This window comes from Amycolatopsis sp. DSM 110486 (assembly GCF_019468465.1).
Lineage (GTDB): Bacteria > Actinomycetota > Actinomycetes > Mycobacteriales > Pseudonocardiaceae > Amycolatopsis.
The window spans coordinates 2,531,737-2,586,862 of sequence record NZ_CP080519.1; the positions used below are offsets into that span (position 1 = coordinate 2,531,737).

The following is a 55,126-nucleotide window of genomic DNA, read 5'->3' on the forward strand; positions in this document are numbered from 1 at the left end:
CGATTTACCCGTTCCGCAACGGGTTTGCCGCGTACGTGTGGGTCAGCACTCCGACCGGCGAAAGGAAGCGCAAGTACGCGTATGGCCCGACGCGTGAACTGGTCCACGAAAAGTGGCTCAAGCTTCACCGGGCGGCCAAGAACGGCCCTGTGGCGACATCCGTGCCGCGCTTGCGCGAGTACCTGAACTACTGGCTGACGGAGGTGATCAAGCCGAACCGCGCGCCCTTGACGTATGTCAACTACGAGCTGTTCACCCGGCTCTACATCAACCCGGCATTGGGCGACCAGCGGCTGGACAAGCTAGGTGTGCGCGATGTTCAGAAGTGGATCAACGCCATTCCGGGAATCTGTCAGTGCTGCGCGCAGGGCAAGGACGCGCGGCGAGACGAGAAACGTCGCCGGTGCTGTGCGTTGAGCTCCCGCCTGTGCTGCAAGGACGCGCCGTCGTCCCGGACCGTCTCCGACATCCGCGCATGCCTGCGCGCGGCGCTGAACCACGCGATACGCGAGGAGTTGATCGGCCGGAACGTCGCTGAGCTGGTGACGCTCCCGACCGTCCGCAAGCGCAAACGAACGGCTTGGACGAGCGAGGAGGCCCGGAAGTTTCTCGAGTCGGCCCGGGACGCCCGGGACGCGATGTACGCGGGGTACGTGCTCGCCGTCGTTCTGGGCCTGCGCAAGGGTGAGATCCTGGGGCTCACGTGGGACGCGCTCGACTTCGACAACGGCGAGCTGGCCGTCAGTCACCAGCTCCAACGGGCCAGCGGCGAGCTGCTACACCGGGAGACGAAGACGGCCGCCTCGGACGACACCATGCCGCTACCGTCCATCGTCGTCGCCGCCCTGGAGAAGCGTCGGCGGGATCAGATCGCCGACCGGAAGGAGGCTGAGCTGGCCTGGCACTCGAACGACCTGGTCTTCACCACCAAGTACGGGCTGCCGATCGACCCTCGGAACTTCAACCGGTCCTGGGACAACCGGGTCACGCGCTCCGGGGTCCGGAAGATCACCGTTCACGACGGCCGGCGGTCCTGCGGCACCCTGCTGGTCGACCTGGAGGTGCACCCCCGGGTGATCATGCGCATCCTGCGGCACGCTCAGTTCTCGATGACGATGGAGATCTACTCGCAGGCGTCGTCGAAGAAGACCCGGGAGGCGCTCAAGCGTCTTGGCGAAAGTCTCGACGAATAGCGCCACTGCTGTACTTTGCTGCTATCAGGGCAACAAAAGAGGCCGTCCACTCCAAAGTGGACGGCCTCTGACCTGCGGTGGAGCTGAGGGGAATCGAACCCCTGACCTTCTCGATGCGAACGAGACGCGCTACCAACTGCGCTACAGCCCCCAAGGAGCATGAGCCCCTTGTTCAGTGCTTGTAGAGCGTATCAGCTGCCCCAAGAGCACCGAACTTCGGGGGTCACTCCCCGACCGCCCTGCGGTACGGGCTGGTCCCCGGCTCGTCGAGCTCCTCGAAGGCCGGGTCTTCGTCGTCCAGGTCGACCACGACAGCCTGGCGGCGGATGCGTGACATGGGCGACGGCTTGCGTTCCACGATGTCGCGGGGCGTCGGGGAGACGACCTCCAAGTCGTCGTCCTCCTCGGCGACCGGAGGCGCGACGGAGGCCGAAGCGGCAGGACGTTCAGTGCGGCGCGGCGCCGGAAGGGGCTCCCGCGCTTCTCGAGAGTCCCGGCCATCCCGCGCATCCCGGCCCTCCCGCGCATACCGCGCCATCCGCCGCTGCCGGATGTCGTCTTCGATGCGGACCTGGCGGCGCAGGTAGGCGAGGTACCCGACCAGGATCACGTCGACCACGGCGTTGCCCCACCACACCACGGACATCGCGAAGCCCGCGAAGGCGGCCGACGCGACGGCGAGGATAAGCAGGATCACCACGATCCGCTGGCGGAACGCGTACTTCGCCCGCGCGGCGATCTCCGCCGCTTCCGGGTCGAAGCCGCCGCGGCCGGGGCGGTAGCCGGGGCGCGAGCGGGCGGGCTCGTCGCGCACGTCGACGGCCGGCTGCGGCAGCGGCTCGGGTTCCGGTTCTTCCTCTTCGAGGTCGGAGTCGAGCTCCGCCTCGAGTTCGGCGAGGTCGTCCTCCACCGAAGGTTTCGCACTTTCGGACACGGCGAACTCCTCCTGTCCTTCATTGCGAGCTCCCCCGCTGCGCACGACACGCGCTGCGAGCGCGGACGACGGCGTCCGTGCCACCTGCTGGCGCTTGCGAGCCACCATGGGCACGAGAACGACGAGCCATGCCGCGGCGAGCGCCACGATGATCAGCGAGCTGGGCATCCCCCGTCACCTCCCCCGATCCTCTGCTGTAGTCACGCTAGCCACAACAGTCACACACGGGACGCAGACTCGCCGGGCTCGATCACGAAATTGCCTCACCGGATTAGGTGAATCTCACAGTATGTGGTAACGCGTGATCGGAACCGGACCCGTAGTCACCATCAGAGCAGGTCGGCGCGTCCCAGAGCCACGAGCCGGGAGACGAGGCCGTCGCCGATCTCCTCTTTCGTCACGGCGAAGCAGAGGTGGTCGCGCCAGGCGCCGGCGACGTCGAGGTAGCGCTCGAAGAGGCCCTCCTGCCGGTAGCCGGCCTTGGTGAGGACGCGGATGCTCGCGTTGTTCTCCGGCCGCACGGTCGCCTCGAGCCGGTGCAGGCCGGACGCTTCGAAGGCGTGATCCGTCACGAGGGCGACAGCCGCTGTCGCGACCCCGCCGCGCACGATGTCCGACGACACCCAGTACCCGATCCAGGCCGATCGCAGCGAGGCGCGGATGACGTTACCCACCGTGATCTGGCCCGCGAACTTTCCGTCGACCGTGATCGTGAACGGCAGGCACTGCCCGCGCCGCGCGAGACCCCTCAGGGCCGCCCACTGCGAGGGCCACGACCAGAACGCGTTGCGGTCGGGCCACGGCCCGATCCCCGTCGGCTCCCACTGCTCGAGGTGGTCGCGGTCGCGCAGGCGGATGCGGCTCCACTCGCCGGCGTCGCGCAGCCGCACGGGCCGCACGCTGACGACCCCGGCCGCCACGCGCAGTCCGCCGAGCTTCGCGGGCCAGCCCGGGTGGCGGCTTTCGACCGGGTACGAGTACGAGCCCACTACGCCCGCTGCGCGAGGAACGTGACCTTCACCTGTTCGCCCGCCGCGACCTCGGTGAGGTCCTCGTCCACCGTGATCAGGCAGTTCGCCTCCGCCAGCGACGCCAGCAGGTGCGCGCCCGACGTGCCGAGCGGCTGCACGAGGTACTCGCCGTTGGCTTCGTCGCGCAGCAGCTGGCCACGTAGGTAGCCGCGGCGGCCCTTCGTCGACGTGATCGGCGACAGCAGCCGTGCGCCGACGATCCGCCGGTGCGGGTTGCGCGTGCCGCGCGCGGCGCGGATCAGCGGCCTGACCAGGACCTCGAACACCACCAGGGCGCTCATCGGGTTGCCGGGGATGAGGAACGTCGGCACGGAGTCCGGGCCGAGGCGTCCGAAGCCCTGCACCGAGCCCGGGTGCATCCCCACTCGTGTCATGTCGATGTGGCCGAGGTCGGACAACGCGGCGTGCACCTCGTCGCCGGAAGCGCCGCCGGCGCCGCCCGCGACCACCACGATCTCCGACATCAGCAGCCGGCCCTCGACGATCTCGCGCAGCCGCTTCGGGTCGCTCGGCACGATGCCGACGCGGCTCACCTCGGCGCCGGCGTCGCGCGCGGCCGCGGCCAGCGCGTAGGAGTTGACGTCGTAGACCTGGCCGGTCGAGGGCGTGCGGTCGACGTCCACGAGCTCGTCGCCCACGGACACGATCGACACGCGCGGCCGCGGGTAGACCAGCACCTTCGCGCGCCCGACGGCGGCCAGCAGGCCCACCTGCGCGGACCCGATGGTGTCGCCCTTGCGCACGGCGACGTCGCCGATCTGCACGTCTTCGCCCGCGCGGCGCACGTACGCGGCGGAAGGCACCGACTTGTGCACGGTGAGCTTGGCCTGGTGCCCGTCGGTGTACGCGGTGGGCACGACGGCGTCGGCGAGCGTCGGCAACGGTGCGCCGGTGTCCACGCGCACCGCCTGCCCCGGCTGCAGCCGCCGCGGCTGGCGGGACCCGGCCTGGATCTCGCCGACCACCGGCAGCTGCACCGGCTCCTCGCCGGCGGCGCGGACGTCGACGCTGCGCACCGCGTAACCGTCCACGGCGGCCTGGTCGAAGCCGGGCAGGGCGTGCTCGGCGACCACCTCCTCCGCGCACAGCAGGCCCTGCGCCTCGGAGATCGCCACGCGGACCGGCCGCGGCCGGACGGCGGCGTCCAGCGTCAGCGCGATCTGCGCATCGACAGAGCGCAGCTCCGCCTCCGCGGGTTCCGGGGCCTCTTCGGCCGGGGCAGCGTCGAGGGAGTCCGTCATGGGCGTTCGGTCCCGATCCGTTCGGTCAGCCACGTCCGTAACGATGGCCCGTATTCGGGCGTTTCAAGCGCGAAATCGACGGCGGCGCGCAGGAAACCACCCGGATTCCCCAGGTCGTGTCGTCCGCCGCGGTGCACGACCACGTGAACGGGGTGGCCTTCCTTGATCAGCAGCGCCACGGCGTCGGTCAGCTGGAGCTCGCCGCCGGAGCCCGGCTCGATCCGGCGCAGCGCGTCGAAGATCGCCCGGTCGAGCAGGTAACGCCCGGCCGCCGCGTAGGTCGACGGCGCGTCTTCCGGCCGCGGCTTCTCGACCATGCCGTGAACCTGCTTCACGTCCGGGTCACCGGTGTCGGAGACGTCGAACACGCCGTAGGGCGAGATCTGCTCCTTGGGGATGTCGAACGCGCAGAGCACGCTGCCGCCGTACTGCGCGCGCACGGCCGACATGCGGTCGAGGACACCGGTGGGCAGCACGAGGTCGTCGGGCAGCAGCACGGCGACGGCCTCGTCCTCGTCGGTCAGGTTCGGCTCGGCCTGCGCGACGGCGTGGCCCAGCCCCAGGGCCTGCTCCTGGATGGCGACCTCGACGTCGAGCAGCTCCGTGCCGCGGCGCACCTTCTCGAGCAGCTCGGTCTTGCCCTTGGCCTCGAGCGTCTTCTCCAGCTCGGGCTGCGCCTCGAAGTACTTGACCACGGCGTCCTTGCCGGGCGAGGTCACGATCACCAGGCGTTTCGCCCCCGCGGCCGCGGCTTCGCTCGCGACGAGCTCGATCCCCGGTGTGTCGACCACGGGCAGCAGCTCTTTCGGCACCGCCTTCGTGGCCGGCAGGAACCGGGTCCCGAGTCCGGCCGCAGGCACGATGGCTGTTCTGAACGTCTGGGAGGTTGAGGCGCCCGTCATGGGCGCAAAGCCTAACGTGGTCGCATGCTGGCACCGGGCAATGAGCACCTGAGCAAGGCGGAGTGGCGTGCGCGAGTTCTTCAGGCGCGCGCCTCAGTGAGCCCTTCGGAGCACGCGGCGGAGGCCGAGGCGCTGGCTTCCGCAGCCGCTTCGGTGGCGGCGGGGACCGTGTGCGCGTACGTGCCGTTCGACACCGAGCCGGGGTCCGTTTCGCTGCTCAACGCCCTGGTCAAGGCGGGTTCACGCGTATTGCTGCCGGTGATCCCGGACGTCGTCGGACCGCTGGATTGGGCCGTCTACACGGACGAGTCGACGCTCGTGCCCGGCCGGCTGCGCGGCATTCTCGAGCCCTCGGGGCCGAGGTTGGGGGTCGACGCCGTGTCGGAGGCCGATGTGGTGCTCGTGCCCGCGCTCGCCGTGGACCGCCGCGGGGTGCGGCTCGGACGTGGCGCTGGTCACTATGACCGGTCGCTCACTTCGGGCGACGCGGACCGGTTCGCCGTGGTCCGGGCCGAGGAGCTGGTGGATTCGCTCCCAGGTGAGGCCCACGATGTCCCGATGACCGGGGCACTGACCCCCGCCGGCCTGGTTCGGTTGCCCGCTCCCACAGTGATGTGAGCCAGGGGGAATTGCGCACGGGGAATGCCGTCCAGCACAATTGGGTTGGCACTCTTGTCTCACGAGTGCCAGTTGCATGAAGGAGCTCCAGTGCCCACGTACCAGTACGCCTGCAAGGAATGCGACCACCGCTTCGAGGCGGTGCAGTCCTTTTCCGACGCCAGCCTGACCGTCTGCCCCCAGTGCTCCGGTCCGTTGCGCAAGGTCTTCAGCTCGGTCGGCGTGGTCTTCAAGGGCAGCGGGTTCTACCGCACCGACTCGCGCGACGCGTCGAAGTCCTCGACCACGGCCGCCACCCCGGCGAAGTCCGAGACCAAGACGGAGACCAAGAGCGAGTCGAAGACTGACTCTTCATCGTCCTCCTCGACCACGACGAAAACGGCTTCGACCTCCTCCTGACCCCGGAGTTATCCACAAGGGGGTAGTTGTCCACAGGTCGCGGAAGTTCCTCTTTCCGCTGGTCACCACCGTCCCTAACGTCGGTTTCGTGCAGCACCGCGCCGCACGGGAACCGACGAGGGGACGACCGTGGACACCTTGCTCAACCGCCTGACCGATCTGCACTTGCTGCGCGGCAGGCGTGCCCGGCTGCTTCGCCGGTTCCTGGCCGCGGCCTTGCTGCTGGTCGGCTTGCTCGTCCTTCTGCACCCAGCCTCCGCCCGTGGTGCACCTTCCACCGCCACCGTCGTGCCCGCGCGGGATCTGCCCGCGGGCTCAGTGCTGCGCGCCACCGACCTCCGGCTGGCCGACCTTCCCGACGACGTCCGGCCGGCCGGCGCGCTCGGTGACGTCAGTGCGGCTGTGGGCAGGCTGCTGTCCGGCGCCGCCCGTGCGGGTGAGCCGCTCACGGACGTCCGCCTGCTGGGAACGACTCTCCCCGCCAAGGGGGAATCCGGCACGGTCACGGTCGCCGTCCGGCTCGCCGACGCGGGCGTGGCGGAGCTGCTGCGGCCGGGTCAGCACGTGGACGTCGTGGCGGCTCCCGATGCCACGCACACCGCCGCTGAGCTGGTGAAGGACGCCACGGTGGTCACCGTGCACCGTCCCGAAGGCGGGGGCCAGGGGGTGATCGCACCCGACAAAGGCCCGTTGGTGCTCCTCGCGCTCCCTGTGAACGTTGCCACCGAGGTCGCTGCGACGTCGCTGGAACGACCGGTTACGGTTACTCTCCGCTAACCCGTCCCTGTTCCGATGGGCGACGGCACCCCCAACTGAACCTCTCGAGGAGTGGCACATGCTGAAGGGCTTCAAAGACTTCCTGATGCGCGGAAACGTCGTGGACCTCGCGGTCGCGGTCGTGATCGGCGCCGCGTTCACCGCGATCGTCACCGCGTTCACCACGGGTCTGATCAAGCCACTGATCAACGCGATCGGGGGCAGCGACGCCGCTCAGGGCCTCGGCTTCTACATCTTCGAGTCGAACAAGGGCACGTTCCTGGACTTCGGCTCGGTGATCAACGCGGCGATCAACTTCGTGATCGTCGCCGCGATCGTGTACTTCCTGTTCGTGCTGCCCGTGAAGCACCTTCAGGAGCGTCGCAAGCGCGGTCAGGAGCCGGGTCCGTCGGAGCCCACCGACGTCGAACTGCTCAAGGAGATCCGTGACCTGCTGCGTGAGCAGGCCACCAAGTCGGACGTCTGAGGGTCAGCGGTCGTGGTGCGGCGGCCGGTTCTCCAGGTACCAGGAGTCCGGGGTGTCCCCGCTCAGGCCTCGCTCGTCCGAGGTGGTCTCGGGCAGCACGTCACCGAAGATCTCATCGACTCGGCGGCGCTCGGCCGCGGTGTCGGGGGGGCGGGGTTCTTCACGTGGCATGACCCCATCGTCCCACCCGCTGTTTGACAACTGCAGAGAGACGCGAATCGCCTGGCCCTCGGGGTGACGGGCCAGGCGCGGCGGCCGATGCGAGAGGGGTTCAGACCTCGTCGAGGCCGGAGAGCTCGTCGATCACGTGCGGCACGAGCGACGACAGGGTCGCCATGCCGTCGCGCACCGCAGCGCGCGAGCCGGCGAGGTTGACCACCAGCGTGCTGCCCGAGACACCCGCGAGGCCCCGGGAGATGCCGGCGTCGACCGCGCCCGCGGCGAGGCCTGATGCGCGCAGCGCCTCCCCGATGCCCGGGATCGGCCGGTCGAGCACGCCGGCCGTGGCGTCGGGCGTGCGGTCGCGCGGCGACACGCCGGTGCCGCCGACGGTGATCACGAGGTCGGCACCGCCGATCACGGCGGTGTTGAGCGCGTTGCGGATGCCGGCGGTCTCGGCCTCGACCACCACGACGCCGTCGACGATGAAGCCGGCCTCTTCGAGCAGCTCGGTGACGAGCGGTCCGGTGTTGTCCTCGTGCTCCCCGTGGGCGACCCGGTCGTCCACGATCACCACGAGGGCCCGGCCCAGCCGCTGTGCGCTCCGTTCCATGCCGACACCGTATCCGGTGAGGGCACCCGCCCGCCGCCGTGGGCGGGTGATTCCTGACGATTCGGTGACGTGGTCCGGCAGGAACGGGCGTGGTCCGGTCCGCGCGCCCTAGCCTCGGCGGGGTGCGAGTACTGATCACCGGTGGAGCCGGGTTCATCGGGTCCCACGTCGCGGACCGATTGGCCGACGCGGGCGACGAGGTCGTGGTGCTGGACACCCTCCTGCCCACCGCGCACGGCACGGCCACGCCGCCGGAGTACACGGGCCGCCACCTGTTCGTGCGCGGCGACGTCACGGACCCCGACGAGGTCGCCGAGCTGCTTGTCGGCGTCGACGCGGTGTGCCACCAGGCGGCCGTCGTCGGGCACGGCGTGGATCCGTCGGACGCGCCGTCGTACGCGCTGAACAACGACTACGGCACGGCGGTGCTGCTCGCCGGGATGCACGCGGCCGGCGTCCGCAAGCTCGTGCTGGCCTCGTCGATGGTGGTCTACGGCGAGGGCCGCTACTCGTGCCCGCGCCACGGGATCGTGCCGCCTTCGCCACGGCGGAAGTCCGATGTGGACGCCGGACGGTTCGAGCCCACGTGCGGCGACTGTGGCGTGGAGCTGCACTGGCAACTTGTGCCCGAAGGTGCACCACTTCTGCCCAGGAGTACTTACGCCGCAACGAAACTGGCGCAGGAGCACCTCGCCGGCGCGTGGGCGCGGCAGACAGGCGGCACGGTGTGGGCGTTGCGCTACCACAACGTATACGGCCCGCGGATGCCGCAGAACACGCCGTACGCTGGGGTGGCGTCGCTGTTCCGTTCGTCGCTCGAGCGCGGTGAGGCGCCGACCGTGCTGGAGGACGGGCGGCAGCAACGGGATTTCGTCCACGTCCACGACGTCGCCCGCATCAACGCCTTGGCGTTGCACGCTGAAGGGCCGAGCGGAGACATCACGCCGCTCAACGTCTGCTCGGGTGATCCGCACACCGTCGGCGACCTCGCGCGGGAACTTGCGCGTGCGTACGGCGGGCCAGAGCCGCGGATCGTCGGCGGTGCGCGGCCCGCGGACGTCCGGCACGTGGTCGCCGATCCCGCTCTGGCCAGGAAATTGCTGGGGTTCACGGCGGAAACGACGTTCGAGGACGGCATCACCTCGTTCGCCACGGCGGAGTTGCGCGCGCCCGTCGGCGCTTGAGACCCGCTTGAGACGAAGGTCACTTCCCGGAATTATTTCCGGGCGCAGTGATCTTGGTCGTGTGCATGCGGTCCATCGAGGTGGGGAACATCGAGATCCATGCGCTGGCCGACGGCCGGATCCGGCTGCCGGCGCCGTTCTTCCCGGGACTCGACGCGGGGAGACATCCCGGCGCGTTCGCGGAAGACGGCACCGTCCACGTGCCCACGGGCGCGTTCCTCGTGCGCGGCAACGGCCGGACGATCCTCGTCGACGCGGGGCTCGGCCCGCGTGAGATCGAGTTCCCGGAGGGCCTGCGGCCCGACGACGGCGACATGGGCGCGGGCGGCGGCCTGCCCATCGCGCTCGCCGAGGCCGGGTGCTCGCCAGCCGACATCGACACGGTTCTGTTGACGCACTTGCATTCCGACCACGTCGGTTGGCTGGCTCCGCAGGGGAAGCCGTACTTCCCGAACGCCACGGTGCTCTACGGCGCGCAGGACTGGGCCGCGCTCGTCGAGCCGGTCGGGCGCCACGACTGGACGCGGATCGGCCTGGAAACCGTGCGCAGCCACGGACATCTGCGTGCCTTGAACGGGGACGCGGAGATCGCGCCGGGCGTCACCGCGCGGCACGCGCCCGGGCACACTCCGGGTCACTACGTCGTGGACATCACCGCGGACGACCGTCGCGTGGTGCTGCTCGGCGATGTGCTTCACACGCCGGCGCAGCTGGTCGACTCGAACATCCGGTTCATCAGCGACAGCGATCCGTCGCTCGCGCTGCTCACGCGCCAGCAGTGGCTGCGCCAGGTCGCGGGCACCGACACGATCGTCGCGCCCGCGCACTTCCCGGGGATGCAGTTCTTCCGCGTGACCGCGGACCGGGTGGCGGAGCCGGTGGAGGCGGTCACCGTCGGCTGACCGCGTCCGTCCACTGTGGTCGGTCGTGCGATGGATCGGTCAGACGGACGCGGCAACCTTGGCCAGCGGCAGCCGGACCTCGAACCGGCAGCCGGGGCCGTGGTTGTGCACGCCGATGTGACCGCTGTGGGCTTCCACGAGTCCCTTGGCGATCGCCAGGCCGAGGCCACCACCGGAGGTCGTGCCGCTGCGGTCGGGGGTGCGGGCCTGGGTGCCGCGGAAGGCGACGTCGAAGACGCGGCCGATCTCGTCGTCCGGGATGCCGCCGCAGGAGTCGTCGACGGCGAGGATGGCCTGGTCGCCGTCGATGTCGAGCTGCACGGCGACCGTGCCGTCCGGCGGAGTGTGGCGAATGGCGTTGGAGACGAGGTTGCGCACGATCCGCGCGAGCTCCGGGTCGCTGCCGGACACGACCGGCCAGGCCTCGGCGTTCTCCAGCACACGCACGCGTTTGCGCTCGGCCACGGGTGACTGTGCGGCGACCGCGTCGCTCACGACGTCGCGCAGCGGCACGGCGGACATGGTGAGTTCCAGCGCGCCCGCGGTGATGCGGGAGAGCTCGAACAGGTCGCCCACCATGCCCGAAAGCCGGGTGGTCTCGCCGCTGATGCGCTGCGCGTAGTCGGCGACCTCGTGACGTTCGGAGACCACGCCGTCGGCCAGCGCTTCGGCCATGGCCTGGATGCCGGCGAGCGGGCTGCGCAGGTCGTGGCTGATCCAGGCGACGAGCTCGCGCCGGGACGCTTCGGCGGCGCGTTCGCGTTCACGCGCCTCGCGCTCCCACACGCTGCGGCGCGCGATCACGCGGCCGAGCACGATCGCGGCGGGCACCGTGACGAGGGCGACGAGCAGGCAGACGAGCAGCTCCGTCATCAGGGCCTCGGTGAACATGAAGCCGCTGATGCCGATGACGCCGACGAGCAGGGCGATCACGGGGATGAGTACCAGCACCGTCATCGTGGTGGCCAGCGAGCGGTTGCGCAGCTTGTAGAGCACCAGCCCACCCACCGCGGCCACCGGAAGCGCGAACAGGAGCGCGAACGGCAGGATGTGCAGGACGTGGGTGAGCATGTCCAGGGCGGATTCACCGGTGTTGATCATGACTGCTCCCGGTCGTAGCGGTAGCCGACGCCCCAGACGGTGGCGACCCGTGTCGGCTTGGCCGGGTCGCGTTCGATCTTTTCGCGCAGCCGTCGCACGTGGACGGTCACCGTGGACTGGTCGCCGAAGTCCCAGCCCCACACCTTCTCGAGCAGGTCGGCGCGGGAGAAGGCCACGCCGGGGTGGCCGAGGAAGAACGCGAGCAGGTCGAACTCGCGCGTGGTCAGCGGCAGCTCGGCACCGCCGAGGGTGGCCTGGCGGGCGGTCATCTGCAGGCGCAGGTCGCCGTCGACGAGCTCAGGCGCGGGAGGCGCGGCGCGCGGCATGCGGGCGCGGCGCAGCACCGAGGCCACGCGCAGCGCCAGCTCCTTGGGGCTGAAGGGTTTGGTGACGTAGTCGTCGGCGCCCAGCTGGAGGCCCGCGATGCGGTTCTCCTCCTCGCCGAGGGCGGTGAGCATCACGATGGGCACGTGGCTCACCTGGCGCAGGCGGCGGCAGACCTCGAGACCGTTGATGCCCGGCATCATCACGTCGAGCACCACGAGGTCGGGGTCGCGTTCGGCGAACAGCGCGAGGCCCGCGGCGCCGTCACCCGCGACGTCGACCGTGAAGCCCGCGACCTCAAGGTAGCGACGGACGACGTCGCGCACCGTCTCGTCGTCGTCGACCACGAGCACGCGCCCGGCCTGGTCCTCCATGCCTCACCTCACCAGCTCGTCAGAAGAAGATGGTTGACCGCCAAGGCGGTCAACGCCTGCCCGGCCAGCCACCAGCGGCGGCCGGGTGCGGGCAGCAAGGCCGTCATCGGCAGCAGCCACGCGCCGAACGGTAGCCAGATGCGTTCCACCTCCGCCTTCGACAGGCCGGACACGTCGGCGAACACGATCGTGACCACGGCGGCGATGCCGAGCAGCAGCACCGGGTCGCGCAGCAGGCCGCGGCGCGACTCGGGCAGGAACGCCCCGGTGACCCCGCGGCGAGCGGCGGCCACCACCGCCGGGCCGGCAGCGACGGCGACGGCGGCCAGGTCGGCCCACACCCAGTACGAGTATGGCCGAAGGGTGGCGATGCCCTGGTAGTAGCGCTCGACGACGAGGTGGTAGCCGTCGAGCCACCAGAAGCCGGCCAGCGCGAAGGCGGCCACCACGGCCAGGGCGCCGACCACCGCGAGAGCGGCGGCGCGCCACTGGCGGCCGAGCACGGTGACCGCGAGCGCGACGAGGCCGAGCAGCACGAGGCCATAGGAGAGGAAGGCGCCGTAGCCGAGGAGCACGCCCGAAGCCAGCGCGGTGGGCACGGCGTAGCGGCGACCGTGGGTGAAGCCGACGGCGGCCAGTGCGAGCAGGGCGATGCCTGTGGCCGTGACGCCGGCGAAGAGGCCGTCAGCGGAGACGCCCAGCCACACCGCGCCCGGCGAGAGCACGGCGAAGGGCAGCACGGCGCGGGCGGCGCTCTGGCGGCCGAGGAGGGCGACGGTGGCCGGCACGGCGACGGCGACGAGCGCGGCGACCAGGACCACGGCGGTGGAGGCCCAGGCGCCGCCGCGCAGGCCCAGGTGGTCGAGCCAGACGAACACCAGCGTCGCGCCCGGCGGATGGCCGGAGACGTGCGTGGTCCACGAGTCCGGCTGGAAGTCGAGGATGCGGGAGCTGAACTCGCGCAGGAACCGCGGGATGTCCGTGATGCCCGGCACCTCGTGGAGGTACTCCTGCGGGGTGGTCAGGCGGCCGGTGAAGCCGCGCGACCAGCCGTCGATCATGGCGAGGGAGAAGATCCAGGCGAGTGACGTCGCGTACCCGGCGGCGAGGGTCCGTCGCCAGGACAGCCGGGCCGCGACCGCGGGACCCCACAGGACCACGGCGGCCGCGACCAGCACGGCGAACACCGAGCCCGGGCCCACGTGGGGCAGCCAGTGGGCGAAGATCGGCGCGGTGGGCGCGTAGATGACCACACCGGAGTTCGGACGGTTGTAATAGACACCGACGGCGGCCGCGGCGGCGACCAGCGCGAGGGCGCCGCCGACCGCGATCACGTCGCCGCGCGCGCCGGCGCGGCTGGGCTCGGGTGGTGGCGCGGGCGGCTCGGCGAGCCGGGCAGCCGAAGTCGACTCGCTCATCGACCGCACGATAACCCCGGCCGAGGTCTCTCACGGGACTGGAAGAGGCAGCCGTGAGAACTCGGTAAGAACTGGGTACGCGTCATGATTCGGTAAGCACCGCAAGGGTTCTCGACCGTCCACTACGGACCTAGCGTACGCCGGGTGAGCGATCTTCAGGTAGACGTCGTGCTCCCGTGCCTCGACGAGGCGGGCGCGCTGCCCGGTGTGCTGGCCGCGCTGCCGGCGGGATTCCGCGCGATCGTGGTGGACAACGGCTCGTCGGACGGCTCGCCCGACGTGGCGGCCGCGCTCGGCGCGAAGGTGGTGGACGAGCCTCGGCGCGGGTACGGCGCGGCCGTGCACACGGGGCTCGAGGTCGCGACGGCGGACATCGTGTGCTTCGCCGACGCCGACGGTTCCCTCGACCTCGGCGACCTGCCGCGCCTGGTGGCCGCGGTGGAAGGCGGCGCCGACCTCGCGGTGGGACGCCGGGTGCCGACACACGCGGGCGTATGGCCGTGGCACGCGCGGGCGGGCAATGCCGTGCTTTCGCTGTTGCTGCGCAGCCGGGGGCTGCCCGTGCGCGACATCGCGCCGCTGCGGGCCGCACGTCGGGACGCGTTGCTGGCGCTGGGCGTCACCGATCGCGCCTTCGGTTATCCGCTGGAGCTGCTGATCCGTGCGCAACGCGCGGGCTGGCGGGTGCGGGAGTTCGACGTGACCTACGGGGAGCGTGCGAAGGGCACGAAGTCGAAGGTGTCCGGGTCGGTGCGGGGCACGCTGCGCGCGGTCCGCGACTTCGGGCGGGTGCTGGCCCGATGACCTCCCGGTTCTGCGTGCTCGTGGTCGCGAAGGCGCCCGTGCCCGGCTTCGCGAAGACCCGCCTGTGCCCGCCCGCGACGGCGCGGCAGGCCGCGGAGATCGCCGCGGCGGCGTTGCTCGACACGCTCGATGCCGTGTGCGCGACGCCGGGCGCGCTGCCCGTGGTCGCGATGACCGGTGATCTCGGCTCGGCCGCGCGCGGAAGCGAGATCGGCCGGTCGCTGCGGCGGGCGACGGTGATCGCCCAGCGCGGCTGGGACTTCGGGGCGCGGCTGGCCAACGCGCACGCCGACACGGCGTCGGTGCACGCCGCGCTGCCGGTGCTGCAGATCGGCATGGACACACCGCAGGTGACGCCGGCGCTGCTGGGCGCGTCGATCGAGCCAGTGCTGCACGGCGTGCACGACGCAGTGCTGGGGCCGGCCGAAGACGGCGGATGGTGGGGGCTCGGGCTCAGGGACCCGCACCACGCGCAGGTGCTGGCGGGCGTGCCGATGTCGCAAGAGGACACGGGCGTTCGCACGCTTCGGGCGCTGGCCGCGGTCGGTCTGGCGGCGGGGCCACTGCCGGAACTGTCCGATGTGGACACTATGGGTGACGCCGTGCGCGTGGCCGCGGAGGCGCCATGCGGGCGGTTCGCGGCGGCCGTGCGTGCGGTCGAAGGACGGGAAGTGGCGTGAGAAAACTGAGTACCGGCACGGAGTTCGACCGCGGGCTGCTGGGGCAGCACTGCTGGCTGGAGCTCGCCAACGGCGACCGGGTCGACCTGCCCGTCGACCGCTGGACCGACGGGTGCGACCTGGGCGACACCGTGCTGCTCGGCGCGTGCGACGGCCCGACGCTCGACATCGGCTGCGGCCCGGGCCGGCTCACGGCGGCGTTGGCGAAGCGCGGTGTGGTGGCACTGGGAGTGGACAGCTCGCCCACAGCCGTGCGGCTGACGCAGGAGCGGGGCGCGGTGGCGTTGCGGCGCGACGTCTTCCAGCCGCTGCCCGGCGAAGGACGCTGGCACCACGCGTTGCTGGCTGATGGAAACATCGGCATCGGGGGCGAACCGGTCGTGCTGCTGGACCGGATGCGGGAGCTGATCGCGCCCGACGGGGACGTGCTGGTGGAGCTGGAGCCGCCGGGGCGGGGCGTGCGGCGGGAGGCGGTGCGGCTGCTGCCCGGCTCGTCGGGGCCGTGGTTCGGCTGGGCGTGGGTCGGGGCCGACGCGATCGCGGAAGTCGCCATGCGCGCGGGGTTCCGCGTGGACTGGACCACGAGCCGGGGCCACCGCTGGTTCGCGAGGCTGGAGCGGGCATGACCGACGAGAAGCCCACCGGCCGGGATCTGGCCGACGAAACTCCCGCAGACGAGGCACGAGCCGGGGGCTCCGTGAACACCGAAGCAGAACCCGAGCCGTCACGGGAACACCGGGTCGTCGCGGCGTGGAAGCGCTTCGACGCGCGCGTGTCCGAGGCGCAGGGGCGGTTCGGCGAGCGGGCCGCGCAGGCGCGGGCTGGTGCCGCGCGCGCGAAAGTCCGGGCGGAGCAAGCGAAAGCGCGCGTCGACGAGCGGATCGAGAAACTGCCGATCCCGCGTGAGGAGCAGTTCAAGGGCGGGGCGCACGGCGAGCGCGTGACGGCGCGGATCGGGTCGCTGCTGGGGCTGGCGTTCCTCGTCTGCTTCGTCACGGGCCTGCTCAGCCACCTGATCCAGCACCCGCCGGAGTGGTTCTTCTGGCCCAGCCGTCCGGTGTGGCTGTACCGCCTGACGCAGGGCGCGCACGTGATCTCGGGCATCGCCGCGATCCCGTTGCTGCTCGCGAAGCTGTGGAGCGTCTTCCCGAAGCTGTTCGAGCGGCCGCTGGTGAAGTCGTTGCCGCACGCGCTGGAGCGGGTGTCGATCCTGGTGCTGTCGGGGTCGGCGTTCTTCGAGCTGAGTTCGGGGTTGCTGAACGTCGCACAGAACTACCCGTGGAACTTCTACTTCCCGGAAGTGCACTACGCGGTGGCGTGGGTGGCGATCGGGTCGGTGGTGGTGCACGTGGCGGTGAAGCTGCCGATCGTGCGGCGGGCGCTGACCCGCGAGGCGGTGCCGGCAGAAGAGCCTGAAACGAAGCCTGCAGCTCAGCCCGAAGAGCGGCCGGCGAAGAAGGCCGAGAAGAAGCCGGTCTACGGGTTCACCCGCCGCGGTTTCCTGCGGACCACGTGGATCGCGACGGGCGTGGCGGTGCTGTCCACCGCGGGCGCGACGGTGCCATGGCTGAAGGACGTCTCCGGGCTGTCGTGGAAGACCGACAAGGGCCTGCAGAAGCTGCCGGTGAACCGCACGGCCGTCGCGGCGCGCGTGACGCGGACCGCGGTAGATCCGAGCTGGCGGCTGTCGGTGGTGACGCGGGGCGGGACGAAACAGCTCACGCTGGCCGACCTGCGGGCGCTGCCCCAGGTGAGCGCCGACCTCCCGATCGCGTGCGTCGAGGGCTGGAGCCAGATGGCGAGCTGGCGCGGGATCTCCTTCCCGACGCTGCTGCGCGCGGTCGGGGCCGAGCCGGGCGCGGAGGTGCGCGTGTCGTCGCTCGACAAGACCGGCCTGTACGGCGCCAGCACGCTCCCGGGCGAGCACACGGCCGACGACCTGACCCTGCTGGCGCTGGAGCTCAACGGCGAGGTGCTCGACGTCGACCACGGCTACCCGTGCCGAGTGATCGCGCCGAGCCGTCCGGGCGTGCTCCAGACGAAGTGGGTCGAAAAGCTGGAGGTGCTGTGAAGGTCATCCGGATCTTGCTCGCGCTCGTGGGCCTGGCGGCACTCGGCTTCGGCGCGTCACTGTTCATCGACTACGCCGCGCCCGCGTGGCCGGAGAGCTTCAAAACCGTGCTGTGGATCGGCGGCGGCCCGATCGTGAACGACGCTGTGTTCGCGCCGGTGGCGGGCTTCCTCGGTCTGCTGCTTTCGCGTGTGCTGCCCGCGGCGTGGCGGGCACCGGTTCAGGTGGGGGCGGTGCTGACGGCCGTGCTCGGGTTCATCGCGTTCCCGTTGCTGTGGCGCACTTACGGCGTCATCCCCAAGCCGGGCCTGCACGACGGCAACACGTGGGCGGGGCTGCTGCTGACGCTGGCGGCGGTGTGGGCCGTCGTGATCCTCACCGGGGCGGCCCGCATGGTGCTCGCGCACCGGAAGCCGCGTCACCCCGCGGCGAAGAGCGTTGCCGCGCAATAACCCCGAGAAGACGCCGAAGACCTCTCCGTACCGCCTCCGACTCGGTACGGAGAGGTCTCCGTGCGGGGTGTGAGGTGCCCACAGGTTGCGCGGGCTAAACATTGATTGCCCACGAATTTTCCTTACCGGGCAAAGAGCCTGGTCACAGTGCTGGGAATGACCGAGGAATCTTCCGGACAACGCAACCGCCCGCGCCTGAAGCGCCGCGAGCCGGATGCCGCCATGCCGTCGGCGGTGACCGAACTTGCCGCCCAAAGGCTCTTCGAGCTGTCGAGCGCATTCGCCCGCACCGGGAACCAGCCCGCGGAGTTCCGCCGCGAGCAGCCTTGCTGAGCCCCGGCGACAACCGTCACCCGCCGCGAGGCCACGTGAGTCCGAGCCTGTCGCCGAACACCGCGGCAATGCAGAACGGCCACGCGCGACCGGCATCGAGTGCCCGGTCGCGCGTGGCCTTCAAGGGTCCGGCCCCTGCCCAGGGGGTCGAGCCGTGGTTGGTCTCGGTCGCGCCCGGCGACCGAGCGATCAGTTGGCCGGTACGGGCTGGCCGCCGAGGGTCACCTGCACGGTGCGGCCGCCGGAGAGGGTGAACGTCGCCTTCTCGTCGGGGGCGCGGGTGCGGACGGCCGCGATGAGCGTGTCGGCGCTGTCGATGGTGCGGTCGTCGATCTTCGTGACGATGTCGCCCGACTTGAGGCCGGCCTTCTCGGCGGGGCTGCCCGGCGTGATGTCGCCGAGCTGCGCGCCGCCCTGCGGGGCGTCGGCGACCTTGGCGCCAATGAATGTCTGCGTGGCGTGGCCGGTCTTGATGATGTCGTTGGCCGTGCGGCGCGCCTGGTCGATCGGGATGGCGAAACCGATGCCGACGTTGCCGCCCTGCGCCTGACCGCCCTGGCCACCCTGCCCGCTGTTGGGGCTGTAGATGGCGGAATTGATGCCGATGACCTGGCCGTTCATGTTCGCGAGCGGGCCACCGGAGTTGCCGGGGTTGATCGCGGCGTCGGTCTGGATGGCGTCCATGACCGTGGTCTGGTCGGTCTCGTCGCCGCCGGCCTGCACCGGTCGGTGCAGGGAGCTGACGATGCCGGAGGTGACCGTGCCGCTGAGCTCGAACGGCGAGCCGATGGCGACCACCGGCTGGCCGACGCGCAGGTCGTCGGACCGGCCGAGCTCGACCGGGGTCAGCCCGCTGACGTTGTTGACCTTCACCACGGCGATGTCGGTCGTCGGGTCGCGCCCGACCACGCTCGCGGCGGCCTTCCTGCCGTCCTGGAACACGGCCTGGATCTGGCCGCCGTTGGCGGCGACCTCGACCACGTGGTTGTTGGTGAGGATGTAGCCGTCGGTGCTGAGCACGAACCCGGAGCCCTCACCCGCGGCCGTGCGGCCGGAGACCTGCAGCTCGACGACGCTCGGCGACAGCTTCTGCGCGACGGACTCGATGGAGCCGGCCGGCGCGTTACCCGTCTGCTGCGCGGGCTTCGGCTGGTCGAGCGCGTTGACCGACGGGCCGGACGAGCCGCCCGTGAGGTAGCCGACGGTGCCGCCCGCCACGCCGCCGATGACAAGCGCGATCGCGGCGACGGCCGCAAGCAGCTTGCCCGGGCCGGACTTCTTGGGCGCGGGGGCCGGGGGAACGCTGTAGGTCCCCGGGGCCGCGTACTGCTGCTGCGTCGTGCCACCAGTGGGCGGGTACGGGTTGTTGTAGCCCATCGGACCGGTCTGCGCGCCCTGCGCCGACCACGGGTTCGCCGTGGCGTAGCCGGGGTTCTGCTGCTGCGCCTGCTCGCCGTACGTGGGTTGCTCACCGGACGCGGGCGCGGGTGACGCGCCGGGAGCGGTGGGCTGGCTCCAGGCCGCCTGACCCTCGGTGCCCGGTTGGGCACCCGGGTTCTGGCGACCCGCCGCGGAGTCGTGCGCGTGGGGGTCGTTCTCGGTCATGTCCTCACCTAAGCGGCCGGGCCTGAGAGGTTCCTGAGCCGAACCTGTGTTTCGCAGATGAGTATGCCGCGCCCGATACTCAGCCCGCCGCGCGAAGGCGCTCCGCGATCTGCTCGGGCGTGGCGTCGTTGATCCACACGGCCATGCCGGACTCGGAACCCGCGAGGTACTTGAGCTTGTCCTTGGCCCGCAACACGGAGAACAGCTCGAGGTGCAGCCACGCCAGGTCGCGGTCGCGCCGCACGGGTGCCTGGTGCCACGCGGCGATGTAGGGCAACGGGCGGTCGTACAACGCGTCGCAGCGGCGCAGCACGTCGAGGTACACGCGGGCGAAGTCGTCGCGCTCGGCGTCGGTGAGCGCGGGAATGTCGGGCACCTGGCGGTGCGGCACGACCTGGATGTGCACCGGCCAGCGCGCGGCCGGCGGCACGAACGCCGTCCAGTGCTCGCCTTCCACAAGCACGCGCGCGCCGGACTTCTGCTCGGCCGCCAGCACGTCGCCCATCACCGCGCGCCCGTGTTCTTCGCGGTACGCGCGCGCGACGTCGAGCATCCGCTCGGTTTTGGGCGTGACGAAGGGGTAGCCGTAGATCTGGCCGTGGGGGTGCGAGAGCGTCACGCCGATCTCTTCGCCGCGGTTCTCGAACGGGTAGACCTGCTCGACGCCCGGGGTCTCACCCAGTGCGAGCGTGCGGTCGGCCCACGCGTCCACGACGAGGCGCACGCGTTCGGGGCTCAGCTGGGAGAACGAGCCGCCGTGGTCGCTGGAGAAGCACACGACCTCGCAGCGCGCGCGGCCCGGCGCCGTCGGCACGAGGCCGAGCTCGTCCACAGTGGACGGATCGCCGTGCGCGTTCTGGGAAAAGGACGGGAACCGGTTCTCGAACACGACCACGTCGTAGTCGGGCTCCGGGATCTCCGTGGGACGCCCCGGCGTCGTCGGATCGAGCGGGCACAGGTCGGCCGGCGGCTTGTAGGTGCGCGTCTGCCGGTGCGCGGCCATGGCGACCCACTCACGGGTCAGCGGGTCGAGGCGGATCTCCGACGCCGCGGCCACCGGCGGGAGGTCGCGGGTGTCCTCGGCGGTGCGCTCGTGGTCGCCGTCGTGGTCGAAGTAGATGATCTCCCGGCCGTCCGCCAGGTGTCGCAAGGTGCGTTTCACGCGTCTTCTGCCTCGAGGTTCTCCGCCGTTTCGGCGATCATCAGTTCTCCGACCCGCTCGGTGAGGCTCTCCCTCGCCGAGTCGGGAAGTCCGTCGTCGGTCACCACGACGTGGGCCTCTTCGAGGTCGGCGATCGTGGAGATGCCGACGGTGCCCCACTTCGTGTGGTCGGCGAGCACCACCAGCCGCCGGCCGGCCTCGACGAGCGCGCGGTCGGTCTCGCTCTCGGTGAGGTTCGGGGTGGTGAACCCGGCACCCTCGGCCATGCCGTGCACGCCGAGGAAAACGAGGTCCAGGTGCAGCGAACGCAGGCTGTGCACGGCGACCGGGCCGACGAGCGCGTCGGACGGCGTGCGCACGCCGCCGGTGAGCACCACCGTGCGGTCGGGTTGCGTGGACGCGCGCAGCACGTCGGCGACCTGGATGGAGTTGGTGACGATGGTCAGCCCCGGGATGGGGTCGAGCGCGCGGGCCAGCGTCCACGTGGTGGTGCCGGCGGACAGGCCGATCGCGGTGCCCGGCTTGACCAGGCCGGCGGCGAGCTCGGCGATGGCCTCCTTCTGGGCGCGCTGGCGCACGGACTTCGCCTCGAAGCCGGGCTCGTCCGTGCTCTTGCCGACCACCGAGGTCGCGCCGCCGTAGACCTTCTCGACCAGGCCGCGGCCTGCGAGCACGTCGAGGTCGCGGCGCACCGTCATGTCGGATACGCCGAGCCGCGCAACGAGGTCACTGACGCGGACCGCACCGGTCCGGCGTGCCTCCTCGAGGATCACCGCCTGTCGCTGACGTGCGAGCACCGCCACTCCTCAAGCACGAACCATCAACCACACAAAATCCTACACGATCAAACATGCGGTGTGCGGGACGTGCCACGCGGAGCATCCCCCGGACGGGCAAGGAGTCAGCCTGGAGCGCCCGGCAGCCGGATCGTGAGCAGCGCTCCACCTTCCGGGGCGTGCATGGCGTAGACCGCGCCGCCGTGGCGTTCGGTGGCCTGCTTCACGATCGACAGGCCGAGGCCGGAACCCGGCAGCGTACGGGCTTCAGAGGAGCGGTAGAAGCGGTCGAACACCTTGGGCAGGTCCTCCTCGGCGATGCCTGGGCCGGAGTCGGCGACCTCGACCACGGCCGTTCCGTCACCGAGGGGCCGCAGCGTCACCCGCACGCGCGAACCGGACGGCGAGAACTTGACGGCGTTGTCCAGCAGGTTCAGCACGGCCCGTTCGAGGGAGCTGTTGTCGCCGGTGAGGACCCACGGCTGCAGGTCCACTTCGAACTCGATGTCCCCGGCGCGGCGGCGGGCGCGGTCGAGCGCGCGCTCGACGACCTCGACCAGCTCCACGCGTTCGGTCTGCTCGCGCGGCTCGTCCTGGCGGGCGAGCTCCACGAGGTCGCCGATGAGCTGGGTGAGCTCGTCGAGCTGCCCGCGGATGTCGGCCTCGATGTCGGCGCGGTCCTCCTCCGGCAGCGAGCGGGCGCCCGGCCGGCTGGCCGAGAGCAGCAGCTCCAGGTTGGTACGCAAGGAAGTCAGCGGCGTGCGTAGCTCGTGGCCGGCGTCGGCGACGAGCTGGCGTTGCCGTTCCTGGGAGACGGCGACCGTGCCGAGCATCGTGTTGAAGCTCTGGGTGAGGCGGGCGAGCTCGTCGTCGCCGCTCACGGGAATCGGCCGCAGGTCGCCGGTGGCGGCGACGCGCTCGGCGGCCGACGTCAGCCGGTCGACGGGCCGCAGCCCGGTGCGCGCCACGGCCGTGCCGGCACCGGCGGCGACCACGATCCCGGCGCCGCCGACGAGGAAGAGGACGACCGCCAGCTCGTTGAGCGTGCGTTTCGTCGGCTCCATCGACTGCGCGAGCACCATGGCCTCGCCGTGCCCGGACGGCAGTGCGACCACGCGCGTGTCCGTGGACAGGTCGGTGCGCAGCGACTGCGGCGACTCCCCCGTGGCCACCGCGAGCTCCTGGGGGCCGTACGGCGGCGGCGAGCCGGCCTGCGGGTAGATCAGCTTGTTGCTGTACGCGTTGAGCTGGCCGATCTGCAGGTCGGCGCTCGCCAGGAACGCGCCGGGCACCTGTTCGAGCTGCGTCTGCACCGGCGGCGAGTTCACGGCCGCCTGGGCGCGCGCGAGCAGGTTGTCGTCGAGCTGCTGGTAGAGGTTGCTCGACACGATCATGTACGCGCCCAGCGACACGAGCGCCACGGCGCCGGCCACGCAGGCGGCGGCCAGCAGCGTCACGCGGCCGCGCAGCGAGAAGCGGCGCGTGCCCCAGCGGTCGCCGCGCGGGTCGGTGACGTCGACGGTCGAAACGGCGGTGCCCTTGGGGGCGTCGGTCACGGCGGGGTTTCGCGCAGGACGTAGCCCACTCCCCGCACCGTGTGGATCAGCCTCGGTTCGTTGCCGGCTTCCGTCTTGCGACGCAAATAGCCGACGTAGACCTCCAGCGCGTTGCCCGACGTCGGGAAGTCGTAACCCCATACTTCCTCCAGAATCCTTCCGCGGGTCAGCACGTGCTTGGGGTACGAGAGGAACAACTCGAGCAGCGCGAACTCGGTACGGGTGAGGCTGATCTCGCGGCCGCCGCGGCGGACTTCGCGAGTGCCGGGGTCCAGCGTGAGGTCGGCGAACGACAGCACCTCGCTCGTCTCGCCCTGCTGGGGGTCCGGCACGGCGCGGCGCAGCAGCGCGCGCAGGCGGGCCAGCAGTTCTTCGAGGGCGAACGGTTTGGGCAGGTAGTCGTCGGCGCCGGCGTCGAGGCCGGAGACCCGGTCGGAGACGGTGTCGCGGGCGGTCAGCACGAGAATGGGCAGGTCGTCGCCGGTGCTGCGCAGGCGGCGGGCCACCTCGAGCCCGTCGAGGCGCGGCATCATCACGTCCAGCACCATCGCGTCCGGCCGGTTGGCGATGATCGTCTCCAGGGCCTGCGCACCGTCGCTGGCGAGCTCGACGGTGTACCCGTTGAACTCCAGGGACCGCCTGAGCGACTCACGGACGGCTCGATCGTCGTCCACCACAAGGATGCGCATGACGTCAGTCTTACGCAGAGTGCTGAGACCCGCCTAAGAACACACGCAGAACTCACAAAGAGTCGGTATCACCAGGCCGGGCCACCGGCGCGTTCCAGTGCCGCCACAGAGCCACCAGCCGAATCGTTACCACCACGGCCGCCGCGACGACCGTGACCACACTCGACGGCAGTGGCAGAGCGTGACCGATCGCGACGAGCACCGCCCCTGCGAGCGCGGCGACGGCGTAGATCTCCTTGCGGAGGACCAGCGGGATCTCGCGCAGCAGCAGGTCACGCAGTGCGCCGCCGCCGATGCCGCTGGTCATGCCGATCAGGCACGCGGCGTAGGCGGTGGCGCCGGCGTTGAGCGCGATCGTCGTGCCGGCCGTCGAGAAGACGCCCAGGCCCAGCGCGTCGGCGAGCAGCACCGCGCGCCTCAGCCGCGCGACCTGGGGGTGGAACGCGAACACGACCAGCGCCGTCGCCGCGCAGACGGCGAGGTACGGCCAGTTCCGCAACGTCGTGGGCGGGTGGATGCCGAGCAGGACGTCACGGATGATGCCGCCGCCCAGCGCCGTGGTGAGGCCGACGACGATCACGCCGAACACGTCGAGGCGCGCCCGGACGGCGGCCAGCGCCCCGGACGCCGCGAACGCCACCAGCCCGAGCAGCTCGAGCGCGGTCAGGACCATCCGCTACTGGTCGAGCAGCCCGCCGCGGTAGGCCAGCAGCGCGGCCTGCACGCGGTTGGCGGCACCGATCTTGGAGAGCACCGCGGACACATACCCCTTGACCGTGGCCTCCGACAGGTGCAGCCGCCCGCCGATCTCCGCGTTCGACAGCCCCTGCCCGATCAGCGCGACAACCTCGCGCTCGCGTTCGGACAGCGACGCCAGGAGTTTGCGCGCCGGCTGCGCGGCCCGCTGCTCGTCGCGATGGGACTGGACCATGCGCGCCGCCACGCCCGGGTCCAGCACGGCGCCGCCTTTGGCCAGGTCACGGATGGCGCGCAGGAGAGCCGAGGGGTCGATGTCCTTCAGCAGGAAGCCATTGGCCCCGAGCCGCAGCGCGAGGCTCACGTACTCGTCGATGTCGAACGTCGTCAGCATCGCGACCATCGGCGGGTCCGGCAGCGCGAGGATGGCCCGCAGCGCGCGGATCCCGTCATCGGGTGCCCGCATCTTGATGTCGAGCAACGCCACGTCGGGGTGGTAGCGCCGCGCCACCTCCACCGCGGATCTGCCGTCGCTCGCTTCACCCACGATCTCGATGTCCGCGGCCCCGGACATCATGGCGCGCAGGCCCGAACGAACCAGTTCCTCGTCGTCCGCGAACATGAGCTTGATCAACGAAGCCCTCCGGCAGCCGGTGGTCGAAGCGGTTCCCCGCTTCCCGTTAAGGAAGATTACCTACTGTTGTTCAAGGTTTCGAAACCAGACACGACCAGGTGACGTGACTGGTCCGGCCGGGTCCCTGATCGTGCTGGTCCCCGCCTACCGGGGTCCCCCACACGGGCGACGCCATCGGTCGGGCGCGCAGGTGGTTCCGGACCCGCGGCCACCCGGCGTGCGGGGTGGGCGTCCGGACTCGACAGAAAAGGCAGAAAGAGTGAGTACTCCTCCTGCCACTCCCAACCTATAGCGCACCCCCGGCCTTGCGGCAAGACCCCGGTGGTCCTGCAAAATCGTCGGCTCGGCCGGAATTCGCGGAGCTCTTCGCGCCGGCGACCATCGAAGTACGGGGGAACCAATAGTGAGCGGGACCGAGCTCGTGCTGGATTTCCGGGAGATCGACCGGGACCAGATCGACCTCGTCGGGGGCAAGGGCGCACATCTGGGGGAGCTTTCACGGATCGACGGCGTCCGCGTACCGCCCGGGTACTGCGTGACGACGCATGCTTTCCGCCGGGTGCTGGCGGGAGTGCCGGAGCTCGGAAGCGGTCTGGACCGGCTGGCGCGGCTGGACCCCGACGACCGGGAGACGATCGCCGCCCTGAGCGGCCAGGTGCGCGAGGCCGTTTCCGCGGCCGCCATTCCGGACGACCTCGCGGCGGCACTGCTCGCGCCGCTGAGCCGGCTGGACGAAAGCGCGGCCTACGCCGTGCGTTCCAGCGCGACGGCCGAAGACCTGCCGACGGCCTCGTTCGCGGGCCAGCAGGACACGTACCTGAACGTCGTCGGGCCGGCGGCGATCCTCGAGCACATCCGGCTGTGCTGGGCCTCGCTGTTCACCGACCGGGCCGTGACCTACCGCCTGCGCAACGGTTTCGACCACCGCCGGGTCCACATGGCCGTGGTGGTTCAGCGGATGGTGCTGTCAGAAGCGTCCGGGATCCTGTTCACGGCCGACCCCATCACGTCGAACCGGAAGGTCACGACCGTCGACGCGGGTTTCGGCCTCGGCGAGGCGCTCGTTTCCGGGCTGGTGAACGCCGACAGCTACCGGGTGCGCGAAGGGGAAATCGTCAAGAAGACGGTGTCGGCCAAGCAGCTCGCCATCCACGCGTTGCCCGGCGGCGGCACCCGGAAGGACGCGCTCGCACCGGAAGACCAGGAGCGCCCGGCGCTGACCGACGAGCAGGTGCTGCAGTTGGAGCGGCTGGGCCGCCGCATCGAGGCGCACTTCGGCCGGCCCCAGGACATCGAGTGGTGCCTGGCCGACAGTGAGCTCCAGATCGTGCAGAGCCGGCCGATCACCACACTGTTCCCGATCCCGCCCGCCGCCGACGACGGCAACCACGTCTACCTCTCCGTCGGGCACCAGCAGATGATGACCGACGCGATGCGGCCGCTCGGCCTGTCCGTGTGGCAGCTGACCACACCACGGCCCATGGCGGAGGCGGGCAGCCGGCTGTTCGTCGACGCCACCCCCGGCCTCGCGACGAAGGCCGGACGCGCCGGGTACCTGGAGATGATGGGGGCGTCGGACCCGCTGATGCGCGACGCGCTGCAGACGGTGCTCGACCGGGGTTTCCTGCCGGAGCCGACGGAGGGCGGCGCCGCGCCGCTGCCGTTCGGCGTCGCACCCGAGCCGATCGAGACGGACCCCGCGATCGTCCGCGGGCTGATCGCGGAGAGCACGGCGTCCCTGGCCGCGCTCGAGCGTGAGATCCGGGAGAAACGCGGCGCGGAGTTGTTCGATTTCATCCTCGCGGATCTGCAGGAACTGCGGCGGCTGTTGTTCAATCCGCGCAGCCACCAGGCGATCATGGCCGGAATGGACGCGACGACGTGGCTGAACAAGCAGCTGCGCGAATGGCTGGGCGAGGAGAACGCCGCCGACACGCTTTCGCAGTCCGCGCCGGACAACGTCTCGTCGGAAATGGGCCTCGCCCTGCTGGACGTCGCCGACGTCCTCCGCCCGCACCCGGAAGTGGTGACGTTCCTCCGGACCGTGCGGGACGAAAGCTTCCTGGACGAACTGCCCGCGCTGCCGGGCGGAAGTGAAGCGCGAAAGGCGATCCAGGGCTACTTGGACACGTACGGCATGCGTTGTGTCGGCGAAATCGACATCGCGCGGCCACGATGGAGCGAACGTCCGAGCACGCTGCTGCCCGTGCTGCTCGGCAACGTCGACAACTTCGAGCCCGGCGCGGCGCGACGGCGCTTCGACCAAGGGCTGCGGGAAGCCGCGCAGAAAGAACAGGAACTGCTTTCGCGGTTGCGCGTTCTGCCCGACGGCGCACGGAAAGCCGAAGAGACCAAGGCGATGATCGACCGGCTGCGTACCTTCGTCGGCTACCGCGAGTACCCCAAGTACGGGATGATCAGCCGCTATTTCCAGTACAAGAAGGCACTGCTGGCCGAGGCCGAGCGGCTCGTGGCGGCCGGCGTGCTCGATGCGCCGGAGGACAGCTTTTCGCTGCGATTCCAGGAACTGCACGAGGTCGCCCGCACCGGAGTCGCCGACGCCGACCTCATCCGGCGGCGCAAGGAACAGTTCGCGGCGGACCAGGCGCTCACCCCACAGCGGGTCCTCACCTCCGAGGGCGAGACCGTCTCCGGGAGCTACCGACCTTCGGATGCACCGGCCGGCGCGCTGCCCGGCCTGCCGGTGTCCGCCGGGACCGTCGAGGGCCGCGCCCGCGTCGTCCTGGACCTCTCCGAGGCCGACCTGGACACGGCCGACATCCTCGTGACCGCCTACACCGACCCCAGCTGGTCACCGGTGTTCGTCACCATCGCCGGCCTGATCACGGAGGTGGGTGGCTTGATGACCCACGGCGCGGTGGTCGCCCGCGAATACGGCCTGCCCGCCGTCGTCGGCGTCAACCAGGCCACTCGGCTGATCCGAGACGGGCAGCGGATCCGCGTGAACGGCACCAACGGCTACGTCGAGTTCCTCGACTGACGCCTGGCCGTCGGGGATCACCCGATCCCCGACGGCCCTACGGCTTGATCAGCGGTTCTGCACGGTGTCGCTGAACTGCTGCCGGCAGCTCTGGATCTGGGACTGGTCGGTGCCGGCCTTCTGCACGCAGTCCTGCAGGTCGCCGATCTGGCTGCCGAACGTCGCGAAGATCGAGCCGACCAGGATGGCGAGCAGCAAGCCGATGACCAGGCCGATGCTGCCGGTGACGATGCCGGCGATGGAGGCGCCCTTGTTCGTCGCCTGTCCACGGTTGGCGCGCTTCACGCCGAGGATGCCGAAGACCAGCGCGAGGACGCCGAGGATGATGCCGCCCCACACCGTCCAGCACAGAACGAGGGCGATGATGCCCAGCACGAGGGCCGTAACGCCGAACCCGTTGCGCGGCGCGCCCACGGGCTGCTGCTGCCCGTAACCGGCGCCAACCGGCGGCGCGGCGAACGGGGCGCTCTGGCCGGCCGAGTACTGCTGGTACTGCTCAGGGTTGTCGGGCGTGCTCACGTGCTTCCTTTCAACGATGGGAACCGGAACTTTACGACCCGGCGCACGCCTTATCGGGCGGATGGCCTGATCGTTACCAATCGTGCGTACGTTGTTTGACCTGGCCTCCCGGAACCCGTTGCGGTCTCCCCGGCCGGCCGGCCCCGAGCAGCCACCAGATCCGGTCTCCGGTGTGCCGGTTCCCCGCCGATCGGGTCCCCCACCTGGGCGAGGCCGCCGGTCAGGCAGGTAGGTGCTTGTCAGAGGGTCCGGGACCGGTAAGCTTCTGGCTGGCTACACATGCCCTCGTAGCTCAGGGGATAGAGCACCGCTCTCCTAAAGCGGGTGTCGCAGGTTCGAATCCTGCCGGGGGCACCCTGCTCCATCAACGCGGATCGCCCGTCTACCAGCACAAGCGCTGGTGATGGGCGATCGCACGTTATGCGGCTGTGTGCGGTCAGATGTGCCCAGTCGCCCCGAGGGCGCCCCGAGGCCGAGGACCATCTGCCGCCTTCCCGGTCGGCCTGCTTCAGGGAGCCTGCGCTTCACGGGAATGAAGGGCGCCGTCCGCGCGGGCTTTCTCGGCGATGGCCTGGAGGGCGGAGATGTGCTCGGCGAGGGTGGCGCGGCCGGCGGTGGTGAGGTTGAGCCAGGTGCGCGGCCGCTTGCCGACGTAGCCCTTGCGGACTTCGACGTAGTCGTTCTTGGACAGTGTGGTGACCTGTTTGGACAGTGCGGAGTCGGAGAGCTGCACCGAGTCCCGGACGAATCCGAACTCGGCCCATTCCGCGGCGGCGAGCAGGGAGACGATGGCCAGTCTTGTTGGATCCAGCAGGAGCTGGTCGAAGTCGGCCACCGGTTCAGTCCCTCTCCTGCCGGCGCAGCAGCCACAGCTTGAACCCGGGGTCCACGAACACGATGTAGAGCCCGGTCAGCGCACCGTAGTAGACCTTGCCGTGCGGCGCGTCGAGCGTCCCGGTGACCACGGCGACGGCGATCCCGATGCCGAGGATGGGCGCGATGCGCAGCAGACGCGCGGCGACGGACAAGCTCCGGTCCGACACCAGCACCGGGCGGCCGAGGAAGGCGCTACCCGACCGGGTGGTCAGGCCGAGGGCCAGTACGACGACGAGCCCCAAAATCGCCCAGCCCACCCAGGCTTGCGCCGGCGGGAGCAGGTCGCTGGCCGCACAGCCGAGGAAGACGGCCACGCCGCCGGTGATCGACAGCCACCGGGAGCTCGCGACGGAGGCGATCACCCGCTCGCGGCTCTCGTGGATCGTGCGCAGCGCCGCCACCGCCTCGTCCGGCGTGGGTTCGTTCACCATTGCCGCCCCCTTGTCGGTTCTGTCCACTTCACGGTCCGCCTCCCCTGGGCAAGTACTTTCCCGAAGAGAAAGATAGTCTCTACTTTCCATCCAGGCAAGTAGTTGCCTCAGGGGTGATACGGCAGCGGATCGTCCAGCCCTTCCGGGGACCGCAGAGGTGGTGACGGACCGGCACTTGGGTTCAAAAGCGACTGTCCACTCGAGACTCCGGGACCGGGTATCTAGTAGGCCGGACATGGCAGTGCGGGCCGCCCCTTGAGAGGGACGGCCCGCACCGTTTACCGGGGAGGGGTCAGAACTTGCCGGCGCGAACCTGCGCCAGCGTGACGCGCGAGGACTTGTAGGTGGCGGACAAGTCATTCCACGCGGAGGTGAGCGGGAGGCCCGTGTGGGCGTCGATGGTGAGGACCTCGGCGTCGGTGCCGCCGAAGAGGGCCGGGCCGGCGGTCAGGGTGAGGGTGGGGCGGCCGCCGGTGGTGGAGTTGGCGACGGAGACGGCCGGGATGGTGGAGAGCAGGCGGAGGACGCCCGCGCGGACGTCCGGGTTCTCGGCGCCGCGGAAGAGGGCGTCGGTGGCGTTGGTCCAGAGGTTGTTGTCGATGCGGTTCTGCAGGTCCTGTCCGGTGGGGCGCGGCAGGGGCGTCTTGATGCCCTTCGCCTTGAGGATCGGCTCGTCCTTGGCCATGGCCTTGTCCCACACGCGCTGCGCGTCGGCGGGGCTGAGGCCCAGGCCCCAGGCGTTGGGGACGGCGTTGACCATCCGGGTGCGCGCCTCGGTGAGGTCGCCGGTCGCCGCGAAGCGGGCGGCGGCGACCTTGGCGGCGTCGATGGGCTCGGCGAGGTTATCGTGGTGCGCGATGGCGACGGGGAGCTGCTGCGCCGTTTCCGTGAAGTAGACGTCGCCGCTGTCGGTGTAGAGGTTGTAGGTGACGTAGGGACTTCCGTCGGGCGCGGTCGTGGTCCGGATGACCAGCGACGCGTCGCCCTGCACGGAGGCGCCGCTCGCCTTCACCGACGCGGCCAGGGTCACGAGGCGAGACTCAGGAGCCGACGCGGCGGGAGCCTGGGCCGGGGACTGCGGTGCAGGAGCCGCGACGGACACGACGAGGGCCGCCACCGCGGCCGCGCCGACGGCGCCGAGGCCGATCTTGCCCGGCACGCCCAGGCGGAAACCGCGGGCCCAGGCGAACTTCGCGCGCCGGGCCGGAGCCGCGACCGGTGTGGCCGGGGATTCCGTCATTGCCGCGCCGAGCGTCGCCCGCGCCCGTTCGTACGCCTGCGGGCGCAGCGGCGCGACGTCCTTCAGCCGGCCGACCAGTTCCAACTCGTCCATGATCACAAGCCCTCCTTCACAGTGGTGAGATTCGTCAAGAGCGCGGCCACTTCAGGCGCGTTCCGCAGCGCCTTCCGGGCCTGGTGCAACAGGCGGCGCGCGGTCCCGGCCGGCAGGCCGAGCACCCGCGCCGCGTCGGCGACGGTCAGGTCCTCCCAGGCGACCAGGGTCAGGACCTCGCGTTCCTCCGGTTTGAGCTCCGCCAGGGCCGCCCGCAGCCCCGCCTGCGTGTCGACGCGGGCGTCGACAGCCGACCAGGGGTCCCAGCCGTTCGCGAGATCCCCTGCGTCCGGCACGAGGTCCTCGGCCGGCCGCGACCGCCAGTGCCGGCGCAGGGTGTTGAGCGCGACGCCGTAGAGCCACGGGCGCGCCTCGGGGAACGACCGGTCGTACGTGCTCCGGGACGCGAAGGCCGCCACCCACACTTCGCCGAGCAGGTCCTCCGCCGCGTCACGGCCGACCCGCCGGGCGAGGTACGCGCCGATCGCGCCTTCGTGCCGGGTGATCACCTCCACGAAGGCTTCCCCGTCGCCGTCGAGCGACCTGCCGATCAGTTCCGCGTCCGACGTCATGCCGCTCCTCGTCTTTGCTCTGACCTTCCACCCGGGGATTGCCGGCTCGTCCCCAAAGTGTTCAGAACCTCCTCCCGAGAGCGCCGACGAACGCCGGTGTCGGCGCGCCGAGGCCGGTCACGTCGTCGTAGCCGGGGGTGGCGGTGAGCGCGTCGTCCTCGCCGAAGGTGGTCAGCCGGCCGGGGTCGATGTCGGTGAAGTCCTGCGCGCCGAGCGCGATCGGCGGGTCGGCCGGGTCCACGGGCAGGATGTCGCGCAGCGCGTTGCCACCGGCCAGCCCGTAGAACACGGGATTGGCGAACCCGAGCGGGTGCCCGGCGGCCTGCATCGCGTCGGCCTCGAGGCCCGCGATCAGCGGCGCCGACGCGCTCGTGCCACCACCCTCGGGGAGTTCCTCGTAGCCGGCGTCGGGGTCGGACAGGCCGGTCGCGCCGATGAGCCAGCCGTTGCCGGCGCCGGCCGAGACGTCGGGGATGACGCGGCCCGCCGCGGCGGTGCGGCCGTGCGTGGCGAGGCTGTCAGGCACGATGTGCTTCTGGTAGGCGGGTTCGGGGAACTTCCGGCTGATGCCGCCGCCGGAACCGTCCTGGAACACACCGGGCGGCGGCGCGTCGTAACCCGTTCCGGCCGCGTTGATCGACGTGAGGCGGTCGCCCCACGGGTAGTCGGCGACCACGGAGCCGTCCGCGCCGATGGCGAGGCTCGTCCCGCCGACGGCCGTGCTCCACGGGTCCGACGCCGGGAACAGCGGGTCGTCGTCGACACCCCCACCGCCGCCGTCGCCGCTGGAGAAGTCGAACCCGATGCCCTCCAGCGCGCCCTGCTGCAGGATCGGGTCCCACGGCGCCATCGACGCCGGCGAGAAGCCCAGCTCCGGCAGGCCGAACGAACCGGACGCGACGTCGGCCAGGTGCTCGTCGACGATCCGCGTCACCCCGTCCAGCCAGCTCGGCAGCAGGTCCACGTCGAAGTCGGCGCAGTCGATGCCGAGGTAAACGATGTGCGCGTCGGGCGCCGCGAGGTGCGCCGACTGGACGTCGATCGCCTCCTCCTCCGTCGGCGCGCCGCCCTTCGTCTCGCACGTGCTGTCCGCGTCCGGGCCGATGTTCTCGGTGTACTGCCCCGGCGCGAAGACGGGCTCACCGTGTGCGGCGAAGAAGCGGTTCGAGTCGGCCTCCAGTGTGGGGGTGTGGCCGCTGAGCAGGACGGCAACGGTCGTGCCCTTGCCGGTGTACGGGCTCGAGGTCAGGCCGTACGCGTGGCGCACCTGGTCGGGGGTGTAGCCGCAGAGCTGGGTGGGGGCGGTGGTGTGGCCGAAGGCCGGCGGGATCGGCTGAGTGTGCTGGCCCCAGTACTGGGAGCAGGGGAAGTCCGTGGCTTTTGCGGCGTTTGCTCGGGTTGCGGCCGCGCTCGTGCTTGTGTTGCCCAGGGCCAGCTGGTCGATCCCCGTCACGCTGACGATGTTCCCGGCCACCGCCGCCGGCACCGAAAACCCGCCCACGACACCGGCTTCGCGGATCGTCGTCGAGCCCTTCGGCCCGCTGATGACCGTGTCGAACTCGCTGATCTGCGTGGCGAACGCGGCATCGGCCTGCACGACGGTCGCGCTCACCGCGAGGTAGTGCTGGTTCGTCGCGGTGACCGTCATCCCCTGCGCTCTCACCCACGCGCTGACGGCGGAGACCTGCGCCGTGGTCGGGCCGAACTCGTGGTTGACCTGGGCGGGCGTGAGGAAGTGGCCGTAGCGGGCGTCGGCCGGGTCGGACACCGCCCGCGCGGCATCCGCCAGCCCCGGCCGGTCGGCCAGGTACACGCGCAGCGCCACCTGCCGGCCGGCGTCGAGCGGGTGCGGCGTGCCGCCGATGTCCCCGGGGTTCGGGCTGGGCAACTCGACGCGCCCGGGCGTCCCCGCGGAGGCCGGCAGCGCCGTGGCCGTCATGACGCCCAAGGCGGCCGCCGTGGCGAGCACGGCGCTTCGGCGGAAGAACCTCTTGTGTGTCTTCACATCCGGCTGTTGCCGGGAGGGGTGCGGAAGTGTTCAGGCGGAGACGCGGTGCTGGACGACGACCGGGATGACGCGGGTGGTCGTGCCGCGGTCGAGGAAGCCGGCGGTGTCGGCGGTCAGGGGGCGAAGTCATTCCTCGGCCTCCCGGTTCGGGGCGTTCTCGGAGAGCGCCGTGATCTTGGCACGGTGGCGTCCACATCGGACGATCGGCGTTCGGCCGTACCGGACGAGCGTCCGGCGACGATTGGTCTCTCGGGTGAAGCCCGCGCGCGGATTCGCGTTCGGAGTTCGCGCGCGAGAACTTGACTTGGAGTCAAGTCAGCTTTAGCTTGAAAAGACCGAAACGGCCTTGGAGGAGGAACACATGGCTTCACCGGCGAAGCTCTCCCACGTCGTCCTGTAAAGCAGGCAGGTGCCGAAGATGCGGGACTGGTACGTGAAAACCCTCGACGGCCGGGTGGTGCACGAGACACCCGACATGGTGTTCGTGACCTACGACGACGAGCACCACCGCATCGCGGTCGCGGATCCGACGTCGGCGATGGCCGACGGGGAGGTCGCGGCGCTGCTGGGCGGCCCGCGGAGCGAACTCTCGGCCGAGGAGCTGGCGGCGCTGCCGTTGCACGGGCTGGCGCACGTGGCGTTCACCTACGGCAGCCTGCGTGAGCTGCTCGAGACGTGGGAACGCCTCGACGCCGACGGGGTGCGGCCGCTGCAGGCCGTGAACCACGGGCCGACGACGTCGGTCTACTACGCCGACCCCGACGGCAACCAGATCGAGCTCCAGATCGACAACTTCCCGACCACCGAGGAGGGCACGGCCTTCATGCAGTCCGAAAGCTTCGCGCGCAATCCGTTCGGGGTGGTGTTCGACCCGGCCGCCCTGCTCACCGAGCTGCGCGCCGGGAAGTCCGAGGCCGAGCTGACGGTGCCGACGTGGTGAGTGAGGCGCGGTTCGCGTGCGAGGACGTGGTGCGCGCGTCGTTCCGGCTCATCGACGAGGGCCACGCGAGCGCGTCGGCCGAGTGCTACACCGACGACGCGACGCTGGTCATGGCCAGCACCAAGGAGATTCGCGCGGAGGGTGGGCAGATTCGCGAGGCCATGCGTCGCCGGGAGCAGGAGGACCGGCCGACGCTGCACGTGGTGTCGCCGTCGTGGTTCGACCTCGACGGCGACCGCGCCGAATGCGGCTGCGACCTGCAGGTGTACGCCCTCGGCGACCCAGCCGCGCCGCCGCACCTGCGGACGGTGAGCCGCGTCCACGACGTCCTGACTCGCGAGGCAGGACGCTGGCGCATCGCCGAGCGCCGCATCACCGTGCTGGCCGGGGCCGGCTGATGCGCCTCTACCGGACGACGCAAGGGCTGGCGCGCGGCGAGGGCGACGAGTTGCTGCTGCTCGACGTGCCGCACCACGACGTCGCCGAGCTGCTGGTGGACAACGCGCAGGACGCCGCCGTGCGAGGGCGGTTGCCGCTCGCGGAAGCCACGTTGCTGGCGCCCGTCGCGCAGCCGAAGACGGTGGTGATCGTCGGGGCCAACTACGCCGGGCACATCGCGGAAGCCGGGCTGAAAGTCCCGACCACGCCCGCGTTTTTCCCGATCACGCCGGGGCCGGAGCTGTTCGTCGGGACCGGGAAGCCGATCGTCCTGCCCGCCGAGGCACCGGATCGGGTCGACTACGAAGCCGAGCTGGCCGTCGTCCTCGGGGCACCGGCCGGCGACGTCAAAGTCGAGGACGCCGCGCGCTGCATCGCGGGTTTCACCGTCGCCAACGACGTGTCGGCGCGCGACGTCCAGTTCCGCGGGATGCGCGACGGCGCCGTCGTCGACTTGTCACTTCTCCAGCGCGCCAAGGGGTTTCCGACGTTCAAGCCGCTCGGCCCCGTGCTCGTGACGCCGGACGAGCTCGGCGACGACCTCGCCGTCACCACCCGGGTGAACGGTGTGCTCAGGCAACAAGGGCGCACGAGTGAGATGCTGTTCCCGGTGGCCGAGCTCGTCGCGGCTGTTTCGGCGAAGATCCCGCTGGCGGCGGGAGACGTCATCCTCACCGGAACGCCCGCCGGCGTCGCACTCGCGTCGGGTGATTACCTGCGGGCGGGTGACGTCGTCGAGGTGAGTGTCGAGGGGATCGGCAGCCTGCGCAACGAGGTGAGCACAGGAGGCAGCTGACATGAGTTCCGAGAAGCGCACGGCGTCGCCCCGCGGGCAGCGGCGCGCGGCGCTGATCGAGGTGGCCGCCGACCTGTTCACCCGCAAGCCCTACGACGAGATCTACATCAGCGAGATCGCCGAAGCCGCGGGCGTCGCGCACGGGCTGCTGTTCTACCACTTCAAGGACAAGCGCGGCCTGTACCTCGCGGTGCTGCAGCAGGCGCTCGACGAGCTCATCGAGCTGCACCGCCCGCGCGACGACGAGCACACGCGCGAGCAACGCATGCGCGGCCTGCTGCGCCGCCACATCGAGTACCGGCGCGCGCACGTCCACACCATGCTCGCGTTCATCCGCGCCGGCGGCCAGGACCCGGAGGTGGACGAGCTCTTCGAACGCGCCCGCCGCGCCGGCGCCGAGTTCGTGGTCGACCTGCTGGGCCTCACCACGGAACCGCCGCCGCGCGTGCGCGTCGCGATCCGCGGCATCATGGGCATGCTCGACGAAACCACGCTCGACTGGCTCACCCACGACTGCGACGTCCCCGCGACCGAACTCGAAAACCTCGTGTACGACGCGGTTGTCGCCATCCTCGCCACGGTGTCGTCGGCGTACCCCGAGCTGGGCGAGGCGGTCGCGGAGCTGCACGCGGCGGCGTGAGGCGAGCTCGCGGCGGTAAGTTCTCGATGACCGCACCGGATTCGGGGTTAGGGGAAGCATGAAAGCCATCACCGTCCAGGATCGCGCCGCCGGTGTCGGCGGGATGTCCCTTGTGGACCGGCCCCATCCGCACGCCGCGGAGAACGACGTGGTCGTGCGGGTGCACGCGGCCGGCTTCACGCCTGGTGAGCTCGAGTGGCCCGGCACGTGGACCGACCGGGCCGGGCGGGACCGGACGCCGAGCGTGCCCGGGCATGAGCTGTCCGGGGTGGTGGCCGAGCTCGGGTACGGCACGACCGGGCTCACGGTGGGACAACGCGTGTTCGGGCTCGCGGACTGGACGCGGGACGGGTCGCTCGCCGAGTTCGCGGCCGTGGAGGCCCGCAACCTGGCACCGTTGCCCTCGGACATCGACTACACCGCGGGTGCGGCGTTGCCGATCTCGGGGCTCACGGCGTGGCAGGCGCTGTTCGACCACGGCCGGCTCGAACCCGGGCAGACGGTGCTGGTCCACGGCGCGGCAGGGGGTGTCGGGTCGATCGCGGTGCAGCTCGCACGGGAGGCGGGGGCGACGGTGATCGGGACCGGGCGGGGGCACAACCGTGAGGCGGCCCTGGACCTCGGCGTGCATTCGTTCGTTGACCTGGAGGCCGACCGGCTGGAAGACGTCGGTGAGGTCGACCTGGTGCTGGACGTGTTCGGCGGGGAGATCGGGGACCGTTCGGCGGGGGTCGTCCGCGCCGGTGGGACTTTGGTGACCATCGCGGGGCTGCCGAACGCGTGGCCGCGGGACGGGCGCGCCATCTTCTTCGTGGTCGAAGCCGACCGGGCGCGGCTGGCCGACCTGGCGCAGCGGGTTCGCGACGGGCGGCTGCGGGTCCTGGTCGGGGCCGTCCATCCGCTGGAGGAAGCCGCCGCGGCTTTCGCGCCGGGCCGGCGCAGCCAGGGAAAGACGATCATCCGCACGATCTGAGCCGGCGTGAACGCGCGGGATCAAGCACGTTCACGCGCGTTCACGCCGAACCTGCAATCGTTTACAACGCTAAACAGAAGGACGTCACGCACTCTGAGCCAGCAACGAATGCGTCCCGAACGTCCGTGAGTGGTACGTCAGCGGAGCCGCCGTGGCCGTCGAAGCGGAGACGACCCGTCCGAAAAGGACGATGTGGTCCCCACCCTCGACTTCCTGGCTCACCGCGCATGCCAGCCACCCGGGAACACCCGCCAGCCGAGGCAGTTCGTTGTCGCGCTGCCAGTCGACACCGGCGAACTTCTCCCCCATCTCGAGCTTCTTCGCGAACGACCGTGCCGTCTCGGCCTGCGCCGCGCCGAGTACGTTCACCCCAAAGCGCCGCGACTTCCGGATCAACCCCAGGAGCCGAGACGTTTTGTCCAACGACACCAGCACCATCGGCGGATCCATGGACAGCGACGTGAACGCGCTGACCGTCGTCCCGTGCGGCGAGTCGTCGTGGAACGCGGTCACCACCGAGACCGGCGTGGCGACTCCGGCCATGACGTCGCGAAAGTCGTTCTGCAACTGCGTGAGCATGCTACCTCCTTGTGGCATGGGTAACGTCGGTCGAAAAAATCCACAATGGACTCGGTGATCGCGCACCCGCCTTTGACTACCGACGGATCGATGCCGTAGTTCTCGGCCCAGCGCGTGGCCAGCACCATCACGACCCCATGCCCGCCCGCCGAATGACCGGCGACAACCACCCGCCGCGGATCCGCACCGACGGTAGGGCCGTAGGGAATGTCGAGGAAACACTTCAAGCCGGACACCCGGCGGCGCACCGAGGTCGAGCGGACTGTCCACAAGAGACCATCACTTCGTCAGAAAACGAATTCCCGTTCCCGCGGGTCGAGGCCGCGTGCGTTGGTGCTCTGGGTGAATTCCGCGAAGTCGGACAGGAACCGGCGAAGCAGGGACCGGACCTCTTCGTCCTTCAGGTTTCCCTCGTCGTCGAACTTCATCTTGCCCAGGCTGACCGCCACTTCCGGCCGGCCCATCAGCACCGCGTCGAAAAACAGGAGGGCACCGCGCAACGCCGACTGGCCGCGCAGCGTTCCGCCGGTGCCGATGCTCGCGCCGACCAAGCCGATCGGCTTGAACCGCAGGCAGTTGAACGGCGGCGGGAACGACAGCCAGTCGAGCAGGTTCTTGAACGCGCCCGGCACGCTGTTGCAGTACTCCGGCGTCGCGAGCACGAGGCCGTCCGCCGCACGCACCCTTTCGGCGATGGCCCGCACCACCGCGGGCGGCTGCCCGTCTTCGAGGAGGTCGACGTTGAGGTTCGGCACCTCGCTCCAGTCGTCGAGGAGATCGAGGGTGACGCCGGCGGGCGCCTCGTCAGCAAGAGCCTTGAGCAGGCCGTGGTTGTAGGAGCCGGAACGAAGGCTTCCGCAAATTCCGAGAAGACGAAGATCTTTGGTCATGAGAATCAGCCGCTCTGATCCAGGACCACGGGACCAGAACGAGCTGGCACGGCCGCGATCGCGTTGACTTCGAAATGAAGACCCCTGGGCACGAGACGGGAAACCTCGACTGTGGTCGAAGTAGGCATCGCGGGGAACAGTTCGCGCATCACGGTCGTGACGATCGCGTTGTCCCGTTCGACATCGGTCAGGAACTTGGTGAGGGAAACTACGTGCTCCAGGCCCGCTCCCGCAAGCGCCAGAACCCTTGCGAGGTAGCGGAAAGCCCGGCGCACCTCGGCTTCGACCTCCGGCGAGTCGTCGTCGCCGTCTGGCACACCCGGACACCCGGCGACGAAAACCAGTTCGCTGCCGGGCGAAATCCGGATTGCCGGGGTGAAGGGCAAATCGGGAGTGTGGAAGATTTCGGAAGCGTCGCCATAGGACGTGAACGCAGGAGTTCGAGGATCGTGCACGACGGTGCACCTTTCGTCTTACAAACGTTTGCAGTACTATAAGCAGGCGTTCCGGACCCGTCAAGCAACGGTTGTGCAGCGCTTCACCGGCGCGAATCCGGGCGGGCATCAACCAGACCACCACCTCGGCCATGCCGTCGAAACGACGGCGGCGCAACGCATCCAAGGAGGCACCAGCCCGTGAAGAAGACCTTGCTCAAGGGCGGCTCGGTTCTGACGATGGACCCGGCACTCGGCGATTTCCGCGGCGACGTGCTGATCGGCGACGACAGGATCCTCGACGTCGCGCCGAAGATCGACGAGAGCGAGGTCGACGAGGTCATCGACGCCGCCGACTCGATCGTGCTGCCCGGCCTCATCGACTGCCACAACCACCTGTGGCAAGCCCCCATCCGCGGCCTGGCTTCAAGCTGCTGGGGCCGCGAGTACTTCGGCGTCATCCACCCCCTCGCCGGCCGCTACCGCCCGCAGGACATGCACGACGCGACGTTCGGCGCCGGTTCGGAGCTACTGCTCAACGGTGTGACCACCGTATTCGATTTCTGCCACGCCACCAACTCGCCCGAACACGCCGAGGCGTCACTGGAAGCCTTGGAAAACGTGGGAATCCGCGCGGTCTTCGGCTTCTGCTTCCGCCCGCGGCCCGAAGCGGGCACCAGCTCGTTCGACACCCTCGACGAACGCATCGCCGTGCTGCAACGGCTCGCAACCGCCCGCACCACCACCGACCGCGTGCAGCTCGGCGTCGCGCTGAACAACATCGACCACGTCACGCTCGAAGCCCACGCTCGCGAGGTCAAAGCCGCCCGCGAGATCGGGCTCGTCTCGACGCTGCACTCCAACCTGCAGGGCCAGGTCACCTCGTCGCACGAGCTCGGCCTGCTCGGGCCCGACGTCCTCTGGGTGCACGCCGGCCCGGCGACCGATGCCGAGCTCACGATGCTGCGCGAGAACGGCGGCACGATCGTCAGCACGCCCCAGATCGAGGCCGGGCACATGGGCGTGGTGCCGATGATCGGACGCGCGGTCCACCAGCAGGTACCCCTCGTCTTCGGCGTCGACGCCACCGCCGCCGTCAACGGTGATTTCCTCACCCACCTCAGGATCGGCCACGCGCTCAGCCGCCTCACCGAGGCGATGGCCGAGCGCCAGGTCGGCCGCTCAGGCGTTCGCACGCCCACCTTCCCCTCCGTCGACGCGCCCGCGTTGCTGCGCATGGCTACCCTCGACGCGGCCCGCGCGCTCGGCCTCGCCGACCGCGTCGGCAGCCTCACGCCGGGCAAGCAGGCCGACGTCCTCGTGCTGCGGACAGGCCCCTTCGGGCTCGGCGCCGGTTCCGTGGCCGACCACGTGGTTTTCCAGGCTTCGTCACGCGACATCGACCTTGTGTTCGTGGACGGCGTCCCCCGCGTCCGGGCAGGCGCGCTCACCGGCGTGTCCCTGCCCGAGCTGCGCACCCGCCTGGACGGAGTCCGCGACTGGGTGCTCGGCCGCGCTCCGGGGAGCCACTGGACCGAACTGAGCGCCGAGGACCGCAAGCGCTACGAAGAAGGTCAGGGCAAGGCCACCCCGGCCTGAGCGGGCCCGCGCGGCGGGTGAAATTCGTGTCCGGATGCACCGGACAACGACACGAACCCGGGGCCGTCGGCGGCCTAACGTCAACCAGCATGTCACGGGTATTCCATTTATCGCCGGCCGGCGAACGGGCCCGAACGCCGGAGCCCCCGCCGGCCGCGCCGGAGCCACGGCGGGCCGGCATCGTCGCGGGTTACCTCGCTCCACACCCGCCGCACCTGATCTACGCCGACAACCCGCCGCAGAACGAGCCGCGCAGCACCGGCGGCTGGGAGACACTGCGGTGGGCCTACGACGAGGTCCGGCGCCGGATTCGGGAGCTGCAGCCGGACGTGCTCGTGGTGCACGCGCCGCACTGGATCACGATGGTCGGCCACCACGTCAACTGCGTGCCCAACCCGCGCGGGGTGTCGGTCGAGCCGATCTTCCCGAACCTGTTCCGCTACCACTTCGACTTCCGCACCGACGTGGAGCTCGCCGAGGCCATGGTGGGCAGTTTCGAGGAGCACGGCCTGGTCACGCGGGCCATGCGCGAGCCCGGCGTGCGCGTGGACTACGCGACGATCGGCGCGCTGCACATGGCGAACCCGCGCTGGGACATCCCGGTCGTGTCGATCAGCGCCAACAACAACCCGTACTTCTACGCCGACGCCGAGCTGGAGCAGATGGACGTGCTCGGTACCGCGACCCGCGTCGCGATCGAGCGGACCGGCCGCCGGGCGGTGCTGCTGGCGTCGAACTCGTTGTCGCACTTGCACTTCGACCGCGAGACCGAGCTGCCCGAGGACATGGGCCGCGAGTACGCGTACAACAACGACCAGTACCGCGCCGACATGAAGCTGCTCGAAACCGTGCGCAGCCAACCGACTTCGGCGTTGCGCACGGCGATCCCCGAGCACATCGAGGCCAGTGAGGCCGAGACGAAGTCGGGCAGCCTGAGCTGGCTGCTGGCCGCGCTGGGCTGGCCGGACACCACCGGCGACATCCTGGGCTACGGCACGATCATCGGCACCGGCAACGCCGTGGTCGAGTGGCGCCCCGAGGGGGTGCGCGCTCGTGGCTGACGCCGTGGTCGCCGCCGCCCTCGTGCCGGGCATGCCGCAGCTGCTCGCGAAGAACCCCGCGCCGAGCTGGGCCGACCTGCGCGCCGGTGTCGAGCAGGTCGGCGAGGACTTCCGCGCGACCGGGGTGGACACCGTGCTGCTCATGTCGACGCAGTGGTTCACCGTGCTCGGGCACCAGTTCCAGCTCGACCCCAACCCGCGCGGCGAGCGGCTGGACGAGAACTGGTACGCCTACGACTACGGGCGCATCAGCTACGACCTGCAGGTCGACACCGACCTCGCGGAACGCTGGGTCGGCCTGACCACCGACCGCGGCCTGCAGGCGCGGCGCACGCGCTACGACGGCTTCCCGATCGACACCGGCACCGTCACCATCGCGAACCTGCTCGACCCCGGCCGCCGGTTCCGCTACGCGATGGTGTCCTGCAACCTCTACGCCGAGGTCGACAACATCGCCACGCTCGGCGAAACCGGTGTCGCCGCGGCGGCCGCGACCGGTCGCCGGGTCGGAGTGGTCGTGGTGTCCGGCCTGTCCGCCGGGCTCATCCAACGCTGGATCGAGCCGTCCGAAGACGGTATCGCCACGCCCGTGCAGGACAAGTGGAACCGCCGGATCCTCGACGCGCTCGTGCGCGGCGACGCGCAAGAGGCACTCGACCTCCGCGAAAGTTTCGCCCGCGAAGCGGCGGCCGACAGCCAGTTCCGCGCACTGGCCTTCCTGCTCGGCGCCGGCGTGCTGGAACAGCCCGGCGAACTCCTGTCCTACGGCCCGATCTGGGGCACCGGCGCCGCGGTCGTCCGCTGGCGTCCCACCACTTCCCGCTAGTCAGAAAGAGAGAGCCCCATGGCCAACACCGCGGTCGGATTCGTGGAGACGGAAGGGTTCGTGCCGATCTTCGACGCCGTCGACGCGATCGTCAAAGCCACCAACGTGACGGTGGAAGGCGTCGTGCGCCTCGGCGGTGGCATCGTCGCGGTCGCGCTGTCCGGCGACCTCGCCACCGTCGAGGAAGCGACCGAGATCGCCGAGGAGACGGCGAAGGCCGTGTCGGGCGCGCAGGTGCGTTCGGTCGTGTTCGCCAACCCGTGCGACGCCGTCGCGGCCGTCGCCGCCCACACCGCTCTGCTCGAAGGCAACTGAGCCACCAAGGAACCGGGCTCACCAAGAACAAGGAGACATCCATGGCCGGGAACACGAATTCGGCTGGCGCGATCGGTGTCGTCGAGACCCGCGGCATCGTGGCGCTCACGGCGGGGATCGAGGCGATGATCAAGACCGCCGACGTCCGGTGCATCGCGGTCGACCGCGTGTCCAGCGGCTACCTCGTGGCCGCGATCCAGGGCCAGCTGGCCGCCGTCCGCCAGGCACTCGACGCCGGCACCGCCGCCGTGAAGCGCTACGGCGACCTGCGGGCCGCCCAGATCTACCCGCGCCCGAGTGAGGCCGCGGCGGCGCTGCTCGAGACGCGTCGCGCGGAGTCTTTCCGCGAAGCCGTGCTGGAGTTGCCGAGCGGGGGCCAGTCGTGATCCTCGGCCGCGTGATCGGCCGGGTGTGGTCCGACCGGCAGCTGCCCGGGCTGGCGACGCGCCGCCTCGTGCTCGTGCGCACGATCGGCGCCGACGCCATCACCGTCGCGGTCGACCTGCTCGACGCCAGCCCCGGGGCCACCGTCCTCGTGAACACCGACGAAGCGGCCGCCGCGGCCACCGGCGAAGCGACAGTCGACGCCGCCGTGGTCGCGCTGGTGTCCGACTACGACGAACCCAGCGACCAGTTGACCAAGGAAAGGGCCGACCGATGACCGCGGCGAGCACTCTGCACATCGGGATGGGCGACAACGCTGTCACCACCGCACAGGCCGGTGGCAAGGGTCGCTCGCTGGACACGTTGTGCCGCTTGGGAGTCCGGGTTCCCGAAGCGTTCGTGGTGACCACGGACGCCTATCGCGCGGCGGTGACCGGGAGCCTCGGCAAGGAGCTGGACCGCCGGATCCGCGCGCTGCACCCGGAAGCCGACCTCACCGTGCTGACCGACGAGTCGGCCGCGATCCGCGAGCTGCTGTTCGCCGAGACCGAGCAGCACGGCGCCGACGCGGACATCCGGGTGGCTTACGCCGAACTCGCCGAACGCACGGGCGACGACGAGCCGCCCGTGGCCGTGCGGTCGAGCTCGGCCGCGGAGGACTCCGCGGACCGCAGCTTCGCGGGCGAGCACGACAGCTACCTGTGGGTCATCGGCGCCGACGAGGTGTCGGCTGCCGTCCGGCGCTGCTGGGCGAGCCTGTTCACCGCGCGCGCCATCAGCTACCGGGCGCGCGACGGCGTCGAGAGCACCGACGACGCCATGGGCGTGGTCGTGCAGCGCATGGTCGACGCCACCGCGGCCGGCGTGTTCATGACCCTCAACCCGGCCAACGGCGACCGGTCGAAGGTCGTCATCGAATCGGTGTGGGGCCTGGGCGAACCGCTGGTGAGCGGCACGGTGACGCCCGACCGGTTCGTGATCGACAAGATCACTCGCGAGATCCTCACCCGCGACATCGCCGAGAAGGCCACCCGCGCCACCCGCGACCCCGAGACCGGCAAGGGCATCGCGACCGTCCCCGTCGACGATGCGGACCAGTCGCAACCGTCCCTCCACAAGGGACACATCGAACAGCTGCTCGAAATCGCCGCGCTGATCGAGAAGCACGCCGGCACCCCGCAGGACGGCGAGTTCGCCATCGACGGCGACCACGTGCACGTGGTGCAGGCCCGCCCGGAAACGGTGTGGAGCACCAAACCGCCGAAGCAGGTGTCGCAGGAGAACCGGGGCGCGCTCGCCCACGTGCTCGCGGCCCTGACCGGCGGCACGAAACCCTGACCAGAACCCCCACCCCGCACTGATCTGCTCCCATCGAGAAAGGGACCAACGATGGTCGCTGCCACCTTCCCCGGGCCATTCGATCTCGACCCACCCCCAGGCGCCGAAGGCTGGGAATCGCTCTACAACTGGTACCACCTGTTCGGCGAGGACCGCCGCAAGGCCGACGAGGGCAAGTTCTGGTTCCAGGACGCCCTGCACCACCCCTACGTGCTGCACCCCTACGACGAGATCCAGTGCGAGTGCTGGTGGCAGGCGCTCGGTGCGATGAACACCCGCGTGTTCGCGGTGCCGCCGGCGTTCGGCCTCGAACAGCGCATCCTCAACGGCCGCCTGTACGTCTCGCCGGTGGCCGCGCCGGCCGAGCAGATCGCCGCACGCGCCGAGGAGTTCGGCGAGCGCGCGGGCCACTACTACGAGCGGTGGGACGAGATCTACGCGGAGTGGAAGGAAAAGGTCGCCGAACGCATCGAGCTCATCCGCGGCCTGAGCTTCGCACCGCTGCCCGATCGCGAGCCGCTGTCCACAGTGACCGGACACCTCGGACACTCGGCCGGGTACCGCTGGGAACGCGACTTCAGCCTCATGATCACCACGATGTACGAGACGTACCAGTGGCACTTCGAGATGCTGAACATCGGTTACGCCGCGTACCTCACGTTCTTCCAGTTCTGCCAGAACGCCTTCCCCGGCATCGGCGACCAGTCCGTGTCGCGGATGGTCGGCGGCCTGCACGTGGAGCTCTACCGCCCCGACGACGAGCTCAAGCGCCTCGCCAAGGAAGCCGAACGTCTCGGCGTGAGCGACACCATCCTCAACGCCGCTCACCTCGACGCCGCCCTCGCCGTGCTGAGCGCCACCGAGTCCGGCCGGGCCTGGGCCGAAGACTGGGAAACCACCAGGGATCCGTGGTTCCACATCAACGCCGACCCCGGCCACCCCGGTGGCGACCACCGGTTCGGCACCTGGGACGACCACCCGGAGATCCCGTTCGGCGCCGTGCGCACCTACCTCGAACGCCTGCGCAAGGGCGAGGTGATCGACCGCCCGACCGAGCGCGTCCTGGCCGAGCGCGAGCGCATCACCGGCGACTACCGCGCGCTGCTCAACCCGGCCGACGTCGACTTGTTCGACGAGCTGGTCGCGCTGGCGCGCAAGGTGTTCGTGTACATCGAGGAGCACGTGCTCTACATCGAACACTGGATGTGGGCCGCGTTCTGGGGCAAGTCGAAGGAACTCGCCCGGTCCCTGGTGGACATGGGTGTGTTCGACGACCCCGAGGACCTGTTCTTCCTGCGGCGCACCGAAGTCGCGGAGCTGATCTTCGACACCGTCGCCGCGTGGTCCACCGGCGCCCCCGGCCGCGGTCGCGCGCACTGGACCCCGATCATCGCCGAGCGCCGCCGCATCTTCACCGCGCTGGAAGCCTGGGAGCCGCCGCCCGCGCTCGGCCCGCCGCCGGAGGCCGTGGCCGAACCGCTCACGGTCATGTTGTGGGGCATCACCACCGACTCCGTCGCGGGCTGGCTCGCCGACTCGGAAACGGAAGACCCCGGCACGTTGCGCGGGGTCGCCGGTTCACCAGGTGTGGTCGAAGGGCCGGTGCGCGTGGTGCGGTCCGTGGTGGAGCTGGCCGAGGTGCAGGACGGCGACGTGCTCGTCTGCCCCGCCACCTCACCCGCTTGGGCGCCGGTGTTCTCGCGGATCGCCGCGACCGTCAGCGACGTCGGCGGCATCATGAGCCACACCGCCATCGTCTGCCGCGAGTACGGCCTGCCGGCGGTAGTCGGCACCGGCCGCGCGGTCTCGACGCTGCGCACCGGCCAGCGCGTCCGTGTCGACGGGGACACCGGCGTCGTCACGGTCCTGGACTGATCCGTGGCCTTCGAAGAACCCTGGTCGCGGCCCGGCCGCGGTCGTGCGCTCCGCCGCGCGGCCGCGGTCCGCTCCCGGGCGGACACGCCCACCCTGCGGCTCACGACCATCGTGCTCGACCTCGGCGGCGTCGTCGTGCCCACGCTGTTCGAGGTGGTCGACGATCCGACATTCCCGAAAGGACCGTTCGGCGAGGACAGGCTCTACGACGGAGTCGAGCAAGGAAAACAGCAGGAACGCGACTACTGGGCCGAGCTGTCGCAACGACGCCCGGACCTCGACCTCGGCGCGTTCATGCGCACGCGCATCACCGTGCGCGACGAGGTCCGCACGATGCTGCGCGACATCGGCGGCCGCGTGCGCCTGGCCGCGCTCACCAACGACATGGCCCACTGGTTCGGCCAGGACTGGGCGGCGAAGTTCCCCGAGTTCGGCGGCTTCGACCTGCTGCTGGAGGCCGGTCGCTACGGCGTGCTCAAGCCCGACCCGTCGGTGTTCCGATGGGCGCTCGGGCAGCTGCGGGAAGAGCCCGAGAGCTGCCTGTTCGTCGACGACCTGCCCTCGAACCTGGCCGGGGCGCGTGCCGTGGGCATGGAGACCGAGCACTTCGCGGTCGGCGACCCGGCGGGCTCGGTCCAGCGCATCCTCGACCGCGTGGGCCTGCACCCGTCCCGCTCCAGCCACCGCGTGTTCCGGCCCTGACGCCCGATCTGGAGGCACTGATGATCCTGCACCTCGTCCGTCACGGCGAGACGGCCAGCTACGAAAGCGACGCCGGTCTCACCGAACGCGGAATCGAGCAGGCCCGGGCGCGTGGCGAAAGCCTCGCGGCCGAACTTCCCGACGGCGCGGCGGTTTCCGTCGCCTACGCACCCACCGCGCGCGCCCAGCAGACCGCTGACGTGCTGCACTCGACTCTCGCCACCGCGCCCCGGCTCAGGCTCGGCGGCAACGACGTCGCGCCGGAGTTCCGCAACCTCCAGCTCCGCGTCGACGGCCAGGACTACGAACCCACCCAAGTCCGTGAGCTCATCCCCACCGCGGGCGGCGCCGGCTGGGCCGAGGAGGCCCGCAAGTTCTGGCAGGCCCACGAAGACGGCGACGCGATGGGGTTCTGGCTGCAGACCCCGCTGATCTGGCACGAATCGCCGGACGCCGTCGTGCGCCGGTTCCTCGACGCGGCGGCGGCCGCGGCCGACCGAGTGCCGGCCGACGAGCACCTCGCCGTCGCCACGCACTCCGGGTGCATGCGCGCGGTCGTCGCGTGGGCGGCCGGGCGCGACCTCGGGGAACCCGACAACGCCGAGGAAGTCGTCCTCGTGCCCACCGGCGGGTCCGTCGCGGTCACCTACCGCGGCGAGACCTGGCACCGCGCCGTGCCCGAGCACGCGTGAACAGTTCCGACGAAAGGAAACCAGTGATGCCGCAGGGAACCCCGGGGGCGTTGCGCAACTTCATCGGGGGCGAGTTCGTCGACGGCCCCCGCACCTTCGCCAAGGTGAGCCCCGTCGACGGGTCGCTGATCGCGCACGTCCACGAGGCCGACCAGGAGCTCGTCGACCGCGCGGTGCGCAGCGCGCGGCAGGCGCTGAACGGCGCGTGGGGCAAGACCACGGCGACCGAGCGCGTCGCCCTGCTGCGGCGGGTCGCGGACCGGATCGAGGAGCGCTTCGACGACCTGCTCGCTGCCGAGATCGCCGACACCGGCAAGCCCGTGGCGCTGGCCACGAACCTCGACGTACGGCGCGCGTCGGCCAACTTCCGCGCGGCCGCGGACATCATCGCGGGCACCGGGCTCGACTCGTTCCTCACCGACGTGGCGACCGGGCAGGCGCTGAACTACGCGATCCGCAAGCCACTGGGTGTAGTGGGCGTGATCGTGCCGTGGAACCTGCCGTTGCTGCTGCTGACGTGGAAGGTCGCGCCGGCGCTCGCGAGCGGCAACGCCGTGGTGGTGAAGCCGTCGGAGGAGACACCGTCGAGCGCCACGCTGCTGGCGGAGATCCTGGCCGAGGCGGGGATGCCCGCCGGGGCGTTCAACGTCGTACACGGGTTCGGTCCCGCGTCGGCGGGCGAGTTCCTGACGACGCACCCGGACGTCGACGGGATCACCTTCACCGGCGAGTCGGCCACCGGCTCGGTGATCATGCGCGCGGTCGCGCCCCACGTGCGGCCGGTGTCGTTCGAGCTGGGCGGGAAGAACGCCGCGGTGGTGTTCGACGACGCCGACCTCGAGCGCGCGGTCGACGGGCTCGAACGGTCCGTGTTCACCAACACCGGGCAGATCTGCCTGTGCACCGAGCGCGTCTACGTGCAGCGCGGCGTCTTCGACGAGGTCGCCGCCGGCCTGGTCGAGCGGGCGAAGGCGCTGCGGTTCGGCCGGCCCGACGACCCGGCCACCACGACCGGTCCGCTCATCTCGCAGACACATCGCGAGAAGGTCATGTCGTACTACGCCGTGGCCGAGAAGGAAGGCGCCGAGCTCCTCGTCGGCGGCGGCATCCCGGACCTCGGCGCGGACCTCGCCGGTGGCGCGTGGGTCGAGCCCGCGCTGTGGACCGGCGTGGACAACTCCGCCCGCGTGGTGCGCGAGGAGGTGTTCGGGCCGGTCGCGACCCTGATCCCGTTCGACACCGAGGACGAGGCGATCCGCTTGGCCAACGACACGTCGTACGGCCTCGCGTCTTCGGTGTGGACCACGAACCTCGAGCGCGGCCACCGCGTCGCCGCCGCGATGCGCGTGGGCATGTCGTGGGTGAACACGTGGTACCTGCGGGACCTGCGGTCGCCGTTCGGCGGCGTCGGGCTTTCGGGCATCGGCCGCGAAGGCGGCGTGCACTCGCTGCACTTCTACAGCGAGCCCACCAATATCTGCATCCAACTGTGAGGGCTTCCTCGATGACAACGACCAAAACCGCCTTCACGACCGCGGTGGACACCGCGGCCGGGCGGCTGCTGCGCGCCGAGCAGACGCGCACTCCCGTCGAACCGGTGCGGGACCTGATCGGCGACGCGGACATCGACCTCGCCTACGCGGTGCAGGCGGCAGTGCTGGAGCGCAAGCTCGCGGCGCCGGGCCGGCGCGTGGCGGGCCGCAAGATCGGCCTGACGTCGGCGGCCGTGCAGAAGCAGTTCGGCGTGTTCCAGCCCGACTTCGGCGTGCTGCTCGACGACATGGTCTTCGGGGACCGCGCCGAGCTGCCGCTGGGGAAGTTCCTGCAGCCGCGCGTCGAAGGCGAGGTCGCGTTCGTGCTGGGCGCCGACCTCCCGGCCGGCGCGACGCTGGTCGACGTGCTGCGCGCGACGGAGTTCGTGCTGCCGGCCATCGAGATCGTCGACTCGCGCATCGCCGGGTGGGACATCAAGATCGCCGACACCGTGGCGGACAACGCGTCCAGCGGCGCGGTCGTGCTCGGGACGACACCGAAGAAGCTTTCCGACGTCGACCTGCCGGCGCTGGGCCTGAGCCTGGAGCACGGCGGCGAACCCGTGTCGACGGGCGTGGGCGCGGCTTGTCTCGGGTCGCCCGCCAACGCCGTGGCGTGGCTCGCCGCCGAGGTCGCCCGGCGTGGTGCGCCGCTGCGCGCGGGTGAGGTCGTGCTCGCCGGCGCGTGGGGGCCGATGGTGGCGGTGCCGGAACCCGGCACCTACCTGGCCCGCTTCGAAGAGGTGGGCGAAGTGCGCGTGACCTTCACCGGGGAGGACGCCTGATGGCCACACCCGTCGCGATCATCGGGTCCGGCAACATCGGCACGGACCTGATGTTCAAGGTCAAGCGCCTGTCGGACCAGCTGGAAGTCGCCGCCCTCGTCGGCATCGACCCCGCGTCCGACGGCCTCGCCCGCGCCCGGCGGCTCGGGATCGCCACCACGTCCGACGGGGTGGAGGGGCTCGTCAAGCTGCCGGAGTTCGCCGGCGTGCGGCTGGTGTTCGATGCGACCTCGGCCGGCGCGCACCGCCACAACTACGAGGTGCTGCGCGAGTACGGCCTGCCGATGGTGGACCTGACGCCGGCGGCGATCGGCCCGTACGTGGTGCCGCCGGTCAACCTCGACGCCCACCTCGGAGCGGCGAACGTCAACATGGTCACGTGCGGCGGCCAGGCGACCACGCCGATCGTCGCCGCGGTTTCGGCGGTGACTCCCGTGGCGTACGCGGAGATCGTCGCGTCCATCGCGTCGCGCTCGGCCGGGCCGGGCACGCGGGCGAACATCGACGAGTTCACGGAGACGACCGCGCGGGCGCTCGAAGTCGTGGGCGGCGCCGAGCGGGGCAAGGCCGTGATCATCCTCAACCCGGCCGAACCCGCGATGAAGATGCGGGACACGGTCTTCTGCCTGGTCGAACAGTCCTCAATGGACGAAGCCGCGGTGAGGGGCTCCATCGAGGACATGGTGGCGCAGGTGCAGAAGTACGTTCCTGGCTACCGGCTGAAGCAGCAGGTGCAGTTCGACGCGGTGGACCACCCGTTCGTGCCGGGGCTCGGGCGGGCGTTCCGCGGGGTGAAGGTGTCGGTGTTCCTCGAGGTGACCGGCGCGGGGCACTACCTGCCGGACTACGCGGGGAACCTGGACATCATGACGTCCGCGGCCCTGCGCACGGCCGAACGCCTGCTGGAGCTCAAGGAAGGGGCGACGCGGTGACGGAGCAGTTGTACGTCCAGGACGTGACGCTGCGGGACGGCATGCACGCGATCGGGCATCAATACTCGGTCGAGCAGGTGCGGACGATCGCGGCGGCGCTGGACGCGTCCGGGGTCGCGGCGATCGAGGTCGCGCACGGCGACGGGCTGGCCGGTTCGAGCGTGATCTACGGCCACGGCGCCGCCGCGGATTCCGGGTGGATCGCGGCGGCGGCTTCCGTGGTTTCGCGGGCCAAGCTCACCACGTTGCTGCTGCCGGGTGTGGGCACCATTGACGACCTGCGGGCCGCGCGGGACCTCGGGGTGTCGAGTGTGCGGATCGCGACGCACTGCACTGAGGCGGACATCGCGATCCAGCACATCCGGTGGGCACGGGAGAACGGCATGGACGTCGCCGGGTTCCTGATGCTGAGTCACCTGAACACGCCTGACGGACTGGCTTCACAGGCCAAAATCATGGAGGACGCGGGCGCGCACTGCGTGTACGTCACCGATTCCGGTGGACGCCTGACCATGAGCGACGTCGCCGCGCGGGTTGACGCGTATCGCGAGGTGCTCGACCCCGGCACGCAGATCGGGATCCACGCCCACGAGAACCTGTCGTTGTCGGTGGCCAACAGCGTCACCGCGGTCGAGCACGGTGCGTACCGCGTGGACGCTTCGCTGGCCGGCCAGGGTGCGGGCGCGGGGAACACGCCGATCGAAGCGTTCATCGCCGTCGCCGACCTGCTCGGCTGGGACCACGGCTGCGACCCGTTCGGCCTGCAGGACGCCGCCGAGGACCTCGTCCGTCCACTTCAGACTCGCCCGGTGCGCGTGGACCGCGAGACGCTGCCCCTGGGCTACGCCGGCGTCTACTCCAGCTTCCTCCTGCACGCCGAACGTGCGGCGAGCCGCTACGGCCTCGACGCGCGCGACATCCTCGTCGAGGTCGGACGGCGTGGCTTGGTCGGCGGCCAGGAGGACATGATCGTCGACGTCGCCCTCGACCTCACGGAGGCGGCCCGATGACCGCACACGTCGGCGAGCTCGCCACCCGCCTCGATGACGCCGCGCGCGACCGCGTGGCCGAGCAGCAGTTGTCGGCCGATCACGACCTGTCGCTGGCCGAGGCGTACGCGGTGCAGCACGCGCTGGTGTCGCGACGGCTCGGGCGCGGGGAGACGCGGGTCGGCGTGAAGCTCGGCTTCACGAGCCGGGCCAAGGCGGCGCAGATGGGCGTGTCCGAGGTGATCATCGGGCAGCTGACCTCCCGGATGCACGTCGAAGAGGGCGCGGAGATCTGGCTGGGCGCGTATGTGCACCCGCGGGTCGAGCCCGAGATCGCGTTCCGGCTGGCGCGCAACATCGATCCGCAGCTGTGGACGGGCAACGTGACCGAAGCCGTCAACGCTGTCGCGCCCGCGGTCGAGATCATCGACTCGCGCTACCGCGATTTCCGGTTCAACCTCGCCGACGTGGTGGCGGACAACACTTCGGCGTCGGGGTTCGTGGTCGGTGCCTGGCAGCCGTTGCCCGCGTCACTGGACAACCGCGGGATGGTCCTCGAACTCGACGGCCGCCTTGTCCAAAGTGGCTCCAGCTCGGCGATCCTCGGTGACCCGCTGCGCGCGGTGGCCGCGGCGATCCGCATGGCCGGACGGCACGACATCCCCCTGCGCGCAGGTGACGTGCTGCTGGCCGGCGCGGGGACCCCGGCCGTCGCGCTGGTCGCGCCCGGCACCGTCAGCGCGACGGTGTCCGGGCTCGGCCGCGTGCGGTTCCGCGTGACGTCCGTCCGATGATGAGGAGGAATTCATGAGTGACGCCAGGACCGTCGCCGGCAAGGCGACGCCGCGGGGCCGGTTCCCGCACCTCAAGGTGGCGGGCGGGTTCGTCTACGTGTCCGGCACGAGCAGCCGCCGGCCGGACAACACCATCGCGGGCGCCGAAGTCGACGAGTTCGGCGCGACGCGGCTGGACATCGAGGCGCAGACTGCGGCCGTGATCGAGAATTTGCGGGATCTGCTCGCGGAGGTCGGCGCGGGGTTGGCGGACCTCGTCCAGGTCACGGCTTACCTCGTGAGCATGAACGACTTCCGGGCCTACAACGAGGTTTACGCGCGGTACTTCGATGAAAACGGGCCGACGCGCACGACAGTGGCCGTGCACCAGCTGCCGCATCCGCACCTGCTGATCGAAATGCAGGCTGTGGCGCTGCTGCCGCGAGACTGACCAGGGCTGACGGCCCTCCGGCGGGAGGGCCGTCAGCGCGTCCACGCCGGTGCGGCGCTGATGAGCCGGGCGCTGATCAAACCGGCGGCATGGGTGACCGACGCGCGGGCCGACTCGACCACGGCCGTGGTGAACATCCCGGCCGGCCCGGACAGCGAGACGCCTCCTATCGGCGTGCCCGAGGAGTCGAAGATCGGTGCCGCGACCGACGTCCGGCCCTGCTGGACAGACCGTGAGGCCAGGAATCCGTCCTGCCGGGCCTGTGTGAGTTCGGCTTCGAGCTGCTTCAGGTCCGGCGCTGGCACGGCGCTTTCGGCGCAGCACTTCTCGACGTGCGCCACGACCTTGTCGAACGGCAGCCAGGACAGCGCCACCTTGCCGCAGACCGTGAGGTGCGCCGGCGCTCGCTGGCCCACCTGGTTGGCCGCGGGCACGTGCGACGGACTGGAGTTGCGGTCCAGGTAGACGATCCAGCCCTGCGTGAGCTGGCACAGGTGCGCGTCCTGCTCGGGCGCGCGGACCAGCGAGTCGAGGATGCCTTCACCGGCTCGCAGCAGACCTGTGCGCTCGATGATCTGGCCCGCGAGCTCGAGCAGCAGCGGGCCGAGCTGGTAACCGCCGCCGGCGCCTTCGAGCATGCCTTCGGAGACGAGCGTGCGGCACAGCTCGTGCGCGGTGCTGCGGGGGATCCCCGCGCGGGCCGACACCTGTCGAACAGACAGGACACCCACCGTCGGGCTGAAGGCGCGCAGCACCTTGCACGCCTTCGCGACCGAAGCCACGCCACCACGTGATTCGTCGTTCGTCATTCCACCACGATAAGTGCGATTTCGAACGGTTCCATCAAATGTGTCCCGCGCCGCCGGACACGAACGCTGACTTCTCGGGCGCTCGCTCCTACCGTCATCGCCACCGCACCCGGCGCGCCAGGCAAAGGAGCCCTCGATGTTCAGCTACACCGCCAATCCGGCTCGGGTCGTCTTCGGCGCGGGCACGATCACCACGCTGGCCGACGAGGTGCGCCGGCTCGGGCCGTCGCGCGTGTTGCTGCTGGGGATTCCTTCGCTGGCGGGTCCGGTGGACCGGGTCGCGGAGGCGCTGGGTTCGCTGCTCGCCGCGCGGTTCGACGAGGCCGCGATGCACACACCGGTGGACGTGACGGAGCGCGCACTGGCGGTTGCGGTAGAGAACAATGTGGACTGTTTGCTGGCGATCGGCGGCGGTTCCACGACCGGTCTGGCGAAGGCGATCGCGTTGCGTACGGATCTGCCGCAGATCATCGTGCCCACGACCTACGCCGGCTCGGAGATGACCCCGGTGCTCGGCGAGACGGCCGACGGGCGCAAGA

At 70.6% G+C, this 55,126-nt stretch carries 62 protein-coding genes and 2 tRNA genes (2 of these 64 running past the window's edge); 37 read left to right on the forward strand and 27 right to left on the reverse strand.

The features are described 5' to 3' along the window. On the forward strand, nt 1–1,193 hold the 3' portion of the coding sequence (gene xerC, locus K1T34_RS12325; protein WP_220244400.1) for a tyrosine recombinase XerC. 34 nt of this gene lie to the left of the window's left edge; 1,193 of the gene's 1,227 nt are visible here — the last part of the coding sequence; its start codon lies beyond the left edge, outside the window; it ends in the stop codon at nt 1,191–1,193. A gap of 78 nt (nt 1,194–1,271) precedes the next feature. Here xerC and K1T34_RS12330 read toward each other — a convergent pair. The 5 genes from K1T34_RS12330 to K1T34_RS12350 form a co-directional block, all read right to left on the reverse strand. Next, nucleotides 1,272–1,344, reverse strand: a tRNA-Ala gene (locus tag K1T34_RS12330). A gap of 72 nt (nt 1,345–1,416) precedes the next feature. Beyond that, nucleotides 1,417–2,295 carry a gephyrin-like molybdotransferase receptor GlpR gene (gene glpR, locus K1T34_RS12335; protein WP_220244401.1) on the reverse strand — a complete coding sequence of 293 codons (879 nt, stop codon included), beginning with the start codon at nt 2,293–2,295 and terminating at the stop codon, nt 1,417–1,419. Between the two features lie 161 nt (nt 2,296–2,456). After that, nucleotides 2,457–3,116 (reverse strand): GNAT family N-acetyltransferase, encoded by a 660-nt coding sequence (locus tag K1T34_RS12340; RefSeq protein WP_220244402.1) that lies wholly within the window; start codon nt 3,114–3,116, stop codon nt 2,457–2,459. Further along, nucleotides 3,116–4,399: a gephyrin-like molybdotransferase Glp gene (gene glp, locus K1T34_RS12345; RefSeq protein WP_220244403.1), complete on the reverse strand. Its 1,284-nt coding sequence runs from the start codon at nt 4,397–4,399 to the stop codon at nt 3,116–3,118. Before glp ends, K1T34_RS12340 begins: the two co-directional genes overlap by 1 nt. After that, the gene (locus K1T34_RS12350) at nt 4,396–5,301 is read right to left on the reverse strand and encodes a UTP--glucose-1-phosphate uridylyltransferase (protein ID WP_220244404.1); all 906 of its coding nucleotides are present in this window, start codon (nt 5,299–5,301) and stop codon (nt 4,396–4,398) included. The genes glp and K1T34_RS12350 overlap by 4 nt, the downstream gene beginning before the upstream one ends. Nucleotides 5,302–5,325: 24 nt before the next feature. Between K1T34_RS12350 and K1T34_RS12355 the strand changes: the two genes are divergently transcribed. The 4 genes from K1T34_RS12355 to mscL all read left to right on the forward strand — a co-directional run bounded on the left by K1T34_RS12355 (nt 5,326) and on the right by mscL (nt 7,561). Next, nucleotides 5,326–5,919 (forward strand): 5-formyltetrahydrofolate cyclo-ligase, encoded by a 594-nt coding sequence (locus K1T34_RS12355; protein WP_220244405.1) that lies wholly within the window; start codon nt 5,326–5,328, stop codon nt 5,917–5,919. Nucleotides 5,920–6,009: 90 nt separating this feature from the next. Continuing rightward, complete coding sequence (locus K1T34_RS12360; RefSeq protein WP_220244406.1) at nt 6,010–6,318, forward strand: FmdB family zinc ribbon protein; 309 nt, start codon at nt 6,010–6,012, stop codon at nt 6,316–6,318. A gap of 138 nt (nt 6,319–6,456) precedes the next feature. After that, nucleotides 6,457–7,095, forward strand: coding sequence for an SAF domain-containing protein (locus K1T34_RS12365; RefSeq protein ID WP_220247144.1), 639 nt, complete (start codon nt 6,457–6,459; stop codon nt 7,093–7,095). Between the two features lie 58 nt (nt 7,096–7,153). Next, on the forward strand, nt 7,154–7,561 hold the full coding sequence (mscL, locus tag K1T34_RS12370; protein WP_220244407.1) for a large-conductance mechanosensitive channel protein MscL: 408 nt from the start codon (nt 7,154–7,156) through the stop codon (nt 7,559–7,561). Nucleotides 7,562–7,564: 3 nt separating this feature from the next. Here the strand turns inward: mscL and K1T34_RS12375 are convergent, their stop codons facing one another. Both K1T34_RS12375 and K1T34_RS12380 read right to left on the reverse strand, forming a co-directional pair. Then, nucleotides 7,565–7,732 (reverse strand): hypothetical protein, encoded by a 168-nt coding sequence (locus K1T34_RS12375; protein ID WP_220244408.1) that lies wholly within the window; start codon nt 7,730–7,732, stop codon nt 7,565–7,567. 100 nt (nt 7,733–7,832) lie between these two features. Further along, a complete protein-coding gene (locus K1T34_RS12380; protein ID WP_220244409.1) occupies nt 7,833–8,333 on the reverse strand; it encodes a molybdenum cofactor biosynthesis protein B in 501 nt (166 codons plus the stop codon). 122 nt (nt 8,334–8,455) lie between these two features. Between K1T34_RS12380 and K1T34_RS12385 the strand changes: the two genes are divergently transcribed. Further along, complete coding sequence (locus tag K1T34_RS12385; protein ID WP_220244410.1) at nt 8,456–9,517, forward strand: NAD(P)-dependent oxidoreductase; 1,062 nt, start codon at nt 8,456–8,458, stop codon at nt 9,515–9,517. Nucleotides 9,518–9,582: 65 nt separating this feature from the next. Next, on the forward strand, nt 9,583–10,419 hold the full coding sequence (locus tag K1T34_RS12390) for an MBL fold metallo-hydrolase (protein WP_220244411.1): 837 nt from the start codon (nt 9,583–9,585) through the stop codon (nt 10,417–10,419). A gap of 39 nt (nt 10,420–10,458) precedes the next feature. Here the strand turns inward: K1T34_RS12390 and K1T34_RS12395 are convergent, their stop codons facing one another. Genes K1T34_RS12395 through K1T34_RS12405 form a run of 3 tightly spaced genes read right to left on the reverse strand, consistent with a single transcriptional unit; the run spans nt 10,459 to nt 13,636 of the window. Further along, nucleotides 10,459–11,520, reverse strand: coding sequence for a sensor histidine kinase KdpD (locus K1T34_RS12395; protein ID WP_220244412.1), 1,062 nt, complete (start codon nt 11,518–11,520; stop codon nt 10,459–10,461). Continuing rightward, a complete protein-coding gene (locus K1T34_RS12400) occupies nt 11,517–12,218 on the reverse strand; it encodes a response regulator transcription factor (RefSeq protein ID WP_220244413.1) in 702 nt (233 codons plus the stop codon). The genes K1T34_RS12395 and K1T34_RS12400 overlap by 4 nt, the downstream gene beginning before the upstream one ends. 8 nt (nt 12,219–12,226) lie before the next feature. Continuing rightward, complete coding sequence (locus tag K1T34_RS12405; RefSeq protein WP_220244414.1) at nt 12,227–13,636, reverse strand: hypothetical protein; 1,410 nt, start codon at nt 13,634–13,636, stop codon at nt 12,227–12,229. 144 nt (nt 13,637–13,780) lie between these two features. Between K1T34_RS12405 and K1T34_RS12410 the strand changes: the two genes are divergently transcribed. From K1T34_RS12410 to K1T34_RS12435, 6 genes are all read left to right on the forward strand, one after another. After that, nucleotides 13,781–14,440 carry a glycosyltransferase family 2 protein gene (locus tag K1T34_RS12410; protein ID WP_220244415.1) on the forward strand — a complete coding sequence of 220 codons (660 nt, stop codon included), beginning with the start codon at nt 13,781–13,783 and terminating at the stop codon, nt 14,438–14,440. Further along, nucleotides 14,437–15,120: a DUF2064 domain-containing protein gene (locus K1T34_RS12415; RefSeq protein ID WP_220244416.1), complete on the forward strand. Its 684-nt coding sequence runs from the start codon at nt 14,437–14,439 to the stop codon at nt 15,118–15,120. Before K1T34_RS12410 ends, K1T34_RS12415 begins: the two co-directional genes overlap by 4 nt. Beyond that, nucleotides 15,066–15,746, forward strand: coding sequence for a bifunctional 2-polyprenyl-6-hydroxyphenol methylase/3-demethylubiquinol 3-O-methyltransferase UbiG (locus tag K1T34_RS12420; protein WP_220244417.1), 681 nt, complete (start codon nt 15,066–15,068; stop codon nt 15,744–15,746). Before K1T34_RS12415 ends, K1T34_RS12420 begins: the two co-directional genes overlap by 55 nt. Before the next feature lie 263 nt (nt 15,747–16,009). After that, complete coding sequence (locus K1T34_RS12425; RefSeq protein ID WP_370643817.1) at nt 16,010–17,191, forward strand: molybdopterin-dependent oxidoreductase; 1,182 nt, start codon at nt 16,010–16,012, stop codon at nt 17,189–17,191. Beyond that, nucleotides 17,188–17,643 (forward strand): hypothetical protein, encoded by a 456-nt coding sequence (locus K1T34_RS12430; protein ID WP_255638470.1) that lies wholly within the window; start codon nt 17,188–17,190, stop codon nt 17,641–17,643. Before K1T34_RS12425 ends, K1T34_RS12430 begins: the two co-directional genes overlap by 4 nt. A 156-nt stretch (nt 17,644–17,799) precedes the next feature. After that, nucleotides 17,800–17,976, forward strand: a complete 177-nt coding sequence (locus tag K1T34_RS12435) for a hypothetical protein (protein WP_220244418.1) — start codon at nt 17,800–17,802, stop codon at nt 17,974–17,976. Between the two features lie 189 nt (nt 17,977–18,165). On the opposite strand, the gene K1T34_RS12440 is transcribed toward K1T34_RS12435, so the two are convergent. The 7 genes from K1T34_RS12440 to K1T34_RS12470 form a co-directional block, all read right to left on the reverse strand. Further along, entirely contained in the window at nt 18,166–19,581 is a 1,416-nt protein-coding gene (locus K1T34_RS12440; protein WP_220244419.1) for a S1C family serine protease, read from the reverse strand. Nucleotides 19,582–19,660: 79 nt separating this feature from the next. After that, complete coding sequence (galT, locus tag K1T34_RS12445) at nt 19,661–20,743, reverse strand: galactose-1-phosphate uridylyltransferase (protein WP_220244420.1); 1,083 nt, start codon at nt 20,741–20,743, stop codon at nt 19,661–19,663. Next, entirely contained in the window at nt 20,740–21,540 is an 801-nt protein-coding gene (locus K1T34_RS12450) for a DeoR/GlpR family DNA-binding transcription regulator (RefSeq protein WP_220244421.1), read from the reverse strand. The genes galT and K1T34_RS12450 overlap by 4 nt, the downstream gene beginning before the upstream one ends. Before the next feature lie 104 nt (nt 21,541–21,644). Next, complete coding sequence (locus K1T34_RS12455) at nt 21,645–23,075, reverse strand: HAMP domain-containing sensor histidine kinase (protein ID WP_220244422.1); 1,431 nt, start codon at nt 23,073–23,075, stop codon at nt 21,645–21,647. Beyond that, nucleotides 23,072–23,764: a response regulator transcription factor gene (locus tag K1T34_RS12460; RefSeq protein WP_220244423.1), complete on the reverse strand. Its 693-nt coding sequence runs from the start codon at nt 23,762–23,764 to the stop codon at nt 23,072–23,074. The genes K1T34_RS12455 and K1T34_RS12460 overlap by 4 nt, the downstream gene beginning before the upstream one ends. A 52-nt stretch (nt 23,765–23,816) precedes the next feature. Next, a complete protein-coding gene (locus K1T34_RS12465; protein WP_220244424.1) occupies nt 23,817–24,437 on the reverse strand; it encodes a trimeric intracellular cation channel family protein in 621 nt (206 codons plus the stop codon). A 3-nt stretch (nt 24,438–24,440) separates the two neighbouring features. Continuing rightward, a complete protein-coding gene (locus tag K1T34_RS12470) occupies nt 24,441–25,094 on the reverse strand; it encodes a response regulator transcription factor (RefSeq protein WP_220244425.1) in 654 nt (217 codons plus the stop codon). 403 nt (nt 25,095–25,497) lie between these two features. Here K1T34_RS12470 and rph point away from each other — a divergent pair, with 403 nt between their 5' ends. Beyond that, nucleotides 25,498–28,095, forward strand: coding sequence for a rifamycin-inactivating phosphotransferase (rph, locus tag K1T34_RS12475; protein ID WP_255638471.1), 2,598 nt, complete (start codon nt 25,498–25,500; stop codon nt 28,093–28,095). Nucleotides 28,096–28,143: 48 nt separating this feature from the next. Here rph and K1T34_RS12480 read toward each other — a convergent pair whose 3' ends face one another. Beyond that, nucleotides 28,144–28,614: a DUF4190 domain-containing protein gene (locus tag K1T34_RS12480; RefSeq protein ID WP_220244426.1), complete on the reverse strand. Its 471-nt coding sequence runs from the start codon at nt 28,612–28,614 to the stop codon at nt 28,144–28,146. A gap of 281 nt (nt 28,615–28,895) precedes the next feature. Here K1T34_RS12480 and K1T34_RS12485 point away from each other — a divergent pair. Then, nucleotides 28,896–28,968, forward strand: a tRNA-Arg gene (locus K1T34_RS12485). A 154-nt stretch (nt 28,969–29,122) separates the two neighbouring features. Here K1T34_RS12485 and K1T34_RS12490 read toward each other — a convergent pair. From K1T34_RS12490 to K1T34_RS12510, 5 genes are all read right to left on the reverse strand, one after another. Further along, nucleotides 29,123–29,449, reverse strand: a complete 327-nt coding sequence (locus K1T34_RS12490; protein ID WP_220244427.1) for a transcriptional regulator — start codon at nt 29,447–29,449, stop codon at nt 29,123–29,125. 4 nt (nt 29,450–29,453) lie between these two features. Continuing rightward, the gene (locus tag K1T34_RS12495) at nt 29,454–29,921 is read right to left on the reverse strand and encodes a hypothetical protein (protein ID WP_220244428.1); all 468 of its coding nucleotides are present in this window, start codon (nt 29,919–29,921) and stop codon (nt 29,454–29,456) included. A 292-nt stretch (nt 29,922–30,213) separates the two neighbouring features. Beyond that, entirely contained in the window at nt 30,214–31,254 is a 1,041-nt protein-coding gene (locus K1T34_RS12500) for a hypothetical protein (protein ID WP_220244429.1), read from the reverse strand. A 2-nt stretch (nt 31,255–31,256) separates the two neighbouring features. Further along, on the reverse strand, nt 31,257–31,826 hold the full coding sequence (locus K1T34_RS12505) for an RNA polymerase sigma factor (protein ID WP_220244430.1): 570 nt from the start codon (nt 31,824–31,826) through the stop codon (nt 31,257–31,259). A gap of 61 nt (nt 31,827–31,887) precedes the next feature. Continuing rightward, nucleotides 31,888–33,831 (reverse strand): protease pro-enzyme activation domain-containing protein, encoded by a 1,944-nt coding sequence (locus K1T34_RS12510; RefSeq protein WP_220244431.1) that lies wholly within the window; start codon nt 33,829–33,831, stop codon nt 31,888–31,890. A 421-nt stretch (nt 33,832–34,252) separates the two neighbouring features. Between K1T34_RS12510 and K1T34_RS12515 the strand changes: the two genes are divergently transcribed. From K1T34_RS12515 to K1T34_RS12535, 5 genes are read left to right on the forward strand one after another with little or no spacing between them, the layout of a single operon-like run. Beyond that, a complete protein-coding gene (locus K1T34_RS12515) occupies nt 34,253–34,774 on the forward strand; it encodes a VOC family protein (protein ID WP_220244432.1) in 522 nt (173 codons plus the stop codon). After that, nucleotides 34,771–35,172 (forward strand): nuclear transport factor 2 family protein, encoded by a 402-nt coding sequence (locus K1T34_RS12520; RefSeq protein ID WP_220244433.1) that lies wholly within the window; start codon nt 34,771–34,773, stop codon nt 35,170–35,172. Before K1T34_RS12515 ends, K1T34_RS12520 begins: the two co-directional genes overlap by 4 nt. Next, the gene (locus K1T34_RS12525) at nt 35,172–36,008 is read left to right on the forward strand and encodes a fumarylacetoacetate hydrolase family protein (RefSeq protein ID WP_220244434.1); all 837 of its coding nucleotides are present in this window, start codon (nt 35,172–35,174) and stop codon (nt 36,006–36,008) included. The genes K1T34_RS12520 and K1T34_RS12525 overlap by 1 nt, the downstream gene beginning before the upstream one ends. Before the next feature lies 1 nt (nt 36,009). Next, nucleotides 36,010–36,648: a TetR/AcrR family transcriptional regulator gene (locus tag K1T34_RS12530; protein WP_220244435.1), complete on the forward strand. Its 639-nt coding sequence runs from the start codon at nt 36,010–36,012 to the stop codon at nt 36,646–36,648. Nucleotides 36,649–36,706: 58 nt separating this feature from the next. Further along, nucleotides 36,707–37,621 carry an NADP-dependent oxidoreductase gene (locus K1T34_RS12535; RefSeq protein WP_220244436.1) on the forward strand — a complete coding sequence of 305 codons (915 nt, stop codon included), beginning with the start codon at nt 36,707–36,709 and terminating at the stop codon, nt 37,619–37,621. 84 nt (nt 37,622–37,705) lie between these two features. Here the strand turns inward: K1T34_RS12535 and K1T34_RS12540 are convergent, their stop codons facing one another. The 3 genes from K1T34_RS12540 to K1T34_RS12550 form a co-directional block, all read right to left on the reverse strand. Continuing rightward, the gene (locus K1T34_RS12540; protein ID WP_220244437.1) at nt 37,706–38,200 is read right to left on the reverse strand and encodes a flavin reductase family protein; all 495 of its coding nucleotides are present in this window, start codon (nt 38,198–38,200) and stop codon (nt 37,706–37,708) included. A gap of 287 nt (nt 38,201–38,487) precedes the next feature. Then, nucleotides 38,488–39,090 carry an NADPH-dependent FMN reductase gene (locus tag K1T34_RS12545; RefSeq protein WP_220244438.1) on the reverse strand — a complete coding sequence of 201 codons (603 nt, stop codon included), beginning with the start codon at nt 39,088–39,090 and terminating at the stop codon, nt 38,488–38,490. Between the two features lie 5 nt (nt 39,091–39,095). Next, nucleotides 39,096–39,545: a RidA family protein gene (locus tag K1T34_RS12550; RefSeq protein ID WP_220244439.1), complete on the reverse strand. Its 450-nt coding sequence runs from the start codon at nt 39,543–39,545 to the stop codon at nt 39,096–39,098. Between the two features lie 180 nt (nt 39,546–39,725). Here K1T34_RS12550 and K1T34_RS12555 point away from each other — a divergent pair, with 180 nt between their 5' ends. The 16 genes from K1T34_RS12555 to K1T34_RS12630 all read left to right on the forward strand — a co-directional run bounded on the left by K1T34_RS12555 (nt 39,726) and on the right by K1T34_RS12630 (nt 53,778). Then, nucleotides 39,726–41,123 (forward strand): amidohydrolase family protein, encoded by a 1,398-nt coding sequence (locus tag K1T34_RS12555; RefSeq protein ID WP_220244440.1) that lies wholly within the window; start codon nt 39,726–39,728, stop codon nt 41,121–41,123. Between the two features lie 89 nt (nt 41,124–41,212). Continuing rightward, entirely contained in the window at nt 41,213–42,184 is a 972-nt protein-coding gene (locus K1T34_RS12560) for a hypothetical protein (protein ID WP_220244441.1), read from the forward strand. Continuing rightward, nucleotides 42,177–43,010 carry a hypothetical protein gene (locus K1T34_RS12565; protein ID WP_220244442.1) on the forward strand — a complete coding sequence of 278 codons (834 nt, stop codon included), beginning with the start codon at nt 42,177–42,179 and terminating at the stop codon, nt 43,008–43,010. Before K1T34_RS12560 ends, K1T34_RS12565 begins: the two co-directional genes overlap by 8 nt. 18 nt (nt 43,011–43,028) lie before the next feature. After that, nucleotides 43,029–43,325, forward strand: a complete 297-nt coding sequence (locus tag K1T34_RS12570; protein WP_220244443.1) for a BMC domain-containing protein — start codon at nt 43,029–43,031, stop codon at nt 43,323–43,325. Nucleotides 43,326–43,366: 41 nt separating this feature from the next. After that, entirely contained in the window at nt 43,367–43,711 is a 345-nt protein-coding gene (locus K1T34_RS12575) for a BMC domain-containing protein (RefSeq protein ID WP_220244444.1), read from the forward strand. Nucleotides 43,712–43,722: 11 nt separating this feature from the next. Next, the gene (locus K1T34_RS12580) at nt 43,723–43,986 is read left to right on the forward strand and encodes a EutN/CcmL family microcompartment protein (RefSeq protein WP_220244445.1); all 264 of its coding nucleotides are present in this window, start codon (nt 43,723–43,725) and stop codon (nt 43,984–43,986) included. Next, nucleotides 43,983–45,047, forward strand: a complete 1,065-nt coding sequence (locus K1T34_RS12585) for a PEP/pyruvate-binding domain-containing protein (protein WP_220244446.1) — start codon at nt 43,983–43,985, stop codon at nt 45,045–45,047. The genes K1T34_RS12580 and K1T34_RS12585 overlap by 4 nt, the downstream gene beginning before the upstream one ends. A gap of 51 nt (nt 45,048–45,098) precedes the next feature. Beyond that, nucleotides 45,099–46,922, forward strand: a complete 1,824-nt coding sequence (locus K1T34_RS12590) for a PEP-utilizing enzyme (RefSeq protein ID WP_220244447.1) — start codon at nt 45,099–45,101, stop codon at nt 46,920–46,922. A 3-nt stretch (nt 46,923–46,925) separates the two neighbouring features. Next, entirely contained in the window at nt 46,926–47,624 is a 699-nt protein-coding gene (locus K1T34_RS12595; protein WP_220244448.1) for an HAD-IA family hydrolase, read from the forward strand. Between the two features lie 20 nt (nt 47,625–47,644). Continuing rightward, a complete protein-coding gene (locus tag K1T34_RS12600) occupies nt 47,645–48,316 on the forward strand; it encodes a histidine phosphatase family protein (protein WP_220244449.1) in 672 nt (223 codons plus the stop codon). A gap of 26 nt (nt 48,317–48,342) precedes the next feature. Beyond that, entirely contained in the window at nt 48,343–49,809 is a 1,467-nt protein-coding gene (locus K1T34_RS12605; protein WP_220244450.1) for a 2-hydroxymuconic semialdehyde dehydrogenase, read from the forward strand. A gap of 11 nt (nt 49,810–49,820) precedes the next feature. After that, nucleotides 49,821–50,633 carry a 2-keto-4-pentenoate hydratase gene (locus tag K1T34_RS12610; protein ID WP_255638473.1) on the forward strand — a complete coding sequence of 271 codons (813 nt, stop codon included), beginning with the start codon at nt 49,821–49,823 and terminating at the stop codon, nt 50,631–50,633. After that, nucleotides 50,633–51,565 (forward strand): acetaldehyde dehydrogenase (acetylating), encoded by a 933-nt coding sequence (locus tag K1T34_RS12615; protein WP_220244451.1) that lies wholly within the window; start codon nt 50,633–50,635, stop codon nt 51,563–51,565. Before K1T34_RS12610 ends, K1T34_RS12615 begins: the two co-directional genes overlap by 1 nt. Beyond that, nucleotides 51,562–52,575 (forward strand): 4-hydroxy-2-oxovalerate aldolase, encoded by a 1,014-nt coding sequence (dmpG, locus tag K1T34_RS12620; RefSeq protein WP_220244452.1) that lies wholly within the window; start codon nt 51,562–51,564, stop codon nt 52,573–52,575. The genes K1T34_RS12615 and dmpG overlap by 4 nt, the downstream gene beginning before the upstream one ends. Then, complete coding sequence (locus K1T34_RS12625; protein ID WP_220244453.1) at nt 52,572–53,348, forward strand: 2-keto-4-pentenoate hydratase; 777 nt, start codon at nt 52,572–52,574, stop codon at nt 53,346–53,348. Before dmpG ends, K1T34_RS12625 begins: the two co-directional genes overlap by 4 nt. 13 nt (nt 53,349–53,361) lie before the next feature. Beyond that, the gene (locus K1T34_RS12630; protein ID WP_220244454.1) at nt 53,362–53,778 is read left to right on the forward strand and encodes a RidA family protein; all 417 of its coding nucleotides are present in this window, start codon (nt 53,362–53,364) and stop codon (nt 53,776–53,778) included. Nucleotides 53,779–53,810: 32 nt separating this feature from the next. Here K1T34_RS12630 and K1T34_RS12635 read toward each other — a convergent pair whose 3' ends face one another. Continuing rightward, nucleotides 53,811–54,587 carry an IclR family transcriptional regulator gene (locus tag K1T34_RS12635; protein WP_220244455.1) on the reverse strand — a complete coding sequence of 259 codons (777 nt, stop codon included), beginning with the start codon at nt 54,585–54,587 and terminating at the stop codon, nt 53,811–53,813. A gap of 136 nt (nt 54,588–54,723) precedes the next feature. On the opposite strand from K1T34_RS12635, the gene K1T34_RS12640 reads away from it, so the two are divergent. Further along, nucleotides 54,724–55,126: the start of a maleylacetate reductase and hydroxyquinol 1,2-dioxygenase domain-containing protein gene (locus K1T34_RS12640; RefSeq protein WP_220244456.1), read on the forward strand. 1,517 nt of this gene lie beyond the right edge of the window; only the first 403 of its 1,920 coding nucleotides appear in the window; it begins with the start codon at nt 54,724–54,726; its stop codon lies off the right edge, out of view.

Coding starts and splice junctions, on each gene's coding strand:
- glpR (WP_220244401.1), bottom strand. CDS start 2,295: ATGCCCAGCTCGCTGATCATCGTGGCGCTCGCCGCGGCATGGCTCGTC.
- glp (WP_220244403.1), bottom strand. CDS start 4,399: ATGACGGACTCCCTCGACGCTGCCCCGGCCGAAGAGGCCCCGGAACCC.
- K1T34_RS12350 (WP_220244404.1), bottom strand. CDS start 5,301: ATGACGGGCGCCTCAACCTCCCAGACGTTCAGAACAGCCATCGTGCCT.
- K1T34_RS12355 (WP_220244405.1), top strand. CDS start 5,326: ATGCTGGCACCGGGCAATGAGCACCTGAGCAAGGCGGAGTGGCGTGCG.
- mscL (WP_220244407.1), top strand. CDS start 7,154: ATGCTGAAGGGCTTCAAAGACTTCCTGATGCGCGGAAACGTCGTGGAC.
- K1T34_RS12375 (WP_220244408.1), bottom strand. CDS start 7,732: ATGCCACGTGAAGAACCCCGCCCCCCCGACACCGCGGCCGAGCGCCGC.
- K1T34_RS12380 (WP_220244409.1), bottom strand. CDS start 8,333: ATGGAACGGAGCGCACAGCGGCTGGGCCGGGCCCTCGTGGTGATCGTG.
- K1T34_RS12390 (WP_220244411.1), top strand. CDS start 9,583: ATGCGGTCCATCGAGGTGGGGAACATCGAGATCCATGCGCTGGCCGAC.
- K1T34_RS12395 (WP_220244412.1), bottom strand. CDS start 11,520: ATGATCAACACCGGTGAATCCGCCCTGGACATGCTCACCCACGTCCTG.
- K1T34_RS12400 (WP_220244413.1), bottom strand. CDS start 12,218: ATGGAGGACCAGGCCGGGCGCGTGCTCGTGGTCGACGACGACGAGACG.
- K1T34_RS12405 (WP_220244414.1), bottom strand. CDS start 13,636: ATGAGCGAGTCGACTTCGGCTGCCCGGCTCGCCGAGCCGCCCGCGCCA.
- K1T34_RS12415 (WP_220244416.1), top strand. CDS start 14,437: ATGACCTCCCGGTTCTGCGTGCTCGTGGTCGCGAAGGCGCCCGTGCCC.
- K1T34_RS12420 (WP_220244417.1), top strand. CDS start 15,066: ATGCGGGCGGTTCGCGGCGGCCGTGCGTGCGGTCGAAGGACGGGAAGT.
- K1T34_RS12435 (WP_220244418.1), top strand. CDS start 17,800: ATGACCGAGGAATCTTCCGGACAACGCAACCGCCCGCGCCTGAAGCGC.
- K1T34_RS12440 (WP_220244419.1), bottom strand. CDS start 19,581: ATGACCGAGAACGACCCCCACGCGCACGACTCCGCGGCGGGTCGCCAG.
- K1T34_RS12460 (WP_220244423.1), bottom strand. CDS start 23,764: ATGCGCATCCTTGTGGTGGACGACGATCGAGCCGTCCGTGAGTCGCTC.
- K1T34_RS12465 (WP_220244424.1), bottom strand. CDS start 24,437: ATGGTCCTGACCGCGCTCGAGCTGCTCGGGCTGGTGGCGTTCGCGGCG.
- K1T34_RS12495 (WP_220244428.1), bottom strand. CDS start 29,921: ATGGTGAACGAACCCACGCCGGACGAGGCGGTGGCGGCGCTGCGCACG.
- K1T34_RS12500 (WP_220244429.1), bottom strand. CDS start 31,254: ATGGACGAGTTGGAACTGGTCGGCCGGCTGAAGGACGTCGCGCCGCTG.
- K1T34_RS12505 (WP_220244430.1), bottom strand. CDS start 31,826: ATGACGTCGGACGCGGAACTGATCGGCAGGTCGCTCGACGGCGACGGG.
- K1T34_RS12515 (WP_220244432.1), top strand. CDS start 34,253: ATGCGGGACTGGTACGTGAAAACCCTCGACGGCCGGGTGGTGCACGAG.
- K1T34_RS12525 (WP_220244434.1), top strand. CDS start 35,172: ATGCGCCTCTACCGGACGACGCAAGGGCTGGCGCGCGGCGAGGGCGAC.
- K1T34_RS12530 (WP_220244435.1), top strand. CDS start 36,010: ATGAGTTCCGAGAAGCGCACGGCGTCGCCCCGCGGGCAGCGGCGCGCG.
- K1T34_RS12535 (WP_220244436.1), top strand. CDS start 36,707: ATGAAAGCCATCACCGTCCAGGATCGCGCCGCCGGTGTCGGCGGGATG.
- K1T34_RS12540 (WP_220244437.1), bottom strand. CDS start 38,200: ATGCTCACGCAGTTGCAGAACGACTTTCGCGACGTCATGGCCGGAGTC.
- K1T34_RS12545 (WP_220244438.1), bottom strand. CDS start 39,090: ATGACCAAAGATCTTCGTCTTCTCGGAATTTGCGGAAGCCTTCGTTCC.
- K1T34_RS12560 (WP_220244441.1), top strand. CDS start 41,213: ATGTCACGGGTATTCCATTTATCGCCGGCCGGCGAACGGGCCCGAACG.
- K1T34_RS12570 (WP_220244443.1), top strand. CDS start 43,029: ATGGCCAACACCGCGGTCGGATTCGTGGAGACGGAAGGGTTCGTGCCG.
- K1T34_RS12575 (WP_220244444.1), top strand. CDS start 43,367: ATGGCCGGGAACACGAATTCGGCTGGCGCGATCGGTGTCGTCGAGACC.
- K1T34_RS12585 (WP_220244446.1), top strand. CDS start 43,983: ATGACCGCGGCGAGCACTCTGCACATCGGGATGGGCGACAACGCTGTC.
- K1T34_RS12590 (WP_220244447.1), top strand. CDS start 45,099: ATGGTCGCTGCCACCTTCCCCGGGCCATTCGATCTCGACCCACCCCCA.
- K1T34_RS12600 (WP_220244449.1), top strand. CDS start 47,645: ATGATCCTGCACCTCGTCCGTCACGGCGAGACGGCCAGCTACGAAAGC.
- K1T34_RS12605 (WP_220244450.1), top strand. CDS start 48,343: ATGCCGCAGGGAACCCCGGGGGCGTTGCGCAACTTCATCGGGGGCGAG.
- K1T34_RS12610 (WP_255638473.1), top strand. CDS start 49,821: ATGACAACGACCAAAACCGCCTTCACGACCGCGGTGGACACCGCGGCC.
- K1T34_RS12615 (WP_220244451.1), top strand. CDS start 50,633: ATGGCCACACCCGTCGCGATCATCGGGTCCGGCAACATCGGCACGGAC.
- K1T34_RS12625 (WP_220244453.1), top strand. CDS start 52,572: ATGACCGCACACGTCGGCGAGCTCGCCACCCGCCTCGATGACGCCGCG.
- K1T34_RS12630 (WP_220244454.1), top strand. CDS start 53,362: ATGAGTGACGCCAGGACCGTCGCCGGCAAGGCGACGCCGCGGGGCCGG.
- K1T34_RS12635 (WP_220244455.1), bottom strand. CDS start 54,587: ATGACGAACGACGAATCACGTGGTGGCGTGGCTTCGGTCGCGAAGGCG.